This is a genomic window from Psychromonas sp. L1A2, assembly GCF_009828855.1.
In the GTDB taxonomy this organism is placed as follows: domain Bacteria; phylum Pseudomonadota; class Gammaproteobacteria; order Enterobacterales; family Psychromonadaceae; genus Psychromonas.
The window spans coordinates 115,343-173,013 of sequence record NZ_WUAG01000001.1 but is presented as its reverse complement, the minus strand read 5'-3'; the positions used below and the strand labels follow the sequence as shown (position 1 = coordinate 173,013).

50 protein-coding genes, 1 tRNA gene, 3 rRNA genes and 1 riboswitch (2 of these 55 running past the window's edge) are annotated in these 57,671 nt (G+C 37.6%); of the genes, 16 read left to right on the top strand and 38 right to left on the bottom strand.

Going from position 1 to position 57,671, the window contains the following annotated elements; genetic code table 11:
* Positions 1-379: the 3' end of a sugar transferase gene (locus GQR59_RS00715; protein ID WP_236546614.1), read on the top strand. The gene continues 851 nt to the left of window position 1, outside the view; only the last 379 of its 1,230 coding nucleotides appear in the window; its start codon lies off the left edge, out of view; its stop codon occupies positions 377-379.
* Here the strand turns inward: GQR59_RS00715 and GQR59_RS00710 are convergent, their stop codons facing one another.
* The 14 genes from GQR59_RS00710 to GQR59_RS00645 form a co-directional block, all read right to left on the bottom strand.
* Complete coding sequence (locus tag GQR59_RS00710; RefSeq protein WP_160060260.1) at positions 380-1,129, bottom strand: glycosyltransferase family 2 protein; 750 nt, start codon at positions 1,127-1,129, stop codon at positions 380-382.
* Positions 1,122-1,844 carry a hypothetical protein gene (locus tag GQR59_RS00705; RefSeq protein WP_160060259.1) on the bottom strand — a complete coding sequence of 241 codons (723 nt, stop codon included), beginning with the start codon at positions 1,842-1,844 and terminating at the stop codon, positions 1,122-1,124. The genes GQR59_RS00710 and GQR59_RS00705 overlap by 8 nt, the downstream gene beginning before the upstream one ends.
* A gap of 163 nt (positions 1,845-2,007) precedes the next feature.
* Entirely contained in the window at positions 2,008-2,940 is a 933-nt protein-coding gene (locus GQR59_RS00700) for a glycosyltransferase family 2 protein (RefSeq protein ID WP_160060258.1), read from the bottom strand.
* Between the two features lie 43 nt (positions 2,941-2,983).
* The gene (locus GQR59_RS00695) at positions 2,984-3,835 is read right to left on the bottom strand and encodes a glycosyltransferase (RefSeq protein WP_160060257.1); all 852 of its coding nucleotides are present in this window, start codon (positions 3,833-3,835) and stop codon (positions 2,984-2,986) included.
* Positions 3,836-3,838: 3 nt separating this feature from the next.
* Positions 3,839-5,149 carry a flippase gene (locus GQR59_RS00690; protein ID WP_160060256.1) on the bottom strand — a complete coding sequence of 437 codons (1,311 nt, stop codon included), beginning with the start codon at positions 5,147-5,149 and terminating at the stop codon, positions 3,839-3,841.
* A 79-nt stretch (positions 5,150-5,228) separates the two neighbouring features.
* Positions 5,229-5,597: an RNA-binding S4 domain-containing protein gene (locus GQR59_RS00685; protein ID WP_160060255.1), complete on the bottom strand. Its 369-nt coding sequence runs from the start codon at positions 5,595-5,597 to the stop codon at positions 5,229-5,231.
* A 30-nt stretch (positions 5,598-5,627) separates the two neighbouring features.
* Complete coding sequence (gene thiH, locus GQR59_RS00680) at positions 5,628-6,746, bottom strand: 2-iminoacetate synthase ThiH (protein WP_160060254.1); 1,119 nt, start codon at positions 6,744-6,746, stop codon at positions 5,628-5,630.
* On the bottom strand, positions 6,743-7,543 hold the full coding sequence (locus tag GQR59_RS00675) for a thiazole synthase (RefSeq protein ID WP_160060253.1): 801 nt from the start codon (positions 7,541-7,543) through the stop codon (positions 6,743-6,745). Before GQR59_RS00675 ends, thiH begins: the two co-directional genes overlap by 4 nt.
* Before the next feature lie 3 nt (positions 7,544-7,546).
* Positions 7,547-7,747: a sulfur carrier protein ThiS gene (gene thiS, locus GQR59_RS00670; protein WP_160060252.1), complete on the bottom strand. Its 201-nt coding sequence runs from the start codon at positions 7,745-7,747 to the stop codon at positions 7,547-7,549.
* A gap of 27 nt (positions 7,748-7,774) precedes the next feature.
* Positions 7,775-8,524 (bottom strand): HesA/MoeB/ThiF family protein, encoded by a 750-nt coding sequence (locus GQR59_RS00665; protein WP_160060251.1) that lies wholly within the window; start codon positions 8,522-8,524, stop codon positions 7,775-7,777.
* A gap of 21 nt (positions 8,525-8,545) precedes the next feature.
* Positions 8,546-10,054, bottom strand: a complete 1,509-nt coding sequence (thiE, locus tag GQR59_RS00660; RefSeq protein ID WP_160060250.1) for a thiamine phosphate synthase — start codon at positions 10,052-10,054, stop codon at positions 8,546-8,548.
* A 191-nt stretch (positions 10,055-10,245) separates the two neighbouring features.
* Positions 10,246-12,240: a phosphomethylpyrimidine synthase ThiC gene (gene thiC, locus GQR59_RS00655; protein ID WP_160060249.1), complete on the bottom strand. Its 1,995-nt coding sequence runs from the start codon at positions 12,238-12,240 to the stop codon at positions 10,246-10,248.
* A gap of 94 nt (positions 12,241-12,334) precedes the next feature.
* Positions 12,335-12,471, bottom strand: a riboswitch (TPP riboswitch).
* A 448-nt stretch (positions 12,472-12,919) separates the two neighbouring features.
* A complete protein-coding gene (locus tag GQR59_RS00650) occupies positions 12,920-13,312 on the bottom strand; it encodes a NifB/NifX family molybdenum-iron cluster-binding protein (protein WP_160060248.1) in 393 nt (130 codons plus the stop codon).
* A gap of 11 nt (positions 13,313-13,323) precedes the next feature.
* Positions 13,324-13,623, bottom strand: coding sequence for a DUF134 domain-containing protein (locus tag GQR59_RS00645; protein ID WP_160060247.1), 300 nt, complete (start codon positions 13,621-13,623; stop codon positions 13,324-13,326).
* Positions 13,624-13,718: 95 nt separating this feature from the next.
* On the opposite strand from GQR59_RS00645, the gene GQR59_RS00640 reads away from it, so the two are divergent.
* On the top strand, positions 13,719-14,216 hold the full coding sequence (locus GQR59_RS00640; protein ID WP_160060246.1) for a PaaI family thioesterase: 498 nt from the start codon (positions 13,719-13,721) through the stop codon (positions 14,214-14,216).
* Between the two features lie 1,058 nt (positions 14,217-15,274).
* Here the strand turns inward: GQR59_RS00640 and GQR59_RS00635 are convergent.
* The 3 genes from GQR59_RS00635 to menA all read right to left on the bottom strand — a co-directional run bounded on the left by GQR59_RS00635 (position 15,275) and on the right by menA (position 18,726).
* Positions 15,275-15,424, bottom strand: coding sequence for a hypothetical protein (locus GQR59_RS00635; RefSeq protein ID WP_160060245.1), 150 nt, complete (start codon positions 15,422-15,424; stop codon positions 15,275-15,277).
* A gap of 89 nt (positions 15,425-15,513) precedes the next feature.
* On the bottom strand, positions 15,514-17,607 hold the full coding sequence (gene fusA, locus GQR59_RS00630) for an elongation factor G (protein ID WP_025563168.1): 2,094 nt from the start codon (positions 17,605-17,607) through the stop codon (positions 15,514-15,516).
* Between the two features lie 204 nt (positions 17,608-17,811).
* Positions 17,812-18,726, bottom strand: a complete 915-nt coding sequence (gene menA, locus GQR59_RS00625) for a 1,4-dihydroxy-2-naphthoate octaprenyltransferase (RefSeq protein WP_160060244.1) — start codon at positions 18,724-18,726, stop codon at positions 17,812-17,814.
* A 174-nt stretch (positions 18,727-18,900) separates the two neighbouring features.
* On the opposite strand from menA, the gene GQR59_RS00620 reads away from it, so the two are divergent.
* The 5 genes from GQR59_RS00620 to GQR59_RS00600 all read left to right on the top strand — a co-directional run bounded on the left by GQR59_RS00620 (position 18,901) and on the right by GQR59_RS00600 (position 24,491).
* On the top strand, positions 18,901-20,229 hold the full coding sequence (locus GQR59_RS00620; RefSeq protein WP_160060243.1) for an isochorismate synthase: 1,329 nt from the start codon (positions 18,901-18,903) through the stop codon (positions 20,227-20,229).
* Between the two features lie 10 nt (positions 20,230-20,239).
* The gene (gene menD / locus GQR59_RS00615; protein ID WP_160060242.1) at positions 20,240-22,003 is read left to right on the top strand and encodes a 2-succinyl-5-enolpyruvyl-6-hydroxy-3-cyclohexene-1-carboxylic-acid synthase; all 1,764 of its coding nucleotides are present in this window, start codon (positions 20,240-20,242) and stop codon (positions 22,001-22,003) included.
* Positions 21,990-22,775, top strand: coding sequence for a 2-succinyl-6-hydroxy-2,4-cyclohexadiene-1-carboxylate synthase (gene menH, locus GQR59_RS00610; protein WP_160060241.1), 786 nt, complete (start codon positions 21,990-21,992; stop codon positions 22,773-22,775). The genes menD and menH overlap by 14 nt, the downstream gene beginning before the upstream one ends.
* A gap of 32 nt (positions 22,776-22,807) precedes the next feature.
* Positions 22,808-23,650, top strand: a complete 843-nt coding sequence (menB, locus tag GQR59_RS00605) for a 1,4-dihydroxy-2-naphthoyl-CoA synthase (protein ID WP_201287995.1) — start codon at positions 22,808-22,810, stop codon at positions 23,648-23,650.
* Positions 23,651-23,888: 238 nt separating this feature from the next.
* On the top strand, positions 23,889-24,491 hold the full coding sequence (locus tag GQR59_RS00600; RefSeq protein ID WP_137297998.1) for a peroxiredoxin C: 603 nt from the start codon (positions 23,889-23,891) through the stop codon (positions 24,489-24,491).
* A gap of 139 nt (positions 24,492-24,630) precedes the next feature.
* Here the strand turns inward: GQR59_RS00600 and GQR59_RS00595 are convergent, their stop codons facing one another.
* The gene (locus GQR59_RS00595) at positions 24,631-24,936 is read right to left on the bottom strand and encodes a c-type cytochrome (RefSeq protein ID WP_160060240.1); all 306 of its coding nucleotides are present in this window, start codon (positions 24,934-24,936) and stop codon (positions 24,631-24,633) included.
* Between the two features lie 56 nt (positions 24,937-24,992).
* Positions 24,993-25,622, bottom strand: coding sequence for a carbonate dehydratase (gene can / locus GQR59_RS00590; protein WP_160060239.1), 630 nt, complete (start codon positions 25,620-25,622; stop codon positions 24,993-24,995).
* Between the two features lie 52 nt (positions 25,623-25,674).
* Here can and GQR59_RS00585 point away from each other — a divergent pair, with 52 nt between their 5' ends.
* Both GQR59_RS00585 and crp read left to right on the top strand, forming a co-directional pair.
* On the top strand, positions 25,675-25,905 hold the full coding sequence (locus GQR59_RS00585) for a YheU family protein (protein WP_160060238.1): 231 nt from the start codon (positions 25,675-25,677) through the stop codon (positions 25,903-25,905).
* 226 nt (positions 25,906-26,131) lie between these two features.
* Entirely contained in the window at positions 26,132-26,770 is a 639-nt protein-coding gene (gene crp / locus GQR59_RS00580) for a cAMP-activated global transcriptional regulator CRP (RefSeq protein ID WP_160060237.1), read from the top strand.
* 81 nt (positions 26,771-26,851) lie between these two features.
* On the opposite strand, the gene GQR59_RS00575 is transcribed toward crp, so the two are convergent.
* The 13 genes from GQR59_RS00575 to norR all read right to left on the bottom strand — a co-directional run bounded on the left by GQR59_RS00575 (position 26,852) and on the right by norR (position 44,881).
* Positions 26,852-27,097 (bottom strand): hypothetical protein, encoded by a 246-nt coding sequence (locus GQR59_RS00575; protein WP_160060236.1) that lies wholly within the window; start codon positions 27,095-27,097, stop codon positions 26,852-26,854.
* A gap of 1,011 nt (positions 27,098-28,108) precedes the next feature.
* A 5S ribosomal RNA gene (rrf, locus tag GQR59_RS00570) occupies positions 28,109-28,224 on the bottom strand.
* A 159-nt stretch (positions 28,225-28,383) separates the two neighbouring features.
* Positions 28,384-31,271 (bottom strand): 23S ribosomal RNA (locus tag GQR59_RS00565).
* 403 nt (positions 31,272-31,674) lie between these two features.
* A tRNA-Glu gene (locus tag GQR59_RS00560) sits at positions 31,675-31,750 on the bottom strand.
* A gap of 105 nt (positions 31,751-31,855) precedes the next feature.
* Positions 31,856-33,400: ribosomal RNA gene (locus tag GQR59_RS00555) — 16S ribosomal RNA — on the bottom strand.
* The 16S, 23S and 5S rRNA genes sit together here with 1 tRNA gene alongside, the layout of an rRNA operon.
* A gap of 734 nt (positions 33,401-34,134) precedes the next feature.
* Positions 34,135-35,187 carry a polysaccharide lyase family 7 protein gene (locus GQR59_RS00550; protein WP_160060235.1) on the bottom strand — a complete coding sequence of 351 codons (1,053 nt, stop codon included), beginning with the start codon at positions 35,185-35,187 and terminating at the stop codon, positions 34,135-34,137.
* Positions 35,188-35,667: 480 nt separating this feature from the next.
* Positions 35,668-35,955: a pyrimidine/purine nucleoside phosphorylase gene (ppnP, locus tag GQR59_RS00545; protein ID WP_160060234.1), complete on the bottom strand. Its 288-nt coding sequence runs from the start codon at positions 35,953-35,955 to the stop codon at positions 35,668-35,670.
* Positions 35,956-36,410: 455 nt separating this feature from the next.
* Positions 36,411-37,781, bottom strand: coding sequence for an FAD-dependent oxidoreductase (locus GQR59_RS00540; RefSeq protein WP_160062300.1), 1,371 nt, complete (start codon positions 37,779-37,781; stop codon positions 36,411-36,413).
* A gap of 62 nt (positions 37,782-37,843) precedes the next feature.
* Positions 37,844-38,149 carry a 4Fe-4S dicluster domain-containing protein gene (locus tag GQR59_RS00535; RefSeq protein WP_160060233.1) on the bottom strand — a complete coding sequence of 102 codons (306 nt, stop codon included), beginning with the start codon at positions 38,147-38,149 and terminating at the stop codon, positions 37,844-37,846.
* A gap of 34 nt (positions 38,150-38,183) precedes the next feature.
* On the bottom strand, positions 38,184-38,534 hold the full coding sequence (locus GQR59_RS00530) for a cupin domain-containing protein (RefSeq protein WP_160060232.1): 351 nt from the start codon (positions 38,532-38,534) through the stop codon (positions 38,184-38,186).
* 325 nt (positions 38,535-38,859) lie between these two features.
* On the bottom strand, positions 38,860-40,992 hold the full coding sequence (locus GQR59_RS00525; RefSeq protein ID WP_160060231.1) for a molybdopterin-containing oxidoreductase family protein: 2,133 nt from the start codon (positions 40,990-40,992) through the stop codon (positions 38,860-38,862).
* 191 nt (positions 40,993-41,183) lie between these two features.
* The gene (pdxR, locus tag GQR59_RS00520; protein WP_160060230.1) at positions 41,184-42,659 is read right to left on the bottom strand and encodes a MocR-like pyridoxine biosynthesis transcription factor PdxR; all 1,476 of its coding nucleotides are present in this window, start codon (positions 42,657-42,659) and stop codon (positions 41,184-41,186) included.
* Between the two features lie 626 nt (positions 42,660-43,285).
* Positions 43,286-44,881 carry a nitric oxide reductase transcriptional regulator NorR gene (gene norR / locus GQR59_RS00515; protein WP_160060229.1) on the bottom strand — a complete coding sequence of 532 codons (1,596 nt, stop codon included), beginning with the start codon at positions 44,879-44,881 and terminating at the stop codon, positions 43,286-43,288.
* 286 nt (positions 44,882-45,167) lie between these two features.
* On the opposite strand from norR, the gene norV reads away from it, so the two are divergent.
* Both norV and norW read left to right on the top strand, forming a co-directional pair.
* Positions 45,168-46,634: an anaerobic nitric oxide reductase flavorubredoxin gene (gene norV, locus GQR59_RS00510; RefSeq protein WP_160060228.1), complete on the top strand. Its 1,467-nt coding sequence runs from the start codon at positions 45,168-45,170 to the stop codon at positions 46,632-46,634.
* Entirely contained in the window at positions 46,634-47,812 is a 1,179-nt protein-coding gene (norW, locus tag GQR59_RS00505) for an NADH:flavorubredoxin reductase NorW (protein WP_160060227.1), read from the top strand. The genes norV and norW overlap by 1 nt, the downstream gene beginning before the upstream one ends.
* Before the next feature lie 165 nt (positions 47,813-47,977).
* Here norW and GQR59_RS00500 read toward each other — a convergent pair whose 3' ends face one another.
* Complete coding sequence (locus GQR59_RS00500) at positions 47,978-49,885, bottom strand: ABC transporter ATP-binding protein (RefSeq protein WP_160060226.1); 1,908 nt, start codon at positions 49,883-49,885, stop codon at positions 47,978-47,980.
* Positions 49,886-50,020: 135 nt separating this feature from the next.
* On the opposite strand from GQR59_RS00500, the gene GQR59_RS00495 reads away from it, so the two are divergent.
* Both GQR59_RS00495 and GQR59_RS00490 read left to right on the top strand, forming a co-directional pair.
* The gene (locus GQR59_RS00495; RefSeq protein ID WP_028868067.1) at positions 50,021-50,245 is read left to right on the top strand and encodes a YheV family putative zinc ribbon protein; all 225 of its coding nucleotides are present in this window, start codon (positions 50,021-50,023) and stop codon (positions 50,243-50,245) included.
* 12 nt (positions 50,246-50,257) lie between these two features.
* Positions 50,258-50,746, top strand: a complete 489-nt coding sequence (locus GQR59_RS00490; RefSeq protein WP_025563584.1) for an FKBP-type peptidyl-prolyl cis-trans isomerase — start codon at positions 50,258-50,260, stop codon at positions 50,744-50,746.
* A 391-nt stretch (positions 50,747-51,137) separates the two neighbouring features.
* Here the strand turns inward: GQR59_RS00490 and GQR59_RS00485 are convergent, their stop codons facing one another.
* The 3 genes from GQR59_RS00485 to bioH form a co-directional block, all read right to left on the bottom strand.
* Positions 51,138-51,551 (bottom strand): hypothetical protein, encoded by a 414-nt coding sequence (locus GQR59_RS00485; RefSeq protein ID WP_160060225.1) that lies wholly within the window; start codon positions 51,549-51,551, stop codon positions 51,138-51,140.
* 11 nt (positions 51,552-51,562) lie between these two features.
* Entirely contained in the window at positions 51,563-51,838 is a 276-nt protein-coding gene (locus GQR59_RS00480; RefSeq protein ID WP_160060224.1) for a hypothetical protein, read from the bottom strand.
* Between the two features lie 77 nt (positions 51,839-51,915).
* Positions 51,916-52,710: a pimeloyl-ACP methyl ester esterase BioH gene (bioH, locus tag GQR59_RS00475; RefSeq protein ID WP_236546613.1), complete on the bottom strand. Its 795-nt coding sequence runs from the start codon at positions 52,708-52,710 to the stop codon at positions 51,916-51,918.
* A 40-nt stretch (positions 52,711-52,750) separates the two neighbouring features.
* On the opposite strand from bioH, the gene GQR59_RS00470 reads away from it, so the two are divergent.
* Both GQR59_RS00470 and nfuA read left to right on the top strand, forming a co-directional pair.
* Positions 52,751-53,497, top strand: a complete 747-nt coding sequence (locus tag GQR59_RS00470; RefSeq protein WP_236546612.1) for a ComF family protein — start codon at positions 52,751-52,753, stop codon at positions 53,495-53,497.
* A gap of 172 nt (positions 53,498-53,669) precedes the next feature.
* Complete coding sequence (nfuA, locus tag GQR59_RS00465; RefSeq protein WP_025565001.1) at positions 53,670-54,251, top strand: Fe-S biogenesis protein NfuA; 582 nt, start codon at positions 53,670-53,672, stop codon at positions 54,249-54,251.
* Positions 54,252-54,255: 4 nt separating this feature from the next.
* Here the strand turns inward: nfuA and yjeH are convergent, their stop codons facing one another.
* Positions 54,256-55,425, bottom strand: a complete 1,170-nt coding sequence (gene yjeH, locus GQR59_RS00460; protein ID WP_236546716.1) for an L-methionine/branched-chain amino acid transporter — start codon at positions 55,423-55,425, stop codon at positions 54,256-54,258.
* The gene (locus GQR59_RS18780) at positions 55,401-55,532 is read right to left on the bottom strand and encodes a hypothetical protein (protein ID WP_268892954.1); all 132 of its coding nucleotides are present in this window, start codon (positions 55,530-55,532) and stop codon (positions 55,401-55,403) included. The genes yjeH and GQR59_RS18780 overlap by 25 nt, the downstream gene beginning before the upstream one ends.
* Positions 55,533-55,930: 398 nt before the next feature.
* On the opposite strand from GQR59_RS18780, the gene GQR59_RS00455 reads away from it, so the two are divergent.
* Positions 55,931-57,671: the 5' portion of a DEAD/DEAH box helicase gene (locus GQR59_RS00455; protein ID WP_160060223.1), read on the top strand. It continues 23 nt past the right edge of the window; only the first 1,741 of its 1,764 coding nucleotides appear in the window; it begins with the start codon at positions 55,931-55,933; the stop codon falls past the right edge of the window.

The window sequence follows — 57,671 nt, the reverse complement described above, 5'->3', positions numbered from 1 at the left end:
CGACTCTAAATTTGCTACCGAAGAAAGAGCAAGAGTCACGAGGATTGGCAGATTTATTCGTCAAACGCGCATCGATGAAATACCACAATTTTTTAACGTACTAAAAGGTGAAATGGCATTAATTGGGCCAAGACCAGAGCAAGAGGTATTTGTAAAAGCCTTTGAAGCCGAGATTCCGTTTTATGGCTACCGCCACATGGTGAAACCTGGCATTACAGGTTGGGCACAAACAGTCCAAGGTTATACAGCAGACACAGATTCAACCCGTGAGAAGCTCGCACACGACCTCTACTACATCAAACACCTTTCATTCTGGCTTGATGCAAACATCTTCTTTAAAACGCTTAAAACGATGATTACGGGGTTTGGGGCGAAGTGATTATTTAAAGCTTTTTAAATAACCTTTGATTGCATATATGATAAAAACCTTAAATGCTTTAAATACATTTAATCCCACAACCTCACGATAAAATTGCCATTGGTACTTTAAAACAAGCAACTTATCTTGCGTCATACCACTATCGACTCGATACTTAGCTAAGACTTCATTTAAGCAATAAGCTTTTGGGACCATTTTTAGAATAGTTAACCACAACCCCATATCCTGACGCTTTCTAATAAGAGGCATATATTGCTTCCCAATATATTTTGTATCGTAAATAGCAGTCAAACATCCAATAACATTACTATACAAAAGCTGATTATAAGACACTTCTAAAGGAGGGTTAATGATGCCTAAATCACCATCACGATCAAACTTTTGATAAGCGCTATAAGTAAGGGTATACCTATTATCAAGCATAAATTTAATTTGTTTTTCTAACTTAGTAGGAAGCCATATATCATCAGCATCAAGGAAAGCAATAAAACGCCCTTTAGCATGTTTTATTGAGTTATTACGTGCATTTCCTGCCCCTAAGTTTTCACCTAAGGTAAAGAGTTTAATACGGCGATCACTACCTTGGTATTGCCTGATTATAGCAATGGTATTATCTGTTGAATTATCGTCTGTAATAATCAATTCAAAATCACTGTAAGTTTGAATCAACACAGAGTTAATACTTTCAGCGATTACAGCTTCTGAATTAAAAGAAGGCATAATTATTGAAATGATATCTGAACTAGCCATTTTTATTATTATCATTAAAGGCTAAAAAACTTTCTTCACTCAAATTAAAATATTTCATGCACTTTTGAAATTGTCTGTCATTAAGTGAATCTCCAACATTTTGTAATTCTAGTCCCTTCATTGAAGTTGATAATACAGGAGGAAAATGCTCAAAATTTGATTTCAAATATTGGATCGAGAATCCATTATGTAATGTCAAACACTTAAACCATAAATCATCCGCATAAGGAGAAAGTTCTAGAAATTTATTTTTCTGCTGTTCTAGTGAAAATAATGCTTCTTTTGGGTACATAATACCACTCACACCGATCGCAATAGATTTGAATGACGCTTTTTGATTAACATTGATACAAGGCCAAGATAAATATGTCATAACACTGTTATTTGAAAAAATGATATCCCTAGCTCTTAAACAAGTGACAACACCTTCACTCATTGATTCAGCTAATTTTTTTGTTAGCCAAGATGGGTAATAAACATCATCATCTACAGTAACAATGTATTGAATACTAGGATCATCTTTAACTTCCTCATATTCATAAAATAATTTTTTATAAGACTTAATATCTTCATCGACAAAGCTAATTGTCAATCCTCTTTTAACTAACCTTTTAATACTCAAAGGTAATTCACCTTCATCGCAATCTTGTTTTGATAACCAAAGAGTGATTCTTTTAGGTTTGTACTGTAGAGAAGAAAGTGATTCAATTGTCAAATAAACCGTTCTTATTCGTTTGGAGTAAGTGGTTAATGAGAGAGTAAAATTAGCGTTAACATTTAATCCAAGAGCACTCTTGTTAACTCGATTGGCAATATAGTAACGACATTGAAAAATAATAGACAGTAAATAAAGGCGACATTTATTAAAGATAACCAATCTATACCACCCTCCTCAAAATATCTCTAAAAATAAGCCAAAAATCGATATAAAAAAACACTCTCAATTTATATATACCTAACATTTTAATATACAACTTAATAAACTGTCGATATTGACCAGTCGTCAGTAGACGTCGAACAACAACCAAATGTGATATTGGGTATTTAAGGTATTTTTTTGTGTATTTATCATACTCAGCTATTTCATTTTCACCCTCAACTCGAGCCAAATACATTTTATAAGCAATAAAGGGACTCATATTGGCCACATTATTTACATCTAATTGCCAGGTTCGACTTACTGAATGCGGATTATCGCGATAAAAATAACAAGCTTGGAGAATATTAACTAACGTAAAAGATTCAGATGCGCGTAAGATCCAATCATAATCTTCAGCACCAATTCTATTAAAGCAGTCACGATATAATCCTATTTTTTTATAAACTGCTTGACTAAACATAACAGAATTAGGAAAAAAACTTCTGCTTCCAATTGAGGAAAAACTTCTAACGATTGCACGATGATCTGTTGGATAATTTGTTATCTTTTCTACATTACTTCCAAAATTACAAATTCGAGAGCTACCAACTAAATCTGCATTATCTTTTTTAATTACAGCTAACAGCAACTCGATTCGTTTACAATGTGATGCATCATCTGCATCTTGGAAAGTAATATATTCACCATTGGCTTTAGAGGCTAAAAAATTACATGTTTTTAAATATCCAATATTTTTTTTGTTAATATGTAGTTTTATTCTCGAATCATTATATTGATTTATTTTATCCAACGTATCATCCGTAGATGCATCATCACAAATTAATAGTTCAAAATTCTTATGCGTTTGTTGCAAAATACTATCAATCGCTTCATCAATAAATTGAGATACGTTATACGCAGGCATAATTATTGAAATTAAAATTTCATTCATTCCGAACCCATATTTTTTAATATATTTACTTATGCGAATAGATTTACTTCGTTAATCCTAACACTCGTATTATTCTAGAGTGAAGGTTCTTGATCCCTTTCCAATCTAAACTCAATAAAAAAACAACAAAACACTTAACATATAAAAGAAAATTGAATTTATATGAAATCAATTGGTTATCTAACCTATTTTTCTCGACCCAATTACATCCATGTTTGATTTTAAACTTTTTGGAAGCATTAAAAATTTTTTTAATGTTTGATGTAGATATTCTCTCATGAGGATGACTACAATCAAAAACGTAGGTTACATCCTCAATACACTCTGCATCACCATATTTCAGTAAACGGTACCAACACTCTAAATCTTGCCAAGCTGGCATAGATTCATCGAAACCACCTATTGCCAGAAGATTTTCTTTCTTTGTAAACAATTGGTTTCCTATGTGATTTGCGCGAAATAGATCAGATTGTTTAACCACTTTACTTCTCAAAGTCTCCGAAGGATTATCAACGGACAAAATGCGGTAGTTAGAAAATAGATGCTTTACCCTCTTTTCTTTATTAGGCCAAACTGCAACAAATTTTTCAATCCGTTCAGGCAAAAAGTAGTCATCATCATCCAGTCCTGTTATAAACTCCCCATAAGCCTTTTTTATCGCTTTATTTCTAGAATAACAAGCACCTTTATTCTTATCATTAATATAAAATCTAAAATTTATCTGACAATTATATTCTTCAAATTTAGACTCTAAAAATTCTTTAGTCCCATCAGAGGAGCAATCATCAACCACAATTAACTCAATGTTCTTATATGTTTGTTTAATAACTGACAATATTGCTCTTTCAAGCAATATTTTACGGTTAAATGTAACCAAGTAAACTGTAACTTTCATAAGTTACTTTCCACTAATTAAAAGTAAAGCTTTAGTTTTCATAAAAAATTTTGCTCTGGTTTGGTGACACAAAAAATCAAAGATATAAGCAACACTTATTTGACTTAATAGAATAGCAACAGCCGCTCCTTGGATCCCATAGCAAGGGATTAACAATATATTCATAACTATATTAATAACCATCCCGAAAAATGTTCGCCAAAAAGATAACATAGATAGGTTTTCAGCTATGAACCACTTTCTACTAGCAATACCTAGGAATGCAAAAACCCCAGCCCAAATATGGATACTTAACACACTACTAGCTTGTGAAAATTCTGATCCATAAAGTAAATTGATTATCCAGTCACTAAGGAAGGTGATTGTAATAGCAATTACTAATGCTATTTTAACGACTAAATTGTATAGCTTTTGAAGCCTTTCATAATAAGCTTTCTCACTATTCTTTTTTGTATTTATAATACTTGGAAATACAGAGGATGCGATAATTGTTGGAATAAAATACCAAGGCTCACTTAATTTAACTGCTGCCGCATATTCACCCACAGCCTTGTTGCCTAACATATCACCTATCATTATCTGATCTATTTTCATATACACTGAAATCACTACGCCAGTTAGTATCAAAGGCCAACTATCTTTTAATAAAGCTTTAGCTAGTACCCCATCAAACGACCACTTAATAATCTTTAGGTTATTTTGCAAATAAAAATAAATATAACCACCAGCAAGAATAAATGCGTCAAATAACGACACTAAGGCAAATGTAATTAAAGAAGATTCGTTGAGTAATAAAGTCACTTTAATAAGTGAAGATACAGCTAAAGAAATAACATTGGCGAACGCTACAAACTTGCTCATAACTTTACTTTGAAAATAAAAATCAACAACATTAAAACTTTGAAAAACGGTTGAAGAGGCAATAATTAAAATAAGGAAACTCGCTGCTGATGTATTAACTCCGGATAGAGCTGTGCAGGCGATAGCAATTAATACGGCGAAAGCACCGAACAATTTTAAAATAAAAGCAGTACCCAATAACTTATCTCGGGCACTTTCATCTTTGATTAATTCTCGTATAACAATTTGGTCTAGCCCCAAAGTAGCAAACACAGTAAAGAGAGCTGCAAAACTTTGTGCATAACTTAATAAACCAAATTGTTCAGGTCCCAAATACCGAGCAATCCAAATACCTATAAAAATGCCAACAAACACCCTCAGTATTTTCTCAGCGAATAACCATGAAGTATTCTTAAAATACTTCATAAAACCTTTATTTTGTTTAAGCCGTTTTAATTTCGCAAGAAGTATCATGAAAGATGTTCGACCTATCAATAGTTAATATTTAATATTTTTCATTAATACTTTCGAAAATATTAAACGTCATTCAACCTTAAAAACTAATCGGCTTGCGTGTTTTTTTTGCTTTAGGTGCAGCCGTTGTATTACTTACATTAGGCTGAACCGATGCTTCATATTCTGTCGTCAGTTGTGTTTCCTCCACAACCTCATAACCTTCCGTTTCACCTGCAATGGCAATATGTAGATATTGCTCGTTAAAGTAGATTAAATCACCTGCATAAATCTTTTTACGCTTTTGCGTTTCTACTTCGCCGTTTAATGAAACATATCCTTCTGAAATAGCTTGCTTGGCTTCTCCACCACCTGAGACTAGATTAGCGATTTTTAATATTTTATAAAGTGCAGTTGGTTCTTCACGTATTTCAACTAATGTTGCAAAGACCTCTTCTTGATCGGACATGTTTTATTCTCATTTATAATTTATTGGTAGTTACTTACCCGTTAAGCTGTGATCCCAGTCTTTCCAAACCACTTCATAACCTTGGGCTTTAACTAGTTCAGCCATTACTGCCGGAGAGCGCTCGTCACTTATTTCAAATTGCTCAAGGGCTTTGTCTGCTTGTTCTGCATATCCGCCTGGTTGTGTACTTGACCCAGCACTGAGTGATGTAATGCCTAAAGGTAACACATGATCCCTAAAATGTTCAGATTCACGTGTCGATAGTGATAATTCAACTTCAGGGTTAAATAAACGATATGCGCAAATCAATTGTACTAGTTCTTTATCATCCATCACTGATTTTATTTCCATACCCCCTTCACAGGGACGCAAACGCGGAAAAGAGATAGTATAACGGCTTTGCCAGTATTTTTTCTCAAGATACGTTAAATGCGCAGCCACATAAAAGCAATCTGTGCGCCATTCTTCCAAACCGATTAAACTACCTAAGCCCATTTTATGAATACCCGCTTCACCTAGTCGGTCATGCGTATCTAATCTGTAGATAAAATCAGATTTTTTACCTTTTAAATGATGCTCTGCGTAGGTCACTGGGTTATAGGTTTCTTGATAGACTAAGACTGCATTGACTCCATATTCAATTAATTCACTGTATTCGTCTTGATCAAGTGGTTGTACTTCGATGGTAATATTCGCAAAGTGCTTTTTGATAACAGGTAAAGCTTGTTTGAAATAATCCATGCCCACTTTACGTTCAGACTCTCCCGTTACAATTAATATATGGTCAAAGCCCATTTTTTTAATCGCTAAACACTCATTTTCAATTTCTTGCATGTCTAAGGTTTTGCGACGTAATGCGTTGTGCATTGAAAAACCACAATAAGTGCAAATATTACTGCACATATTCGAGAGATAGAGTGGAATATAAAACTGTTGCGTTTTACCAAATCGTTGCAAAGTTAACTGTTGTGATTTTTGCGCCATTTGCTCTAAATAAGGTTCAGCAGCTGGACTTATTAACGCTTTAAAATCTTCCAAGTCTAAACGCGACTTTGATAACGCACGTTGCACATCCGATGCGGTTTTAGCATAGATAGACATGCGGATATCATCCCATTGATACTCTTTTATTTTTTCACTAAAAGTCACAGGCTTGCCTCGAGAAATGCAGTTAATGGACTTGAGGCAACTGCTTGTGTGCTTTGCCCACCTAAACCCGCTAAATAAGCTTGGCGACCTGCTTGTACCGCTTTTGCGAAGGCTTCACTCATGGCAACAGGATTACCTGAGACAGCAATGGCAGTATTGACTAACACTGCATCGGCGCCCATCTCCATTGCAAGTGCTGCGTGAGATGGGCTACCTAATCCTGCATCCACAATCACTGGAATATTAGCTTGTTCGATAATTATTTCTAAAAAGTCAGCCGTTTTAATGCCTTTATTTGAACCAATCGGAGCGCCTAGCGGCATCACAGCTGCGCAACCTGCCGCTTCTAAATGTTTACACAAGACAGGGTCTGCATGAATATAAGGCAAAACAATGAACCCTTTATTAGCTAACATTTCAGCCGCTTTTAAGGTTTCAATTGGGTCAGGTAGCAAATACTTCGGGTCGGGATGAATTTCTAATTTAACCCAGTTAGTTTGTAAGGCTTCTCGTGCGAGTTCTGCTGCAAATACCGCTTCTTTCGCATTACGAGCACCCGATGTATTAGGTAATAACTTCATGCCATTTTTAATTAATGGTGCAAGGATATCATCATCACGGTGTTGCATATCTACACGCTTTAAGGCCATTGTGACTAACTCTGACTGTGATGCTTTTAAGGCAGCGACCATGGTTTGTTGATCGTTAAATTTTCCTGTGCCAGTAAACAAACGAGAAGAGAAGGATTTATCTCCAATAACTAACTGATCGTTTTTATTCATTTCATCAAATAACATGATTTATCCACCCGCAATAGCTTGAAATAGAGAGATCTTGTCACCCTCATTAATAATAGTGTTCGCCCAATGAGAACGACTGATAATATCTTGATTGACCGCAACAGCACTGCCGATAAGGGGTTTATCTAAATGTGTTAATAGTTGCTCTATATTTGTATTTTCAGCGAGCTCTATCGTTTGTTCATTAACGTGTATTTTCATCTAACTTTCACCCTCAATTCGGCCTAATTAATGCTGTCCACATACTGCGCATTTTGGATCTTTGTTAATCGCAAAGGTTTGCCAATCAAGGGACTTACCATCGAACAACTTTAATTTGTTTTTAATGCCTGATGGTAAACCCACAAAGTACTTAATTGCTTCCAACGCTTGCAGTGTACCGATAGTGCCAACCACAGGACCGATAATGCCAGCGTTACTGCAATTAAGAGTTTGTTCTTCTGAACTTGGAAATAAGCAGTGGTAACAAGGCGAGTCTGTTTCACTATGATCAAAGAACATAAGCTGACCTTCAAAGCGGATCGCAGCCCCTACAATTAACGGTACTTTTGCATCAACACAGGCTTTATTAATCAACTGTCGACTCGCCATATTGTCAGTGCAATCCAACACTAAATCAGCCATGGTCAACTCCATGGTCAATTGCATCTCTGGCATCGCTTTATTGATACTGCGAACTTTAATTTCTGGATTAATTTGCTGTAACTTATGTTTAGTGACTTCCACTTTTGACTCACCAATATCTGAACTTTGATAAGCTATCTGACGTTGTAAATTACTCACTTCAATATGGTCAAAATCATTTAATACGATATGCCCAACACCAGCAGCTGCAAGATATAATGAAGCCGGAGCACCTAAGCCCCCCATACCAATAATAAGTACCTTTGCACTTTTTAGTGCTTGCTGGCCTGTTTCTCCAACATCTTCTAATAAGAGATGGCGGCTATAACGTAATAGCTCATCGTCATTCAACATACTTTTATCCTCTGTTATCGACTAACACATGATTTCATTAAATTGATTAATTACCTGTTTAGGATCATCCGCTAATGTAATCGCAGTCACTACCGCAATGCTACCAATTCCCGTTTGCCATACCGCGGGAGCACGCTCTAAATTAATGCCTCCAATGGCAACGGTTGCCATATCTGACATTAAGTTCGCATACTTAGATAAACGCGTTAACCCTTGTGGGTCGGAAGGCATATCTTTGGTTTGCGTTGGGAAAATATGCCCTAACGCGATATAACTTGGCTTAAGCTGCCTTGCACGTAACATTTCATAATAACCGTGGGTGCTTAACCCTAAACGCAAACCTGCATCGGCAATTAACGGTAAATCAGCTACATCCATATCTTCTTGCCCCAGATGCACTCCGTAAGCATTATGTTTGATGGCTAACTGCCAATAATCATTAATAAATAAACGTGCGTCATACTGTTTACCTAACGCTATCGCATCAATAATTTGTTGTTCTACTTGTTCTGGTTGTTTGTCTTTAATACGCAACTGCAGTGTTTTTACACCCAGTTTCAATACGCGCTCTACCCATTCAACAGAATCGACAACGGGATATAAACCTAATTTAATGGTGTCACAAGGTTCAAAGCCAGGACCTGCTTCTAAACTACCCGGTAGGTCTAACTCATAACCAATACTTGATTCAGGTAAAACGACTTCAGGAAAATCAGCACGCTCCGTTGGCCAACCACAATGCGCGACAGAACCTTCACCAGCACCGAGTGCTTTAGAGGCTTTTAAACCTTGGTTTAAATAAGCTTTTGCAATCACTAACGCATCTTCTATAAAATAATCTAAGGCCATCGTTGCTGCAATGGCACTGGCTAAGGTACAACCTGTTCCGTGCGTATGAACATTGTCTAAACGAGGGCTTGTTAGTGCTATTTCTCTCTTACCATCACTCCAATAATCAAGTGCAATGTCATCCACCAGCTCAAAGTGACCCCCTTTAATTAAGACACTACCGCAACCCATGCTGATCAATTTATCCACGGCAGGTTTAAATGATTCGCCAGAAATTAAGGCATGGCCAGATAAGGTTAATACTTCATTAGCATTAGGTGTTAATAGATCGATTTGAGGCAGTAATTGCGTTTTAATAACCTCATTAATACCCTCTTCAGCCATATCATCGCCTGTCGATGCAACAGAAACAGGGTCATAAATAACAAATGGCTTACGTGACCAAGTTTGTTTGTAGAGTGCCAATTGCTGTGCAAGAATTTTAACGTGCTCAACACTCGCAATCAGACCTATTTTAATTACTTTAGCAGGCATATCTTCAGCTAAACTGGCTAATTGTTGTGTAAACATTTTTTCAGAAACACTCTCAACTAACTGAACAGCTTGTGAGTTTTGTGCCGTTACCGCGGTGATCACTGAGCAACCGTCTGCCCCTAAATCATGAAATGTATAAAGGTCCGCTTGAATACCCGCGCCTGCACTAGAGTCTGATCCTGCAATTGTCCACACTATATTGTTCATATTTAACCTTAATTTTGTCTTAGTTATTCGTGATTAATCACCAGTGATTACTGACAACTAACCATTTATATTTATTGAATATTGTACGGAAATTAGCACTAAGGGGTTTACTTTAATTCACTTAGAAAGTGTTCAATCAATAAAAATGAACGAGCACTTTCTATGGTGAGTTAGATAAAACCTAACAACGATTAAGCTTTATCAAGTACTGGTGGTTGATATATTTCAGCACCACTATCAGTAAACTCTTTGGCTTTAAGCGCCATCCCTTCTTCCGCAGTCATACCTGTGGTCATAATAATGGTTTCATCAAGGATCTTAATGTTGATTTCACCTGAATCTAACTTCGCCGTAAAATCACGTACGTCCTGTGTAATTTTCATGGAGCAGAATTTTGGGCCACACATTGAACAAAAATGCGCAACTTTACCTGACTCCTGCGGTAACGTTTCATCATGGTATTCACGCGATGTGACGGGGTCTAACCCTAGATTGAATTGGTCTTCCCAACGGAATTCAAAACGAGACTTAGATAAAGCATTGTCTCGAATTTGCGCACCAGGATGTCCTTTCGCTAAATCAGCCGCATGCGCTGCAATTTTGTAAGTAATTAAACCCACTTTGACATCATCTTTATTCGGTAACCCTAAATGCTCTTTTGGTGTGACATAACACAACATTGCACAACCGTACCAACCGATTTGGGCGGCGCCGATACCAGACGTAATATGATCGTAACCCGGAGCAATATCAGTAGTTAGTGGACCTAATGTGTAGAAAGGCGCTTCAAAACATTCGGTTAATTGCTTATCCATATTTTCTTTGATCATTTGCATTGGGATATGACCTGGACCTTCGATGATTACTTGTACATCGTATTCCCACGCCACTTTAGTTAACTCGCCTAATACTTCTAATTCAGAGAATTGTGCTTGATCATTGGCATCAGCAACAGACCCCGGACGTAAACCATCACCCAGTGATAACGACACATCGTACTGCTGACAAATTTCACAGATTTCACGGAAGTATTCATAAGCAAAGTTTTCTTTATGGTAAGTCAAACACCATTTCGCCATGATTGAACCACCACGTGAAACGATACCCGTGACACGCTTTGCCGTCATCGGTACAAAACGTAACAATACGCCAGCATGAATGGTAAAATAATCCACGCCTTGCTCTGCTTGTTCAATTAACGTATCGCGAAACACTTCCCATGTTAAATCTTCCACCACGCCATTTACTTTTTCTAATGCTTGATAAATCGGTACGGTACCGATTGGCACTGGCGAGTTACGTAGGATCCATTCACGCGTTTCATGAATATTACGCCCTGTTGATAAATCCATTACCGTGTCACCACCCCAAAGCGTTGACCAAACCAACTTCTCCACTTCTTCTTCGATTGAAGATGACACAGAAGAGTTACCAATATTAGAGTTCACTTTCACTAAGAAATTACGACCAATGATCATTGGCTCTAATTCAGGATGGTTAATGTTTGATGGAATGATCGCTCGGCCTCTAGCCACTTCTGAACGTACAAACTCTGGCGTAATCGATTCCTGTAAATTCGCGCCGTAGCTTTGCCCTGCATGTTGTGAGTGTAATGCCTCACACTTTATACGGTCACGACCTTGGTTTTCACGAATGGCAATGTATTCCATTTCTGGTGTGATAATACCCTGACGCGCGTAATGCAATTGCGTCACACATTGACCTTTTTGTGCACGTAATGGCTTAGGTAAGTTGGCGAATCGTAATTCATCTAATGAATCATCGGCTAAACGTGTTTGTGCAAACTCTGAGGTAACACCATCAAGGGCTTCAACATCATCACGCGCTTCTATCCAACTTTTACGTAATTTGGGTAATCCTGCATGAACATCAATTGTAGTATTCGGATCAGTATAAGGACCTGATGTGTCGTAAACAGGAATGGGCTCATTTTTTTCATAGACTGGATTTTCTTCACTGCCACCCACAAACGTGTCGGTTTGGTGAATCTGACGCATCGCTACTTTGATCGGATGAATATCACCATCAATAAATATTTTTTCAGAATTCGGATAAGACTCATTATTCAAATTTTGAATATAGTCCTGTGCCGCTTGGCGTGATTCACGACGAGATAGACCTTTACGATCAGTGGTTTTTAACGTTGAATTAATTTCTTTAGACATAGCATTCTTTACCTAGTTTAATATAAACGGCTTATAAAAGATTGCTTGTCGAATAAGTGTGGAAGTTAAAAAATACCCAAGATTGGAAATAAACAGATATTTTCTACTTGTTCCCTACGTAGGTATTAGCCTATTCAGGTTCCACGGATCCCACGTAACTGCTTTTTAAACACAATTACTTATGTGGTCTCAGCCTTTGGGAAATTCCCATTAGCACTCCGACAAGATGCGGGCAGTATAGAAGAAAAAGCGAACAAGTTAAACAGGCGAAGAGAATTAAGCAAAAAAGACCTTAACCCTTTAATCGAGTTTCTATTTAATCTCAATTCTGGTTAATTAAATAAAAATCACATTTAAAATCATGAGGTTCTATTTTTTATTATACAGTGCCGTTAGTTTTGCGTAGTTCAAGACGAATTATTGAAGCAATAACTGGTTATTGATAGATAATTTAACGCAGAAATCCTCGGAAATAACGGTGTTGTATCGCTTTGCTTATCCAGATTTGAGGTTATTTAAGTAATGGTCAAGGAAATATTAAGTGATTTAAACCAATAAACTAAACCACTTATTATTTGAAGCTAAGTCAAAATTGTGAGTATTCAGATGTAAAAATCATCAAGATGAGAAATAAATAGATCCCAACCATAAAGTTGATGAGTAGTACCGAATATATTATCTAATGATGGCTACAGCATCGACCACCAGCATTTTTATCTGATGCTTTTTTCAACACCCCTTGTTCAGGTGTATTTAAAGATCGGCGATGTAATTTAGCGCTTTCCAATAATGTTTTAATATCATCCCTTGTATTCCCTTGCTCTACTTGTAAACCTGCATTTAGTAGTTTTACTAAGGTTTTTTCACCTACTTTCCTAACAATCACAACGTCGCAGTGCATTTCTTGTAAAAGTTGAATAATTAATAACTTTGCAGAACAACCTGTGATGCCTAAAGCTGGATTATCATGCACAGCTATTATCTGATATTTTTCATTATAAAAGGCGAAGTTATCAGATTTTGAAAACTGGTGAGACAGCTTATTATTGCTCATTGCGATAGCATAAATCATGGTATTTATCCTTAATTATCAATAGTAACTAATTCATCGGGTAAAACTAATGCATGTCCATTTATCAATGCATTACTTATTTTGAAACGTGACTTTTTTAATATATTGGCAAAGGTTTGTCGTGAAACTTTCATTATTTTTGCTGCATCTTGTTGAGAAAACCCTTCAATATCAACCAAGCGAATGGCTTCTAATTCATCGCTTTCAATACTGACTTTGATCAGATCCTTTGCAGGAATACCATTGGGTTTAAATAAGCTGCATTTAGCAAACTTTTCAGTGCAGATATGGCGCTTTATTTTTGGTCTCATTTTAAGTTCTCAGTAACGCTTAGATGTGTTATCTTAATCAAGTAATTAGCATATGCCAATTACTTTATTTGAAATAATGACTAATAGAGGTCGATATGTCTGCTACGCATTACTCTGAGAAACAATTATTAATTAATGAATTATTATTGTTAAATCAAGAAAATTTACCTCAATCTTTAGCATTAATGCAAAAACAAAAAAGCCATCAACATTGCATGTTATGTGGCCCAAATTCTCTATTAGGTTTAAAGTTAAATTTTTATAATGACGCTAATCAACAAGTCTGGGCACATTTCAAAAGCTCAATTCACCAACAAGGTTACGAAGGTATTTTGCACGGAGGTTTTTTATCAGCACTACTTGATAGCAGTATGTGCCACGCTATTTTTAGTAAGAATATTGAAGCAGTAACAGCGGATATGAATATTCGGTTTTTGCATGAAGTGAAGGTTAATAGTCATATTCTAATGACCGCTAAAGTAATCACTTCTCGCTCTCCTCTTTATAAAGTAGAAGGAGAATTATATGTGGATGGAATATTGATGACAAAAAGTAACGCACGCTTTATGACTAAAGGGTTTAGTAAAATTTAAATGGATGAACCACTAGCAGTAACAGAAGTACTAAGCTCATCACACCCAACTGCCGTCGAATTCCTCCTGAAATATTAAACGTACTGAACTGAAGTAAATATCCAAAAATTTATGAATATCTAGTTACAAAAAAGCCCCGATAATTTTCATTATCAGGGCTTAAGAAAAAGTTTAACTAGTTAAGAATTACTTCTTAGCTGCCGCTTTTTCAGCTTTAACTTTCTCGACTTATTTTGGGTATTAGAGCATCAAATACTGAACCAGGACAAGGCATGGTGTTTTGAACGCCATAGAGAACTGACCACGAATGCGAGTAGCCTAATTCGCCCTGCAGCATTCTACGTAATGAACTGAAGTAAATATCCAAACATATTTAGACAAATTAGCAGACATAAAAAAAACCCTAATAACTTACGTCATTAGGGTTTATCAACTTTAAAATATTTTCTTTTTTATCCTAACTAATTAGGAAAGAAATTATTTCTTAGCTGCAGCTTTTTCAGCTTTAACTTTCTCGACTTATTTTGGGTATTAGAGCATCGGATACTGAACCAAGACAAGGCATGGTGTGTTGAACGCCATAGAGAACTGACCACGAATGGAAGTCGCAGAGCTTCTCCGCCCATAACGCTAGACTGCCGTCTCATTCGCCCTGCAGCATTGTACGTAGTGAACTGAAGTAAATATCCAAACATATTTAGACAAATTAACAGACATAAAAAAACCCTAACAACTTACGTTATTAGGGTTTATCAACTTTAAAATGTTTTCTTTTTATCCTAATTTAGGAAAGAAATTATTTTTTAGCTGCAGCTTTTTCAGCTTTAACTTTCTCGACTTATTTTGGGTATTAGAGCATCAGATACTGAACCAGTACAAGGCATGGTGTTTTAAACGCCATAGATAACTGGCCACGAACGCGAGTCGCCTAATTCGCCCTGCAGCATTGAGCATAATGAACTGAAGTAAATATCCAAAAATTTATGAATATCTAGTTACAAAAAAGCCCCGATAATTTTCATTATCGGGGCTTAAGAAAAAGTGTAACTAGTTAAGAATTACTTCTTAGCTGCCGCTTTTTCAGCTTTAACTTTCTCGATCACAGCATCAGATACTGAACCAGGACAAGGCATGTAGTTTTTGAACTCCATAGAGAACTGACCACGGCCTGAAGTTATTGTACGTAGTGAACTGAAGTTAATACCCAAACAGTTCTGCTAATAAAAACTAACAGGCATAAAAAAGCCTCGATAGTTTTCACTACCGAGGCTTAAGAAAAAGTTTAACTAGTTAAGAATTACTTCTTAGCTGCAGCTTTTTCAGCTTTAACTTTCTCGATCACAGCATCAGATACTGAACCAGGACAAGGCATGTAGTTTTTGAACTCCATAGAGAACTGACCACGGCCTGAAGTCATTGTACGTAGTGAACCGATGTAACCAAACATTTCTGAAAGAGGAACGTCAGCTTTAATACGAACACCAGAAGCACTAGGCTCTTGACCAGCGATCATACCACGACGACGACTAAGGTCACCGATTACATCACCAACATGATCATCAGGAGTGAACACGTCTACAGCCATCATAGGCTCAAGAAGTTGTGCGCCTGCTTTAGGGATAGACTGACGGAATGCACCACGTGCTGCTAATTCAAATGCTACTGCAGATGAATCCACGGCGTGGAAACCACCATCGTAAAGTTCAACTTCAACATCAAGTACAGGGAAACCAGCAAGAACACCAGTATCCATCATGCTTTTAAAGCCTTTCTCGATAGCTGGGAAGAATTCTTTAGGTACGTTACCACCAACAACAATTGATTTAAACGCAAAACCAGAACCAGGTTCGCCAGGCTTGATACGGTAATCGATTTTACCGAATTGACCAGAACCACCAGATTGTTTCTTATGTGTGTAAGAATCTTCGATTGCTTGTGTGATTGTTTCACGGTAAGCAACTTGAGGTTCACCAACAACTAAATCAACACCGTATGTACGCTTAAGGATATCAACTTTGATATCTAAGTGAAGCTCACCCATACCAGACAGGATTGTTTCACCTGAATCGATATCAGTTTCAACTTTAAATGTAGGATCTTCTGCAACCATTTTACCAATCGCAATACCCATTTTCTCAGTAGAACCTTTATCTTTTGGTGTAACAGAGATAGAGATTACTGGGTTAGGGAAAACCATTGCTTCTAGAATGATTGGGTCTTTTGGATCACATAATGTATGACCAGTTTGAACGTTACCTTTCATACCAACGATAGCGATGATATCGCCCGCTTGTGCAGAAGTAAGTTCGTTACGATCATCAGCTTGCATTTCACACATACGACCAACACGCTCAGTTTTACCTGTAGCAGCGTTCATGATTGTATCGCCTTTCTTCAATGTACCTGAGTAGATACGTACGAAAGTTAATGAACCAAAACGGTCATCTGTGATTTTAAATGCTAGTGCTTTAAAGCTTTCTTCAGCAGAAACAAGTGCGAATTTACCGTTTGGCTCGCCTTCTTCATCTGTAAGAGGTTGTGGATCAACTTCTGTAGGTGAAGGTAGGTAATCAACAACAGCGTCAAGAATGTTTTGAACACCTTTGTTTTTAAATGCAGAACCACAGTAAGTAGGGAAGAATTCCATTGTACGTGTACCTTTACGGATACAACGTTTGATGTCTTCTAAAGATGGCTCTTCACCTTCAAGGTATGCTTCAAGTAGATCATCATCTTGACCTAGTGCTTCTTCAAGCAACATTTCACGGTATTCTTCTACTTTATCAACCATGTCCGCAGGAACATCAGTGATTTCGTAGTTTTCAGGAAGACCAGAGTCATCCCAAATGTATGCTTTACGTGTTAATAGATCAACAACACCACAGAAGTCATCTTCTATACCGATTGGTAGAACCATTACTAGTGGGTTAGCACCTAATACGTCTTGCGTTTGTTTAACTACGCGGTAAAAATCAGCACCCATACGGTCTAATTTGTTTACGAAGATAATACGTGCAACTTTTGAGTCATTCGCGTAACGCCAGTTAGTTTCTGATTGTGGTTCAACACCACCAGAACCACAGAATACACCGATGCCGCCATCCAATACTTTAAGTGAACGGTAAACTTCAACTGTGAAGTCAACGTGTCCAGGAGTATCGATAACGTTAAAACGATGATCTTTCCAGAAACAAGTAACAGCAGCAGACTGGATAGTAATACCGCGCTCAGCTTCCTGTTCCATGAAGTCAGTTGTAGATTCGCCATCATGTACTTCACCAGTTTTGTGGATCTGTCCAGTAAGTTTCAAGATACGCTCTGTAGTAGTAGTTTTACCCGCATCAACATGCGCGAAAATACCAATGTTTCTGTATTTACTTAAATCTGTCATTTTTTATACTCTGTATGTAAAAAATTGGAGGCTATATTCCCGCGGCATTATACAATCTTTGTAGTTAAACAGAACACAGTATTTAGAAAAAAGCGGAAATATGTTGTTTTTTTCGGCTTTATTTTGTCATGTTTTATGAAAATAGTAAAAAAAACCGAAATAACTGGTTTTAAACCCAGTGATTAGAGGGATAATTAAACAATATCAAGTGATCAAGGCAATTGTAAATAATACCGAAAATACAAACGTACTGACCGCTGTATTTTTAAGTTGTTCATTAAAAACAGCCCCACCGTGCTCATCTTTATTAATCGCTTCGGCTATTTCAATACAGCTTTTAATTAATGGGCTAGCAATTAACAAAAATAGATATTGCCAAAATTGACTATCTGGTAAGTGGTAAATGTATATTGCACTGCATAACATGGCAGTAACGATAAGTAATAAGTGATAAATAAATGCTTTTTTGCGACCTAACAAAACAACTAAAGTAATTTTATTCGCCGCTGTATCACTATAAAAGTCACGTATATTATTAACATTTAAGACTGCAGCACTTAATAAGCCAACACTGAACGCGGGTAATAAAATAGAGGCAGGTAATGATAACGCCTGTAAATAAAAGCTCCCTAACACACCTAATAATCCAAAAAACATGAATACTGCAATATCGCCCATTGCTCTATATCCATACGGTAACTTACCCATAGTGTAAGTTATCGCCGCAATAATGGCAGCGGCGCCTAACCCCAAAAAGATTAACCAATGATGCAGGTCACTGGCAAAAGAAAGATTGAGTAATGATAACCCCGATATTAAACATGCAATCGTTACTATAATAATCGCTTTCTTCATCGCACTTGCAGTAATAAGCCCGGTTTGCATCGCTCTTGTTGGCCCCACTCGTTGATCATCCGCTCCGGTTAGTGCATCACCATAATCATTTGCTAAATTAGATAATATTTGTAATAACAAAGCTGTTAACAAGGACAACAAAAATATCCCAGAGTTAAATACTTGATGTTGTTGTGCTAACCCACCAGCCACAATAATAGACGCAGCAGCTAAAGGTAAAGTACGTAATCGACATGCTTGGATCCAGACTTGAAGTCGTTTCACTAAAAAATCCTATAAAATGAGGGTTATAATTTTGGTTAACTATACTATTTTTTAACTACACTATTTATTATCAGTATTATTTTGTTAACGATACTATTTTGTTAACAGTGCTATGAATAAGGTTAATATCGCGCTACATTAACAAACATAAATGGATAAATATACCGCTGACTTATGAACCAAGACACGTACCAATTTCAACTAATCCAAGAAGAATTAATACAGCAATTACAATCATTTAGTATTGTTCATGGTCAATATCCTGATAGAAATTTAAATGTTGTAATTAATGCGATTCCTTTGCTTCCTTTATTAAAAGGACAAAACATAGCTATTCAGCAAGACCCTAACTTATTACCTCGTATTTACTGGCAAAATAAAGAGCAAAATAGAACACTCGCCAGCTTCGGAGCCATTGAGAAACTAGATCATATACCTAAAGCAACTAACGATGAATTTTATTTAGGTGGATTAGCATTCCAACAACAAGGAGAGCAATGGCAAGATTTTCCCGCCACTCTATTTATTCGTCCGTTAATTGTATTTCAAGTACTACAGCAAGAACAACAACAACAACAAGAATATAAAGTGATATTTCACTTTAATGGTCGTAATTCAATTCAAGACTCAATTAACACGCTTAAATCATTAAATATTCCACGCCCTTTAGTACCATTCACACCACAATTATTAGCACGTCAAGATACGCCAAACAAAGAGCAATGGGCTGGTTTAGTCGAGCTAGCAATAGAATATAAAGCCTTGTTACCTAAAGTGGTGTTATCACGACAAACCGAAATATGCTTCGATGCGCCTATCGACACCTGGGATATGATGGCTCTATGGCAACAGGCTAATCCAAATAGCTTTCATTACTTGTTACAATTCTCTAGTCAACACAGTTTTATGAGCTGTTCACCTGAACGTTTATTTTTACGTCAATATCAACAAATAACAACAGAGGCGTTGGCCGGTACGGTTAATAGAGGACGCAATCAACGCGAGGACGATCTGTTATTACAAAGTTTATTAAATGACAAAAAAATAGATCGAGAAAACCACATCGTTCAAGAATTTATTATTGCTAATTTAAAACAACTCAAAGCACAAGTCACATGCTCACCCGCCCATGTAATGCAATTACAAAATGTGCAACATTTATGTGTTCCGATCAAAGCACAATTAACAAAAAACACGCAAGATAGTCATCTATTACATAAATTACACCCGACACCAGCAGTAGGTGGAATTCCTAAATTGCCTGCATTGCAATTTATTAATGATAACGAACCTTATAATAGAGGTTGGTATGCTGGAGCGGTTGGTTGCATCAGTGAACATGAAAGTGACTTCAGTGTCGCAATACGAAGCGCTTTAATTAGTGAAAATTGTATTAAATTATTCGCAGGAGCAGGTATTGTCACAGGTTCGATTGCAGAGCAAGAATGGCAAGAACTCGATAATAAAATACAAACTATTTTAACGATATTAGGTACACAGTAGAGGACTCTCGATGGCGCAGGTAGAGAAACACAGTACCTTCACTCATAAGCATCACAATATTAATTTGTTATGGGCCAATTTATTTATTGAAGAATTAGTACGCCATGGTATTAGTGATTTTTGTATTGCGCCAGGTTCACGCTCAACACCGTTAACCTTAGCGGCTGCTAAACACCCGAAGACTAAAACACATGTACACTTTGATGAACGTGGTTTAGGGTTTCTTGCATTAGGATTAAGCCAAGCATCTGCCAAACCTGTTGTAGTGATCGTCACATCAGGAACCGCCGTTGCCAATTTATATCCGGCAGTTATAGAAGCTAAGCAAAGTCATGTCCCACTTATTATCATTTCTGCCGATAGACCACCAGAATTGATCGACTGCACGGCTAATCAAGCAATTGAACAACACAAAATCTTTGCCGATTACCCTGTATTTTTTTGTCAAATACCAAGCCCAACAACATCTATTAAAAGCAATTTTTTATTAACAACCATTGACCAAGGTTTGTTTCAGCAGGATATGACGTTAGGTCCAATCCATTTTAATATGGCGTTTACCGAACCTTTTTATCCTCAAAATGAAACAATAGATTTCAACACTTATTTAAGTAGCTTAAAAGGATGGGATACTCACCAATTTCCTTTTACTGTGTATCATCATGCTAATTGCCCTGCGCAACATAACTCCCTTTCAAGCAACGTATTTCCAGAAAGCCAAAAAATCGACTTAAATGCACAAAAGATACTAGTTGTTGTAGGCCGTATTAAAGATAAAAAGCAAGCATTGGCGATTGAACGGTTTTGTATCCAGTCGAATTTAGTATTGTTTTCAGATGTTCAATCGCAACTACAGGGCTCACCTCATAATATAAATGGGTATGACTTATTATTAGAGAATGAAAACTTTAAGCAACTAGTACAACAAACCGATCTTATTTTACAGTTTTCAGATCATTTAGTAAGTAAACGTTTAAATCAACTTATCAGTTCATCTACCGCCACTATTTGGGAAATATCAGAGCATAAACAAAGACTTGATTCTAACCACTGTGTAGGGCAACGTTTTGTTATCCATCCAAGCAATTTCGTTACACAAACGACTAATAGTAAAAGTATTGATAACACTTGGTTTAATAAGGTAAACAGCTATAAAACCACGTTAACGACCATCACCAATGAATATGTAACAGACAATAAAATCAGTGAAATTAACTGTACAGCTTATATGCTTAATCAAAGTACTGACAATATAGTATTGGCTAATAGTATGGCCATTCGCTTGGCCGATATGTTCGCACAAACAGAGGCTCATATTTATAGTAATCGAGGGGCAAGTGGCATTGATGGATTAATTGCAACGGCAGTCGGTATTGCTAAAAATAATGGGGCTCCTACGAGCTTGTTAATTGGTGACACCTCTTTTTTATATGATTTGAATTCTCTCATTTTATTAAAACAATTACAGCACCCCTTTGTGATTGTGCTATTGAACAATGATGGTGGCGGTATTTTTAATTTATTACCCGTTCCTGAATCTGAGAAACAGGCGTTTTATCAATTACCACATGGGTTAACCTTCAAAAATACCTGTGATCAATTTTCAATTCGTTATCAACAACCGGCTACCTTCTCTGAATTTAAAACCCATTACCAAGATGCACTTATTACCAAAGACAATAAAACAACGTTAATTGAAGTGTGTGTCAGCAATCAATTAACCGCAATTCAGTTACAAGCTATCAAGGAGCAGTTACAACATGCCATTATATAGTGAACAACAAGGTTCAGACCAAAATCCCACTTTAGTTTTCTTACACGGATTTTTAGGTAACAGGGAGGACTGGCAAAGTACGATTGAAGAACTTAAAAATAATTTTCATTGCGTCACTATCGACTTACCCGGTCACGGTCGTTCGGTTAGTAGTGCTGTTGCATTAGAAGATGGCTTTGGTAGTTGCCATCGACTGATTAAATTTGCTTTAGATACATTAAATCTTAAGTCTTTTACATTAATTGGTTATTCATTAGGTGGACGAATTGCATTAGATTACGCGCGCACGCAAAACGATCCTCGATTAAAACACTTAATATTAGAGTCTTGTCATGTAGGATTAGATAACGATCAAGATAAACAAAAGCGTTATCAGTTTGATCTTCATTGGGCGGAACGGTTTTCAACACAATCAATCGAAGAAAGTTTATATCAATGGTATGAACAGCCTATTTTTGATGACTTAAGCGATCAGCAAAAGGATGCCACAATTGAAAAAAGAAATTATAATTATGGTGTGTTTTTAGCTAACATGTTGCTTTCAACCAGTCTTGCCAATCAACAATGTGCACTCCCCTTTTTAAATAAAACAACCTTACCTATTTCTTATTTTTACGGGCAAAAAGATACCAAATTTACAGGTATAGCAGCACTCATTCCACAAACAATAAATATAAAAACTCAATGTTTTCATGGTCTAGGTCATAACACACACCAACAAGACCCAATAAACTACGCGAACAACATTAAACATATTCTTTTAGATGATTAATAATTTTACCTAATTTAATGATGGGAGCCGCGATGAACGAATCAGACCTATATGCAAAAATACAATGGCAAGCTAGCCCTTTACCATTTGAAGATATTTATTACCATAAAGCAGATGGCATCGCCAAAATAACCATCAACCGTCCACAGGTTCGTAATGCTTTCCGGCCACATACTGTCAATGAAATGATGCAAGCAATGAACGATGCACGATATGACTCAGAAATCGGCGTGATCATTCTAACCGGTGAAGGTGATTTAGCCTTTTGCTCTGGCGGCGATCAAAGTGTACGTGGTGACTCTGGTTATAAAGATGAGCAAGGTGGTCATCATCTAAATGTACTCGATTTTCAGCGTCAGATCCGTACTTGCCCTAAACCAGTGATTGCAATGGTTGCAGGTTACGCAGTAGGTGGAGGACATGTTTTACATATGATGTGTGATTTAACCATTGCCGCTGACAACGCCCAATTCGGTCAAACAGGTCCTAAAGTTGGTTCTTTTGACGGCGGCTGGGGAGCCAGTTATATGGCACGTATTGTAGGCCAAAAGAAAGCACGAGAAATCTGGTTTCTTTGTCGGATGTATGATGCACAAGAAGCTGTCGATATGGGATTAGTTAATACGGTTGTGCCATTAAATGAGCTAGAGCGAGAAACCGTAAAATGGTGCCGTGAGATATTACAAAATAGTCCAATGGCTTTACGCTGTCTCAAAGCAGCACTCAATGCCGACTGTGATGGTCAAGCAGGTTTACAAGAATTAGCAGGCAATGCAACTATGCTTTTCTATATGAGTGAAGAAGGTCAAGAAGGACGAAATGCCTTTAATGAAAAGCGTAAGCCAGACTTTAGTAAATATTCAAGAAATCCATAATTGATTTTCTTTAATAAATATTTAACACTACTCATCTAAGATAAATCCGTACACTAATTGTACGGATAGCCCTTAATATGTTTTTAAATACATCGAATTTAAAACATATTAATAGCTAATCTCTATCAAGTTAATTGATAAAACAATTCCATAAACCATTAATTTAACGCATCATAGGCGGTTATGGCTAATCAACACTGCCATTACAACATTTTTAATTAATATATAGGAAAATCCCATGGTATTAGTAGGCAAGAAAGCTCCGGACTTTACAGCAGCAGCAGTATTAGGTAACGGCGAAATTGTAGACAGCTTCAACTTAAAAGAATTCTCAAACGGTAAAGAAACAGTAATCTTCTTTTATCCATTAGATTTCACTTTCGTATGCCCTTCTGAACTAATTGCTTTTGACAAGCGCTTTGGTGATTTTCAGGCTCGTGGTGTTGAAGTTATTGGTGTATCAATCGATTCACAATTTTCTCATAATGCATGGCGTAACACTGCTATCAATGATGGCGGTATCGGTGCAGTTCAATACCCACTAGTTGCGGATGTTAAGCACGAAATCTGTAAAGCATACGATGTTGAATTAGAAGAAGCAGGTGTTGCATTACGTGGCTCTTTCTTAATCGACAAAAATGGTGTTGTTCGCCATCAAGTAGTTAATGATCTACCTTTAGGTCGTAACATCGATGAAATGCTACGTATGGTTGACGCATTACAATTCCATGAAGAGCACGGTGAAGTTTGTCCTGCACAATGGGCAAAAGACAAAGCTGGTATGGAAGCTTCTCCTGAAGGCGTAGCAAAATACCTATCTGGTCACTCTGACGACCTATAGTCAATTCTGCATTTGATTATTAATAAAATGGCCTCTTCGAGGCCATTTTTGATTGTGCAAACTATTCTTTATGATTTGAATTAACGCACCGCTTAATAAAAAAATTAAACAGCATTTATAAAAAATAACATTAAGTAAATTACTTTAATGATGAATAATAGGCAGCAAGATTAGCGATATCGTCATCACTTAATAAAGTAGCTTGTCCTGTCATAACAGCAGACATTCCACCTTGACGTTGATTCGCTTTATACGCTTTCAATGCAGAAACAAGGTAAGCCTCTTTTTGTCCCTTCAGATTAGGGTAAATCGGTATAGCCGATACACCTTCAGCACCATGACATGCAGCACACACTGCAGACTTAGTTTTACCCGCATCAATATCAGCGGCATTAATAAATAAAGGAAGTCCTACAAATAATAATCCAAGTAATTTTTTGTTCATTTTAATCCCTTTTAAAAACCATCACTTTATATCTTTCTAATTTAATCATTTATAAATTAGTTGATATGATATAAATCATTAATACTATCAATATTGTCAAAATTAACTTTTAAATCTTTTAGACGGCCATTTTTCACCGAATATATCAAACCATGTACCGTTAAATCTTGTTCTCTTGCCCAAGCATTTTGAACACATGTGGTATGACATACATTTTTAACTTGCTGTATGACATTAAGTTCAGTCAAATGATCTAGCTTTTCTTTTTCACTCATTGCGACAGTAAACTGCTCGCAATGATTAACATAAACATCTTTAATATTTCTTAACCAACAATCAATTAACTCGAATGATTTTTTTTCCATCGCAGCACGAATTCCACCACAATCGTAATGTCCGGTAACAATAATATGCTTAACCTTTAATACATCAACGGCATACTTAATCACTGACATACAGTTCAAATCTGTATGAATGACTAAATTAGCAATATTACGGTGTACAAAAACATCACCAGGCATCAAACCTAATAACTGATTCGCAGGTACCCGACTATCTGAACAACCTATCCATAAATATTCAGGTGATTGTTGCTCTGCCAAATGTGAAAAAAACAGAGGATCTTCTTCTAAGATATCAGCAGCCCATTGCTTATTGTTTTTTAGTAAATCTTCCAACAAACTCATACTTCACCTGCAAATTAATGTATTGTTAAATAAAAGACTAAATGAGCCCTTTATGAGAATACCTTATCAACAACTTGATGAAACGACATTAAATAATTTAATTGAACAATATATTTTACGAGAAGGTACCGATTACGGAGAAGTTGAATTCTCATTACAAGAAAAGACCCTGCAAATTACACAGCAGATAAAAAATGAAGATATTTATATTATGTATTCAGAATTAAATGAGAGTGTTACTTTGGTGAGTAAACAAGAGTTTCAACAGACACAAGTAAAATGAGTTTATTTAGTTTTTTGTTAAAATCAGTGTGCTCTAGTACATAATTTAAAAGCAAGGATATAAATAACCCTTATTTATGACAAAGATCTAATTTATTGCACAACTAATACTCATAAATATTACAGAGTTTGAAAAAAAAACGATACAATTCATACATAACTAATTTTTAGTGCAAAAAATTAAAAGAAATAGCGATTAGCTATTCACTACAGACAAAGGGAAGTTTATGATCATTACCAAACCTCAAACCGATCCAACGTTAGAATGGTTTTTATCACACTGTCATACACATAAATACCCAGCAAAAAGCATGCTAATTCACGCAGGTGAAAAAGCTGATACTTTATACTTCATTGTTAAAGGTTCTGTTGCTGTTGTGATTAAAGATGAAGATGGAAAAGAAATGATTCTATCTTACCTGAACCAAGGTGATTTCATCGGTGAATTAGGCTTATTCGATAAAGAAGAAAGCCCAATTCGTAGCGCATCAGTAAAAGCTAAATCTGCATGTGAAGTTGCAGAAATTTCTTACAAGAAATTTACTCAGCTAATTACTGTAAACCCAGAAATTTTAATGCGTCTTTCTCGCCAAATGGCAAATAGACTACAAGTTACTAGCCAAAAAGTAGGTAACTTAGCATTCTTAGATGTAACAGGACGTATTGCAAACACATTATTAGATTTAGCTAAACAACCAGATGCAATGACTCATCCAGACGGTATGCAAATTAAAATTACTCGTCAAGAGATTGGTCAAATCGTAGGTTGTTCACGTGAGACTGTTGGTCGTATTTTAAAAATGCTAGAAGAGCAAGGTCTTATCTCTGCTCATGGTAAAACCATCGTTGTATTCGGTACACGTTAAGCGTATCTAAATATAGTAATAAAAAACCGCTTCATTGCGGTTTTTTATTTTATAAAACAAAAAAGAAATATAAAGAATAAGCTAGTGCTTACGAGCCCCATTACGCACCAAATCCTGGCCTGTTTGAAAGACTTCTTCTGTTACCCAACGTGTCAATAGCAGTTGATGCTTATCATCCAATACAGCTACAAATCTACGCCCATCTTTATTATTGGTAGCCAGTGCTAAACCAGATACATTTGATAATCCTAACCCACCACTTTCCACTAGGATTAAAAAACTTTCTAAGGCTTCCAAATTAGTGATGATCTCTGTTTCATTGCCCATATTTAAACTCTCTTATTCAACTCAGTAATTTAAAAGATCTTATAGCAATTTCACTGAATTACGAATGAATCTTCTTTATCAACAGAGAATACAAGCTCCATTCAGAGCCCACAAGGTAATGTATTATAAAAAGTTAATCACGCCCTCTATTCCCCTCAATAGTACCAATAGCACTACAATTTTATTGTTTAAGTAACATTTTTAATGAGCATAAATAAATATTAATCAGTTAGCTTTACCTTAAATTTTTACATTAATACCAATTTTATTAAATAAGCGCTCTAAATTTTACGTAGGGAAAATGACTTCGTTAATAGTCTGTCGGAGAATTAATACCAAAAGAATTAATAAGGTGATCATTCTTGCTGGTTAAAATCACTCCTAACTGCGTTGTGAGTTTTGAAGTGAGAACAACTATCTCCTGCAACTCACGCCTTATTAGTGTTAATTTTTCCTGCGCAATCTCTGATCACTTATTTAATTCCATTGGTATAATTCTTTAATGGCTGTTCCCTTTACGAAATTTACAACGAAGAAATAAGTTATTTTAATAAGTAAAGTAGATCAGTTAATTAATGCGATTGGTATAACTATCTGAATTGGTATAATAAAAGCATTAATATTAATTGTGGAATATTAAATATGACTAAGTAAACACACTAAAACCCTGCAGGCTAAAGCAAGCGCCCCAAAGTCAAAAAATAGACTTGTTTCTGAGTAATAGAATTTTCATTAATAGCTATATTTCATCCATTAACTTCAAAGCTCTAAACACTAAAACAAAAAAATCTCTGTTGATGTCAGTCAACAGGGATTATTCATGTATTTGAGGTTTATCGGCACTTGGTAATGGAAAGGCGTCGCAGAGCGAGGGTCCTCATAAACCGAGTCTGCCGACTCATTATCCCAACTTTCTATATTGGTCATTATTATTAAACAACCAAATTATTAAATCACCAAAACGAAAAAATCCCTGCTGACGTTAGTCAACAGGGATTGTTCGTATTAGGCGCTTGGCAATGACCTACTTTCACATGAGGAGACCTCACACTATCATCGGCGCAGCTGCGTTTCACTTCTGAGTTCGGCATGGGATCAGGTGGTACCACAGCGCTATTATCGCCAAGCATAAAAAATAAATTAGAAAAGCTAATAGTCGATATGTTCTAATTCTGAAATTGTTTTATCTTACAAAATTTAACTATGTAAATATACTTCACAAGCGCTAGTTTAAAGAGATTCCACTCTATGTGTCTTGGTAAACACCAACACCACTTAGGTGTTGTATGGTTAAGCCTCACGGGTAATTAGTACAAGTTAGCTCAATACATTACTGCACTTACACACCTTGCCTATCAACGTTGTAGTCTCCAACGGCCCTTTAGGGAACTTAAAGTTCCAGTGAGAACTCATCTTGAGGCTCGCTTCCCGCTTAGATGCTTTCAGCGGTTATCGATTCCGAACGTAGCTACCGGGCAATGCATCTGGCGATACAACCCGAACACCAGCGGTTCGTCCACTCCGGTCCTCTCGTACTAGGAGCAGCCCCTCTCAATTCTCAAACGCCCACGGCAGATAGGGACCGAACTGTCTCACGACGTTCTAAACCCAGCTCGCGTACCACTTTAAATGGCGAACAGCCATACCCTTGGGACCGACTTCAGCCCCAGGATGTGATGAGCCGACATCGAGGTGCCAAACACCGCCGTCGATATGAACTCTTGGGCGGTATCAGCCTGTTATCCCCGGAGTACCTTTTATCCGTTGAGCGATGGCCCTTCCATTCAGAACCACCGGATCACTATGACCTACTTTCGTACCTGCTCGACGTGTCTGTCTCGCAGTTAAGCTGGCTTATACCATTGTACTAACCTCACGATGTCCGACCGTGATTAGCCAACCTTCGTACTCCTCCGTTACTCTTTAGGAGGAGACCGCCCCAGTCAAACTACCCACCAAACAGTGTCCCAAACCCCGATTCAGGGGCCATGGTTAGAACTCAAAACATACAAGGGTGGTATTTCAAGATTGGCTCCACGTCATCTGGCGACAACGCTTCAAAGCCTCCCACCTATCCTACACATGTAGGCTCTAAGTTCACTGCTAAGCTATAGTAAAGGTTCACGGGGTCTTTCCGTCTAGCCGCGGGTACACAGCATCTTCACTGCGATTTCAACTTCACTGAGTCTCGGGTAGAGACAGCATGGCCATCATTACGCCATTCGTGCAGGTCGGAACTTACCCGACAAGGAATTTCGCTACCTTAGGACCGTTATAGTTACGGCCGCCGTTTACCGGGGCTTCGATCAAAAGCTTCGACCTAAGTCTAACCTCATCAATTAACCTTCCGGCACCGGGCAGGCGTCACACCCTATACGTCATCTTACGATTTAGCAGAGTGCTGTGTTTTTAATAAACAGTTGCAGCCATCTGGTATCTTCGGCCTCTAGCAGCTTAGAGAGCAAGTCTCATCACCGCCAAAGGCGTACCTTCTCCCGAAGTTACGGTACCATTTTGCCTAGTTCCTTTACCCGAGTTCTCTCAAGCGCCTTGGTATTCTCTACCTGACCACCTGTGTCGGTTTGGGGTACGATCCTTTATTATCTGAAGCTTAGAGACTTTTCCTGGAAGCATGGCATCAATGACTTCAGTACCTTAGTACCTCGACATCGTATCTCAGTGTTAGTAGAAACCCGGATTTACCTAAGTCTCCCACCTACATACTTGAACCTGGACAACCATCGCCAGGCCCACCTAGCCTTCTCCGTCCTCCCATCGCAATAATAAAGGGTACGGGAATATTAACCCGTTTCCCATCGACTACGCCTTTCGGCCTCGCCTTAGGGGTCGACTCACCCTGCCCCGATTAACGTTGGACAGGAACCCTTGGTCTTCCGGCGGGGAGGTTTTTCACCCCCCTTATCGTTACTCATGTCAACATTCGCACTTCTGATACCTCCAGGATGCCTTACAGCTTTCCCTTCGACGGCTTACAGAACGCTCCTCTACCACGCATATAAATATGCGTCCGCAGCTTCGGTGATATGTTTAGCCCCGTTAAATCTTCCGCGCAGGCCGACTCGACTAGTGAGCTATTACGCTTTCTTTAAAAGATGGCTGCTTCTAAGCCAACTTCCTAGCTGTCTAAGCCTTCCCACATCGTTTCCCACTTAACATATACTTTGGGACCTTAGCTGGCGGTCTGGGTTGTTTCCCTTTCCACGACGGACGTTAGCACCCGCCGTGTGTCTCCCATGATTGCACTTGTTGGTATTCGGAGTTTGCAAAGGGTTGGTAAGTCGGGATGACCCCCTAGCCTTAACAGTGCTCTACCCCCAACAGTGATACATGAGGCGCTACCTAAATAGCTTTCGAGGAGAACCAGCTATCTCTTGGTTTGATTGGCCTTTCACCCCCAGCCACAAGTCATCCCCTAATTTTTCAACATTAGTGGGTTCGGTCCTCCAGTTGATGTTACTCAACCTTCAACCTGCTCATGGCTAGATCACCAAGTTTCGGGTCTAATCCCAGCAACTATTCGCCCAGTTAAGACTCGGTTTCCCTACGGCTCCCCTAAACGGTTAACCTTGCTACTGAAATTAAGTCGTTGACCCATTATACAAAAGGTACGCAGTCACGGAATAAATCCGCTCCTACTGCTTGTACGTACACGGTTTCAGGTTCTATTTCACTCCCCTCACAGGGGTTCTTTTCGCCTTTCCCTCACGGTACTGGTTCACTATCGGTCAATTAGGAGTATTTAGCCTTGGAGGATGGTCCCCCCATATTCAAACAGGATTTCTCGTGTCCCGTCTTACTCGTTTTCACTGTAAAGAAGTTTTTGTGTACGGGACTATCACCCTGTACCGTGGCACTTTCCAGAGCCTTCCACTAACTTTTAAACAGCTTAAGGGCTGTTCCGATTTCGCTCGCCGCTACTTTCGGAATCTCGGTTGATTTCTTTTCCTAAGGGTACTTAGATGTTTCAGTTCCCCTCGTTTGCTTCGACTAGCTATGTATTCACTAGCCGATGACACTAAGTGCCGGGTTGCCCCATTCGGAATTCCAGGATATAACGCTTGTTATCAACTCCCCTGGACTTATCGCAGATTACCACGTCCTTCATCGCCTCTAATTGCCTAGGCATCCACCGTGCACGCTTATTCACTTAACCATACAACACCTAAACAGTGTCTAATGTGTATGTTGTTCCAAGACGCTTGTGACTCATATTTTACATATGAAAAACAATCGTTTTTCGTGCACCTATCAATCTTACGATTGAGTAGATACGTACTCACATTACGGTAACGAATTACTATAATGTGTGCTTTTTATTTTGCTTGATTACAGTATCTAATTTAACTACAAGTAGTTATTTTAAATACTGAGAACAATTTCGTTTATATTTATCACATCAATCAACTTACTCTGTAAAACAGAACTAAGTCATTGTTATTATGTGATAAATAAGAACATTTATCAGCTTTCCTAATTGTTAAAGAGCAGTGTTAAAAACACTTAATAATCATTCTAAGCAAGAACAGTTATTAAGTATCTTTTATTAAAGTAGTAGTTGGTATCCCCAAGGGGATTTGAACCCCTGTTACCGCCGTGAAAGGGCGGTGTCCTAGGCCTCTAGACGATGGGGACCCGGAACCTACTTTGCTTTCTAATCAGTCTAATCAAACAATCTGTGTGGGCACTCATTATTACTTGCGCCAATGTACCGAAATACAAAGGATGTGTCTCTTTACGTAAGGAGGTGATCCAGCCCCAGGTTCCCCTAGGGCTACCTTGTTACGACTTCACCCCAGTCATGAACCACACCGTGGTCATCGCCATCCCCGAAGGGTTAAGCTAATGACTTCTGGTGCAGCCCACTCCCATGGTGTGACGGGCGGTGTGTACAAGGCCCGGGAACGTATTCACCGTGGCATTCTGATCCACGATTACTAGCGATTCCAACTTCACGGAGTCGAGTTGCAGACTCCGATCCGGACTACGACAAACTTTAGGAGATTCGCATACCATCGCTGGTTAGCAGCCCTTTGTATTTGCCATTGTAGCACGTGTGTAGCCCATCCCGTAAGGGCCATGATGACTTGACGTCGTCCCCACCTTCCTCCGGTTTATCACCGGCAGTGTCCCTAGAGTTCCCGGCATAACCCGCTGGCAAATAAGGATAAGGGTTGCGCTCGTTGCGGGACTTAACCCAACATTTCACAACACGAGCTGACGACAGCCATGCAGCACCTGTCTCAGAGTTCCCGAAGGCACTCATCAATCTCTTGGTGATTCTCTGGATGTCAAGGGATGGTAAGGTTCTTCGCGTTGCATCGAATTAAACCACATGCTCCACCGCTTGTGCGGGCCCCCGTCAATTCATTTGAGTTTTAACCTTGCGGCCGTACTCCCCAGGCGGTCTATTTAATGCGTTAGCTTTGAATCCCACGGCATATAGCCACAAAATTCTAATAGACATCGTTTACTGCGTGGACTACCGGGGTATCTAATCCCGTTTGCTCCCCACGCCTTCGCGCCTCAGCGTCAGTCTTTGTCCAGGTGGCCGCCTTCGCCACTGGTATTCCTTCAGATCTCTACGCATTTCACCGCTACACCTGAAATTCTACCACCCTCTACAAAACTCTAGTTAACCAGTTTCAAATGCAGTTCCAAGGTTGAGCCCTGGGATTTCACATCTGACTTAATTAACCGCCTACGCGCGCTTTACGCCCAGTAATTCCGATTAACGCTCGCACCCTCCGTATTACCGCGGCTGCTGGCACGGAGTTAGCCGGTGCTTCTTCTGCGAGTAACGTCACAGATAAAACCTATTAAGATTTACCCTTTCCTCCTCGCTGAAAGTGCTTTACAACCCGAAAGCCTTCTTCACACACGCGGCATGGCTGCATCAGGCTTGCGCCCATTGTGCAATATTCCCCACTGCTGCCTCCCGTAGGAGTCTGGACCGTGTCTCAGTTCCAGTGTGGCTGGTCATCCTCTAAGACCAACTAGGGATCGTCGCCTTGGTAAGCCATTACCTTACCAACTAGCTAATCCCACTTGGGCTACTCTTATGGCGTGAGGCCCGAAGGTCCCCCACTTTGATCCGGAGATGTTATGCGGTATTAGCAGTCGTTTCCAACTGTTGTCCCCCACCATAAGGCATATTCCCAAGCATTACTCACCCGTCCGCCACTCGTCAGCAAAGTAGCAAGCTACTTTCTGTTACCGTTCGACTTGCATGTGTTAAGCCTGCCGCCAGCGTTCAATCTGAGCCATGATCAAACTCTTCAATTTAAAGTTTAATTTGCACTTAATTAAAAGTGCGACTCAATACTACTGACTAAAACTTACTGCTAATGACTTATATAAATATAAGCAATTAACAATTTATTATTCTGAAATAATGAATTATTTCGTGTGTCACTATTATTGATGTTGCCTTTACAAGAAAGGACTTTGATTTTTTTGAAATCACATCAACAACAAGTGCTCACACAGATTGTTTGATTAAATTGTTAAAGAGCGTGCCTTTCGGCTAGGCGGCGTATATTACGCGCCTTTCGAACAATGTCAACGTCTTATTTTAACTTAATTTCAAACCGAAGTTCGAATCGTTAAAGCGTTTCTTTTATTCTCAGTCTTGGTTAGTGGCTTGCGCCTCCGTCCTTGTCTGTGCGGCGTATTATAGGGATAGCGAAACTATTGGCAAGCGTTTTATGACGATTAATTACAACAAAAGTGTCAAGTGATTAATTAAGCAACAATACGAGGGGTTTTCAATCAATAATGGGAGGTTTTAATCGTTTAAAATGGGATCTAATATGTAATTAATATCGATATTAACAATCCTTAATCATTCATTAAACATAAATTCGTTAATTTAGACGTGTTAGATCTTAAATTACTACTGATTATTTATAAAAATCGTTTATTCATCTTTCATAATTTGTAGCCTTTCATTTTTTGAAAGGCTACATAATTATTTATTACTCTATTATTTGTTGCTCTATTATTTATAGACCTGTTATTTATTGATTTAAGGTTAATTGATAAAAACTGACTTTTGCGTAATCCCCTGCTGCAATACCATTATTTGAACATTCTGAAGATCCGACATTACATTGGTTGTAGTTACCCGCCTTAAAGTACATCCAATCATTAGCATAACCTTCGTCGTACTCATTTTCTTGGTAATGTGCTTTTGATAAATCTACTACAAATTTTTTAACAACTTCATTTGTCTCGCCAATATTCTTTTTGAAGGTTAAATGCATAATGCTGTCTTCGACATTCACATCGTATGAGAATACCTCTCCTAATTTGATACCTTCAACTGGATCATCCGATCCTGTACGGAGATCATAAGCGCCTAGTACATTATGATAGATATCTTTACGCTTTGAATAATTATCACCTGTCGCATTTATTTCATATCTCCAATATAGCGATCCATATTCATGTCCAGGTAGTTTACGATAGACAATCTTAAGCGGTTCGTTCTTTGATGCATGTATTTGACCGATAACAGTTGAGAAAGCACCGTTCTTTTTATCATTACCGCTAGTGCTTACCCAATCAACCGATAAAGTGGCTGATAACTCACCACCAATTGAACCGTAAGTTTCCGCTTTTGGATTAGCAGCTAATGCGAAGTTGTTTTTTGGATCTTTATAAGAATCAGCCAACATTGCACGTAATTCACTACGAGCATTTTTACTATTTGGTGTTGTCATCGCTTTATTAGGTGTAGCGAAGACCATTGCCCCTGTACTTTTATCTGTATAGAACCAATCAGAGTGTGAATATGGATTAACTTGATCACCTAGTTCTTGAGCAGAAATCTCCATGACTTTCCCTGCACGACCTGGTTTATCGTCTTCCATTGGTATATTGATTTTCCATTTCGTTAAATCAAAGTTTTGAGATGGTGCTTTAGTAGGATCAAGTTTTGCTATTAATGCGAGAGTATTAGCCGTTGGCGGCATTGCTTTTGACACAACGGCTTCACTTTTGAGATTGTCATTACTTACACAACCAGTCAGAAGACTTGCCACGATCACACCTAAATATAATTTTTTCATTCTATTACCTGCTTCATCTATATTGAGAAAATAATTCAGCAGGCAATTTATAATACTATTGTATGATTATTTGTGACCCTCTTAGAAAATATCAATAATCTACAGCTAACTCGCAGAACATCATTACGTTTTGTTAACTAGATAACATTAGGCAACCTATTATAGTATTCGCTTTATATAATAAGACTCTATCCTCTCCCAATTGCTTTTAAATTCAGATACAAAAATTGATAATGTTGAGGTAGATAGGTTTGAGCTAGATAGTGTTGAAGTATATTGATTAGCGATAAGGATTAAGCAGTCTTTTGATTACAACTTCACTATTGTATTGAGTTGAGTCACACTGAATTAAAGCTTATTAAATGAAAGAGAATTTGCTCAAAGCAGTGAATAAAATCGAAATTGATTATATTTAGAAACTAAAAAAGGAGCCTTAGCTCCTTATAATGACTTTTATAGAGTCACTTTACACCTAAATCTTTATTTTTTATAAAGGCATAGGTATGCAGTTTGTACTACTACTTTTACATCAAAGCTAGAATTTGCTTCAACTTCAAATGTTTCACCTGCGTTATATGTTTTCCATTCTGTTGTATCAACAAGTCTAACCGTTAAGCTACCGCTAACAACAGTCATGTATTCATATGCTTCAGTACCGAATGTGTATTCACCAACTTCCATCACACCAACTGTTGCAGGTAATGTTGCAGTTTGGAATGCGATCGATTTTACATTACCGTCGAAATATTCATTTGCTTGAAAACTCATTTTAATCCCTTTTTATGTATAAACAGATATAACATTGCGCGGTGATTATGGCGAAGCTAAAATTAAAACTCAAGTAAAGCCTTTTATCTAGTATGAATGAACCTAAATTAACTCATTACAAAAACATAATAATATAATCATTTCAATCTAAGTTTATAACCGACTGGTTACTGTTTCATGAAAAAGTGATGACAATCAAAACCAAGTAACGATATAGTTTATCAATAAACTTTTACCTTAACATCAGCGAAAACTTTTTTGCTAACCATTTCCTTTCTCTACTTATTAAATATACAAACGAATTATTTCGCTGTTTTATTTATGTCTAACTATTTTATTTTTAAAAGAAAACGATAACAAAAATTTATATTTATTAAATACTCTAATTCACGAAAAACAACTTCTCATGTAGTGCTATTAAATGGAAAATAAGTCAACGCTATTACCTATTTCTATTATTTCATATTAGCAACTTGTAATAACTCTGATATGTTAGTTATTTTTTCCCTTGGTTTCTCTTTGGAAAAGCCTTTTTGAACCTCTAACTTGTCAATTTTAGACCAGTCAGCATAGGATATTATATGGCCCCCTTTTTCTTTTATTTCGCGCAATGAAAGCTCTACATCTGTAAGTGAGTCTTTTTTAATAATAAGCGCAGGAAGATCGTCTAATAATGAGCTAATCGTTTCAATGCTATCAGCACGATTGGTACCAATAATTCCACTAGGACCTCGCTTTATCCAACCTGTTACATAAAGACCATCTAAATGTTGTTCATCTTCATTAACTACTCGCCCATTTATATTAGGAATAATTGCTTTCTTTTTATCGAAAGGCACACCTGGAAGTGAAACCCCTTTGTAGCCAACACTACGAAAAACTAAACCACATTCAAGGTTCTCGTTATGTTCTGATACATTTGCAATTTGATTAAAAGGCTGTCCTGATAATTTATTTTGAGCTAACTTTAAACCTGTAACAGCCTTATCTCCTAATATTTCTATGGGGCTCTTTAAGAAATGAAAATAACACTGTTTGTTTTTTTCTTTTACTTTATTAATGGACAATTGATGGAATAGTTTAATATTTAGTACGCTATTTTTATTAGACTTATCTGCTAACTCTTGCTCACTCTCCTGATTTAGTTGCAAATCAACAGGATCAATAACAATTTCACACCTTTCCAGTTCGCTTAATTCTCTCAACTCTTTGTTTGAAAACTTTGTTTGTGCAGGGCCTCGCCTACCAACTATATGAATCTCTTTAATTTTACTCTTAGATAGAACGTCAATCGCATTCTGAGTTATATCCGTTTTTGCTAATTCATCCACATCTTTAGCAAGTATACGACATACATCCGCAGTGACATTTCCTTGCCCAATAATGACACACTTTTCATGGCTCAAATCAAACTGGTGATGTTGATGTGCAGGGTGCCCGTTATACCACCCAACAAATTCAGTTGCGGTATAACTACCTTTCAGGTTTTCACCTGGTATATCCAGTGCTCGATCCGTTTCTGCACCAATAGCAAAAATTATCGCGTGATAAGACTGTTTTAGCGATTCAACAGAAATATCATTTCCGATATGAATGTTTCCAAAAAATTGAAATGCAGGGTTAGCTGCAATTTTTTCGAATACCTTGATAACTTGTTTTAGTTTAGGGTGATCTGGTGCCACACCACTTCTAACCAAACCAAAAGGCGTTGGTAAACGATCAAACATATCTACATCTATTGGGAAACTGGACTTTAACAAAGCCTCTGCAGCGTAGAATCCACTTGGGCCACTTCCAATGATTGCTATTTTTAACCTTGATGACATGACTTGCAATCCTTTTTCTAAAGTCGTTCCTCCAATATCTGGAGGACGATTATAAGGTTTAATTAAAATCCTAATTCACTTTTTCTGTGTTCTGCCGTTGATAACGGTGCTTGTGCTTCAGAAATGACGGGTAAAATTTGAGAGCGTTCCTCATTAATATCTATCCATTCTTCCAGCTCATCGGGTAGTGTCGCAACATCATGTATCGCCTGCACAGGACAGGCGGTTTCACAAGCGCCACATTCAATGCATACATCAGGGTTGATATACAACATTTTTTCATCAAAATGAAAGCAAGATACCGGACAAGACGAAACACATTCGGTAAAACGACAAGCATTACAATTATCAGTGACAACATACGGCATTAGATTTCCCTCTCTTTATTTACTAAACTTATTCTTATAGTTCGCCAAATTTTCTCTGTGCGACATAAAACATTAAACCTGATGATGGTGTACTGAAAATGACTTTAGCGCCTTTAGAGAACTGAATTAAATCCCCTGCAACTAACTCATGTGAAGTACCTTGTTCATCTTCAACAGTAACCTCTCCCTCTAACACAATTTTCATCTCATCATATTTATATGTGAAATCTAAAGGATTACTTTTATCCAAACGGAACATACCGGCAGCTATTGGGCTTGTAGTATTATCAGAAGCAGTAACATCGGTTAAATATGCTTTAATTCCTGGTATATCCAACAATGGAAGATCTGTACCAATAACATCCTTAAGAACTTTTACAGTCATTTTGTTTTCCTTTTTAATACTGATACATAGATCAGTGTAGATTTTTTTATTTACGGGTTTACATCCGGAAAAGTTGATTAATTAAATAAGCTCTAACAAAGCTGGTAATAAATTTAGGCAATTGAGCAGTTCATATGTAGTACCAATCTATTTATATTGGTTGGTACCGATCGGATAAACAGCTTATAAATCAACTAATTCCTCATAAAACACCTTTTAGCTAGCATCAAAAAATGCCCGATAAGACTTTCGATAGTTGGCAATACAGTAGAGTCTTTTACTGTATTGTTTTTTACTATACTAATAGACGTTAGCCACCGGCTGCTTATCCAACGGCTTCCACTTGAACTAAAGTGTCAAAAAATCTAGGTGCATGTCCCATATCAGAAAACTCTGCCGTAGCAATTACATTACAGGTGCCTTTATTTAATTGACGCCAATAACCTAAGGTTGTAATGATTAACCCTTGATTGACATCCACACTTACCTTCGCTTTTGCTTCCAATGCCCCTCGATCATTGAAAATCCGAACCATATCTCCATTAGCAATGTTCCGATCATTAGCATCTTCATTACTAATAAGAATAAATTGTTCGCCCTGCCCTCTGATTTTATGCTTCATATTGGCATAGCTAGAATTTAAAAAACCATGGCTTTTAGGAGCAATAATATTTAGAGGATATTTACTCGCTAACTCTGGATTCGCTTCATGGGTTTCTTTTGAAGGAAGGTAATCGGGAAGAGAATCAAGTGGTTCAGCATTTCCTGGTTGAAATTCTGTATACATCTGACGAAATGGCTCTATCACAAAATTACCATTAGCTGCAGTTTCCGAGAAAAATTCACATTTTCCTGATGGCGTTGGAAAATTTCCTTCTTTATGTGGCGCTCGAGTATCAACAGGACCAAGATTGTAACGATGAAAACCATGCTTACGGAGGTATTCAAGATCAAAGCCATCACATTTAGGAGAGTCCCATTCAATAAAGTTCTCTAAACATTCCGAATCAGACCATTTAAATTGCTCTTCCTCGAATCCCATTCCAGCAGCCAATCGCCTAAAAATTTCACTGTTAGATACCGCTTCTCCGGGTGGATCAATACATTTTGTGTTATGAACGCAGTAGTTATGTCCCCATGACAATATAATATCTTCCATTTCCGCTCCCATCGCTGCAGGCAAAACGATATCTGCATAAGCAGCCGTGTCAGACATAAAATTTTCTGCTGAAACCAAAAATAAGTCCTCACGTAAGAGGCCTTCAATAATTTTATCGCCTTCAGGGGCCTGGGTTACAGGATTCGTATTCCAACACATCATCGATTTAAGAGGGGGGTCTAGAGGAATTTCACCAGTTAATGCACGACCAATTTGTATATTGTTTACAACTCTGGTTCCTTTAGGAATGAGATCTGGTCGAGACATGACGTTTAAAGCGTACGGATGCTCCCAAAATGTCATTTGATACATACCGCCTCCAGCTTTTCGCCATGCACCAACTAACGAAGGAAGGCATGAAATAGCACGTATAGCTTGGCCACCTCCCCAGTTCTTTTCAACAGCAACACCTATACGTATTGCAGCTGGGCTTACCGTTGCATACTCTCGAGCAAATGTACGAATTTCATCAACTGATAACCCTGTTATTTCTGCCGCCCATTCAGGCGTACGTTGTTTGGCTCTCTCTGCTAACTTATCGAAACCGACCGTATGATTATCGACATAATCTTGATCTTGTAACCCCTCATCTATAATAACGTTCATCATTGCCATCGCTAGGGCTCCATCAGTACCAGGTTTGATACGAATATGCCAATCAGCCTGTTTAGCTGTACGAGAACGATAGGGATCTATTACGATGACTTTAGCGCCTTGTTGTTGAGCTTTTACAACAAAATGCCAAGCATGTAAGTTGGTACTAACACTATTACACCCCCATATAACAATATATTTAGCATACTGAAAGCTTTCTGGATCTAATCCGTTAGTTGGGCCATTAGTCAATGCCCAAGCCGTTGCAGAACCCTCACCACAAAATGTTCTTTCACACACTGTAGCCCCGAGTTTATTAAAAAATGGGTCTCCGCCATTCAAACCATTTACAACGCCTTGATGGCCTAAATAGCTATATGGAATAATGGCCTCAGCGCCATACTCATCAATAATTGATTTCCATCGACTGGTTATTTCACTTATTGCTTCGTCCCATGAAATTCTTTCAAATTGCTTAGTTCCTTTAGGGCCTACTCGGCGCAAAGGGTATTGCAGTCGATCTGGATGATAATGCCTTTTTTCAAAATCTTTTACCTTAACGCAAAGGCCTCCGCGAGTATAAGGGGAGTTTTCATTACCTCGAACTCCAAGTAAATTTCCATCTTCAACTTCGTAAACCATCGAGCAACTATCAGGGCAATCATGTGGACATGCACCGTAAAACTCTTCCTTTAATTTAGTCATTTTATTTTCCCTTATACTAGTTTTATCCATAATGTAAGAGCTATACTATGACTTAATGAAAGCAATAGTTTAGTGCCATTTAGTTTAAAGTTTATGGTTCCATTCATTTGAATTTTGTTAATAAAGCCACTAAATTTACAATGTCTGTTGACCTACTTATTTGAGATAGAAATCGATAACACATCAAATTTTTATAACGAACTCTGTTTTAATTCACTAACAATTCTACCTATTCCTTCACTTATATTTTCTTCTGATATAGCCCCGTAGCCTAGCAGTAGCAGGCGGTTACACTCTTTAGCGTAATCCCAATTACATATAGAGTCATGCCATAAGTTATAAACGCCAACGTTTCTATTAAGCATCAATTTTTGTAATTGATTAGCATCTGGGGCCCACTCAGGAAGCTTCCAAACCAAATGTGTCCCACACTCAGTTCCTCTTAGTTCAACTTCTCCAAGTTTTTCTGTTAATTCTTTAATCAAACGATCACGACGATTACGATACAAGCTGCGAAGGCGTTTTAAATAGTTATCGTAACTACCACTGGCAATAAAATCAGCCAATACAGCTTGGTCTAACCATGGCATGCCATAATCTAATAATTTTTTACAACTTATCGCTCCATCAACGAGGCTTGGTGGAAGAATCATATAACCCACCCTTAAACCTGGCCCTAGGGTTTTGGAAAAGGATCCAAGATGAATAACGCACTCATTATTATCGAGAGCTTTAAGGGCTGGCAATGGAGCACCTTCATAACGAAAGTCACTATCGTAATCTGTCTCGACTATATAACTGCCAACTTCAGTGGCCCATTCAATCAAAGCTTTTCTATCTTTAATTGACATCACAGTCCCCATTGGGTATTGGCGAGAAGGTGTAATAAAAGCGAGGCTCACATCTTTTTTTGGAAGCTTATTCAAGACAATGCCATTTTTATCAACTGGAACAGGAATAAGTTTGGCACCATAGTTTTGGAATAAATATTTAGCCCCTGTATAACCAGGAGCTTCTATTAATACACCCGTTCCCTTTCTCACAAATAATTGTGAAACAATATTTAACCCCTGCTGTATCCCCGTAACAATAAAAACCTGAGAAGGATCAACTACAATTCCTCTTGTAGAACCAACTCTAGTAGCAATAGCAGTTCGTAACTCCCCCAGACCCATTGGCTCTCCATATCGAGTCATATTTGAGCCTAATGTACTCAATCTATTATTAATAAGTCGTCGCCATGCTTTAGTCGGGAAAGAGTGAGGGTCTGTCCTCTCCAATTGAAAATCACATACCAATTCTCTTTTTTTGGAGGTGTATTGATGAATTTCTTGTTTAATTTCTGGAAGATTTAAGTCAATATCTGAAGGCTCTTCTCCCAGACTTAATTGACTATTATTAGCGTTAACGCCTATTGTTCTTTCAGGTAATGTAGTACAAACATAGGTCCCTGAACCGACTTGTGAATATATATATCCCTGATCTGTTAATTTATCGTAGACCCCTTTAACAGTATTTCTGCTAACGTTTAAGAGAACGCTTAATTCTCGACTCGAAGGCAGTCGAGCACCACAACTTAGTCTCTCTGTCACGATTAGGTCTTGTAATTGTTCAAATATTTGTTCCTGCAGCGATCGAGCAGGGTCAATTTCAATCGAAAGTTCCATAATTTTTTATATTCGCTATTTATTATAATTCCCGTTTAATAGGCAGGCAGATAAAACAGCAGTGCCAATATGTAAACGTTATCTTTGCTTATATAAAACCCGCGAATTTTAATGTCATTACAGTTGTGACAAACAGATCTTTTAAATAATGGCTCAATAAGCCTCATTTTAAGCGGTTAATGTTGAATAGTTGTATTAAACTGATGAATAGAATATTCGACAATTAGACTGCAAAAAGCAATTTGATCATCTTTCTTCTCATTAATGACTAATTTAGTTAATCAACATAAATATAAAGCAATGTTTACGCCAGCTTTACAAGAAACTATTAACTATTGATTTTATTGAAAATTAATTAAAAATAAGGACGTAATACTTTCAATGACTTTGCACTGTTATCTTTCAGGTATAGATCCTCGCACTAATTTGATGCGAGCGAAGAAGTACATGGAATAGACTCATTGCAACCTTGTAAAATAAAATAATGATGCTTAATTTCTATCTACAAAATTGATTAACAATGTAACTCAGCCGCAATTTTAAAGAGAATATAATCGAGCTTAGTGTTCAAATTGAACTACAAAAGAAAATAAGCGCTTAGTAGATGGCTAGCAGCACAACATTATTTATGTATTTAAGTTAAGGCGTTTTAATAGGCGATGTAAATTAGCGGGAAACATACCAAGCTGTTTAGCAGTAATAGATAATTTTTTATTATTCTCTAAGTACACTTTCTGCACTACCTGATATTGAAATTGCTCCATAATCTCTTTCAATGTCCCTCCCTCCTTTACAATGTCGTGTAACTCGTTAGTTTGTAAATCAGTAATGCTTTGTTCCTGTTTTGAAAGCGGGAGTATTTGAGTTGAAAGTGAAATAGTCTCACTTTGATACGATTCTTTTTGAAAATGAAAATGGTTTGGATGAATACTAATATGCGCTTCATTAGACTCTGATTTTGCAATCACTGCCGCACGGTATATGGCATGCTCTAATTCTCTTACATTTCCTTCCCACGCATGATCATGAAGTAATGGCAAAACACTATTATCAATTTGAATACTAGCAACGTTAAGCTTATGGGAGCAACGCTCTGCAAAAAATCCAGCTAATAAAATAACATCATCGCCACGATCTCTTAAAGGTGGCACAAAAATAGGAAAGACACTTAAGCGATGATATAAGTCAGAGCGCATATTGCCTTTCTTAACTTCTTCATGCATCACTCTATTCGTCGCAGCAATGATCCGTACATCAACTTTAATATTACTATCGTCACCAACACGTTGAATATCACCATACTGTAATGCTCGTAATAGCTTTGCTTGTAAGGTTAAAGAGAGTTCGCCAATTTCATCTAAAAAAAGCGTGCCTTTATTCGCTAATTCAAACTTTCCTTTTCGGTTACTGATTGCCCCGGTAAAAGCGCCTTTAATATGCCCAAAGAGTTCACTTTCAGCGACTGACTCTGGTAGAGCAGCACAATTTAAATAAACAAAGGGCTGTTTATTTCTTTGCGATTGCCTAAAAATAGCATGAGCCACCAGCTCTTTACCTACTCCTGTTTCTCCCATAATCAATACAGATAAATCTGTCGAAGCTACTGCGTCAATATGAGATTTCAAGGTTAAGATACTTTGAGATTGCCCAATCATATCTTGCTTACTTAAGTTTAGCGGCGATGTTCTTGATGTGTTGGAAGGTAAACCTGCATTACGCTCAAGTTTTTCCATTAATAATGCAGTGTTTAAACTGTTAGAAGCTAATGCGCTAACCAATCGTAAATAGTCATTATCAAATTGTTCAAATTGCGTAGGATTAAATGCATCGATAGTCAACGCCCCAATTAAACGGCCTTCGTATAATAGAGGTAAACCAATACAAGCATGCACCTCTAAATATCCTTGATGATTTGGGATTAATCCATCATAGGGATCGGGTAAGTCACTATCACTCGGAAAACGCACTATATCTCCAGCACGTGCAATCGCTTCAAATCGAGGATGTTGTTCAATCATAAAACGACGCCCTAATACATCGGCACTCAAGCCATTAATGGCCAAGGGAATAAAATGTTGATTTTTATATAGAAGAAGCGCTGAAGCATCACATTTTAATATATTACGCAGCGTTATTAATAAACGTTCAAAACGATCCTGCTCAGAAATACTCGAGGTAATATCTACTGCAACCTGTAACCATTCATTATTTCTTTTTGTCATTTTATTTTAACTCGCTTTATTTCATTGAAAATATCATGGCCACATAAAACCTGATTGTGTCAGTCAATTCGCTATTGTCATGCTTTGTAGGGCTGCACAAACATTATCATTCAGATAAATGATTATCTTGATGACAAACAATAAATTATCAGAAAGATAAATTAAAATGTTACTGAATTAAAAAAACACCAAATAACAACAACTTAAAACAAATCATAAATTGGCACGCTGCCTGCAATGTAGTTGATTACTTTATATAACTTACTTATTTCAGAGAGAAACTACTATGACAATTCATGTAAAAAATAATATTCACTGGGTCGGGCAACGTGATTGGGAAATCGAGAATTTCCACGGTACTGAATATAAAATGACGAAAGGAACAAGTTATAACAGCTACTTAATTCGAGAAGAAAAAACAGTATTAATAGATACTGTCGACCATCGTTTTAGTCATCAGTTTATTCAAAACCTAGAAATGGAAATTGACCTCGAGTGCATCGACTATATTGTTATTAACCATGCAGAAGAAGATCATGCAGGCGCATTGTCCGCTTTAATGGAACGTATTCCGAATACCCCTATTTATTGTACAGAAGCAGCCATTGATTCGATTGTTGGGCATCACCATCATCCAGAATGGAATTTTAATACCATTAAAACAGGCGATAGCCTTGATATTGGTAATGGCAAACAACTTATTTTTGTTGAAGCACCGATGCTGCATTGGCCAGATAGTATGATGACTTACATCACTGGCGATGCCGTATTATTTAGTAACGATGCTTTTGGCCAACACTACTGTGATGAACGATTATTCAACGATGAAGTTGATCAAACAGAGTTGATGGATCAATGCCTACGTTATTACGCCAATATTTTAACGCCGTTTAGTGCATTGGTTATCGCCAAAATCAAAGAAGTATTAAGCTTTAATTTACCTGTCGATATGATTGCAACGGCACACGGCATTGTATGGCGAGATAATCCGATTCAAATTATTGAAAAATACTTAGAGTGGGCAGCGGATTATCAAGAAGATCGTATTACTATTTTCTATGACACCATGTCTAACAATACCCGAATGATGGCTGATGCAATTGCACAAGGGATTCATGATATCGATCCTAAAGTAGCCGTTAAGGTATTTAATATTGCACGCCAAGATAAAAACGACATTCTGTCGAGCCTATTTCGCTCTAAAGGCGTTTTGGTCGGTTCTTCAACAATGAATAATGTCATGATGCCTAAAGTGGCAGGTATGTTAGAAGAGATAACAGGCCTTAAATTTAAACAGAAAAAAGCCGGTGCTTTTGGTAGTTCAGGTTGGAATGGTGGTGCGATTGATCGTATTAATAAACGTTTAATCGAAGCAGGATTTGAAGTGGCAGATAGCCTGCATACAAAATGGCGACCAGATGGCAAAGCAATGCGTTTATGTCGTGAACACGGTCAACGTATTGCAAAAGAATGGGCATTAGATCAAAGCAATATACAACCAATGATAACGAATACAACAGAAAGCCAGCCAGTAAAAGCAACCACAGCTGAGCAACATCAAGAACATGGCCCAGATTGCCAATGTATGATTTGCACCGTATGTAACTGGATCTACGATCCTAAAATAGGCGAACCAAGTCAAGATGTTGTAGCAGGCACGGTTTGGGATGATGTACCTGAGTACTTCCTTTGCCCTGATTGTAACTTAGGTAAAGACGTTTTCATTCCCCACTCTGCGGAAGAGGTTGCATAATGACACTACCCATTGTGATTATAGGCAGCGGTTTTGCTGCCTATCAATTGGTGAAAGCATTACGTCGCCAAAATAATGAAATTGAGATTTGTGTCATAACCGCAGATTCTGGGGATGATTATAATAAGCCAGATTTAAGTCATGTATTTTCCAAGAATCAATCAGTTGCCGATGTAGTCAATACCACGGCTACTGAATTTGCAGAGCAATATAAGATCCGCTTAATCACGAAAACGCGCGTGAATGAAATTGATGGGTTTAATAAATTTATTATTGCTGGTGAACACAAAATAAGTTATTCAAAACTAGTACTCGCAACTGGTGCTACTCCTTTTATCCCAGTCATTAAAGGTAATGCTGCACAGAAATTATTGACGTTAAATAGCTTACAAGAATTTGCAGCTTGCCAAGAGCAAATTACCTCTGCTCACTCTGTGCTAGTCATTGGAGGCGGCTTAATTGGTGTCGAAATAGCACTTGATCTTGCTAATGCAGGTAAACAAGTCACCTTAGTTGAACCTTCAACACAGTTAATGTCCAGACAATTGCCTGAATATGTGGCCCTTGAACTTCAGAAGAACCTTGCACAACATAATATTGAGATTAAAACGGATTGTACGGTTAGTACCATTGAGTTGGAAACAGCATTAGACACCAACGACACAACCACTAAGCATGGTCAAATGTTAGTGCTGTTAAGTAATAATGATCATTTACAAGTTGATCAAGTTATTGTTTGTGCAGGGTTAAAACCTAATACGCAGCTTGCAGCTCAATCCAATATTAAAACTGAGCATGGTATTTGTGTCGATGCATATCTACAAACTTCTATTAAAGATATTTATTCATTAGGTGATTGTGCGCAATTTGAAGGGTTGGTTCGTGCTTACCTACAACCGATATTGATTAGTGCAAATGCATTAGCCAAAACTTTATTAGATACACCTTCAGCAGTCAATTTACCTAATATTATGATTAAGGTAAAAACACCGACTTACCCTATTCAAATTGGAGGAGTGACTTGTTCAAATGAGATTAACCGTTGGGTATTTGATGTGCAAACAGTGGGAATAATTGCTAAAGCTTACAATGAACAACAGAAATTAATTGGCTTTGTGGTGACAGCAGAGAAAACAACACAAGCATTTCCTCTGCTAAGGGAGTTATCGCAGGCTTAGCTTGCTATACAGACACGACAAGTTATTAAATAACGATGCGCTGCTGATAAAGAAAAGCTGTTCAGGTTTTCTTTATCAGCAGCGCATCTCTTTTCGGATTCATTTATAAAATTTTAGCGTTTCACTTATCATTTGGGATCTTACTTATAAAAGGCTCAATATAAATTATTCGCTTTCGGCTTGTAATAATTCAATTTGTTCTTGAGCATCCATCCATAACATTTCAGTTTCTTCTAACTGCTCTTTTACTTCACCTTGCTCTTTTAATAGATCCGTTAATTTCTTTTTATTTTCTTGCTCATAAAGCGAACTGTCACTTAACTGTTCTTCAATCTCAGCCACACGAGCAGAATAAGTATCCATTTGTTTTTCTGCACTGGTTAACTGCTTCTTAAAAGGCGTTAACTTTTTACGAAATTCCGCTTCTAATCTTTTTTGATCTTTACGGTTTGCACTCACCGACACCACTTTATCTTCACTTTGAGCCGCTTGTTTCTCAATACGTTGTTGATCAGACAACCACTGATGATAATCATCTAAATCACCAGCAAAGGGTTCTACTTTTTTATCGTGTACTAAATACAGGTCATCGATAGTCGTACGAAGTAAATGGCGATCATGCGATACCACTACCATTGCGCCTTCAAATGCTTGTAAAGCGACAGTCAAAGCATGACGCATTTCTAAATCTAGATGATTGGTTGGTTCATCAAGTAATAATAAGTTAGGTTTTTGCCACACTAATAATGCTAAAACCAACCGTGCTTTTTCTCCGCCGGAAAACGGCGCAACAATATCAAAGGCTTTATCACCTTGAAAACCAAAACTACCTAAGAAATTACGTAGTGGCAGTTCTTTCTCATCGGGCGCTAAACGCATTAAATGTTGCATTGGGCTTTCGTCTAGATGTAAAAACTCTAATTGGTGTTGTGCAAAGTAACCAATTTTTGCATTTGTGTTTATTTCAATCTTACCTGATTTAGGCTGAAGCTGATTTGAAAGCAATTTTACTAAGGTTGATTTACCAGCACCGTTGCGACCTAACAAACCAATGCGGCTACCTGGGACTAAGTTTAATTTTATTTCATCAAGAATTAATAGATCGTCGTAACCTGCACTCACTTTTTCCAATGTTAATAATGGCATTGGTAATGCTTCAGGTTCTCGAAATGAAAAACTAAATTGATTATCGAGGTGCGCAGGCAATAGCGCTTCCATTTTTTCCAGTGCTTTAATACGACTTTGCGCTTGCTTTGCTTTATTGGCTTTATAACGAAAGCGATCAATATAGCTTTGCATATGATCCATTTGCGCTTGTTGTTTCTCATAAGAAGATTGTTGCTGCATTAACTTTTCAGCACGTTGACGTTCAAAGCTGGTGTAGTTACCGGTATATTCAAATAATTTATTTTGTTCAATATGAATAATTTTATCGACAATGCTATCAATAAAATCACGGTCATGAGAAATCAGTATTAATGTACCTTGATATTGATGTAACCATTTTTCAAGCCAAATAACCGCATCTAAGTCGAGGTGATTGGTAGGTTCATCGAGTAATAGTAAATCAGATGGACAAAGCAGTGCTTGCGCTAAATTTAAGCGCATACGCCAACCACCAGAAAAATCACTAACCGCTCGTCCTTGCGCTTGTTCGCTAAAACCTAAACCCGCTAATAACTCGGCAGCGCGAGATTCAATCGTATAACCACCAGCATTATCCAATAAAATATGCATTTCAGCGATTTTAGTGCCGTTATCTTCTATTTCAGCCTGTTTTAGTTTTGCTTGTAATGTACGAAATTCAATATCGCCATCAATAACATATTGCAACGCATTCGTATCTAAAGCTGGCGTTTCTTGAGCAACACTCGCTAATCGCCAATGATGTGGAATAGTCAGGTCACCGGCATCAACTTGAGACTCTTGTTTTAATAAAGTAAAGAAGCTCGATTTACCACAACCATTGGCGCCGACTAAACCTACTTTTTGTTTTGGGTTGATGGTTGCACTGGCATTTTCAAGTAAGGCTTTTCCACCTCGGATAAATTCGATATTATTTGCAACGATCATAAATTCAGAGTCTCAATGTAAATCAGGTAAATTAGAGCAAGATGATAACGAACTTTACAAACTTGAGCCATAACTACTGAAAATGAGTGCTAATTTGTTTATCATTACGTACTTTTTGTCATTTGTGATTTGTATATGCCTGTATCTAAGAATAAAAAACGCTTCATCGCTGGAGCAGAATGTCCACAATGTAAGACTATTGACAGTATTGCTTTGACACTGGAAAATGCAGTTGAGACTTTAACCTGCGTGGCTTGTGATTACACACAAACACAAACACCTAGTCAGGCTAAATCAGCAACACGTCAATTTGAACAAATAATTGGTGTTTTTGATCCCTCTGAACCCGATAAAGAATAGAGAGAAATAACAATGAAAATTGAAAAAAATTCAGTAGTCGCAATCCACTTTGGTGTTGCAGAAGTTGACGGTAATGCACTTGATAGTACAGAAAACGGTAGCCCACTTGAGTTTATTCAAGGTGCACAATATTTAGTACCTGGTTTAGAGAAAGAATTAGAAGGTAAAGAAGCCGGTTACAAATTTGATGTTAAATTAGAAGCAGAAGAAGCTTACGGCCCTTTCCAAGAAGAATTAGTTCAAGAAGTACCTCGTACTTTATTTGAAGGCGTTGATGAAATTGAAGTCGGCATGTCATTTCAAGCAGAAACAGAGCAAGGTCCTCGTACTGTAGAAGTCACTGGCGTAACTGAAGAAAATGTAAGTATCGATGCAAACCACCCTCTAGCAGGTATGGCATTACAATTTGTTGGTGAAGTTGTCTCTGTTCGAGCAGCAACTGATGAAGAAATGTCGCACGGTCACATCCATTCAGCTGAAGGTTGTGGACATTCTCACTAAATTTAATGTCACTTTTAATGATTAATAAAAGCCTGATTAAATAGCTTTTTTAAATCAGTTTAAAGTAATGTGTAAAAGCCGCCAATCTATCTAGATTGGCGGCTTTTTTTGTATGCATAAAAAGTTAATCTTGAGTTATACCAATCACACTAATTAACTGATCTATTTTACTGGTTAAAATGACTTATTTCTTCGTTGTAAGTTTCGTACAAGGAAACAACCATTAAAGCATTAAACTCTTTTGGTTAATTCTGCGACATACGATTAACGATATTAATCTTCGAAAGGGCTCAATTTAAGCCTTAAACTAAGTCATGCTCCTGCGCAAAATTAAGATTACTTATTTAAGATAGTTGGTATTACTAAATATTGGACTATTAAATAGTAGAAACTAAATACTGTAACTCACTACAGGCTCAGGAATTGGCGACACTGCATTAGTGTATTTAGCCTGAATCACTGACATCACTTGTTTATAATCTGAAATTCCACTTAACTCAACAGTTAACGTATCCAACTCATGGGGCGAAAGCTTTAATTTGCTAGCAAAGAAGAAGTTACGTTTTTGATTGGCGCGAGAAGACTGTTCTTGTTGATGAGAGTTTTTACTATTATCTTGGATTATTTGTGACGATTGATGAGCGACTTGTTCTCGCTCTTGTTGATCGCGCATCTTGGCATAAGCATGCGTTTCTTCTGTTTTAGGAATGGCTGGTTGTAATTGATTTTCTTGACGTAATCCCTCTGCAGCTTGTGGAAAAGGGGCTGCTGCAATCGGAGGAAGTTGAACATTTACGTTAACCATAATGGCTTCAGTTAAACGGACACATCGATAAGTGAACCAACCATTTCATCAGCCGTCGTAATTACTTTCACAGAAGCTTGAGCTTGTATTTCTGCTAATTTCATATTAATGACTTCCGCAGTGACAGGCCCAGAAACATAACTGTGTGCAGTTGGCGCTTCAGGCATTACATTTTGTTCTGTATTTTGGGTTGTCTGATTAGCAATACGCTGACTAGACTCAGTCATTTTTTGAGACGCATTATTCAAACCATTAACACCCGATGAGAATGCTGAATTTATTTCCATAAAGGACTCCTAATAAATAATAGCTACTACATTATGGCTATTTTTTGAACAAAAATAAAGCTTAACCGTAAAACCTATCACTCAATAAAATCAATTAAAGTCGCTTTAAACAGATTAGATTCGCTGATAAATGGCATGTGAGAAGACCTTTCAAAAATAACCTGTTGATTAGATGGATTTAACTCAAATAAAGTAGCCGCGTTACCCATTGGCACTAAATTATCTTTTTCACCAAAAATACTTAAACATGGCATTCTTAATTCACTAAACTCCTTTCGTAAATCCACTTCATTTAATAGATTTAAACCTGCAATGAGTGCAGATTGTTTCGGCTCAGTCTGATCCACTAATAAGCTTTTGATCGTAGCAATATCAGTTTTAACGGAATCACTGCCCATCGATTGCAAAGACAAAAATCGATTAAGCGTTTTTTTAGGTTGTTTAGTTACCCCTACCTTAAATGCTTCAAATACTTCTTTTTTTACACCTGACCATTGCCCTTGCTCTACAAACTTTAATGATGCACAAACTTGAATTAATTTTTCAACACGTTCAGGAAAATGCGAAGCAATATAAGTTGCTATTAACCCGCCTAAAGACCAACCACACCAAACGGCATTTTGAGGTAACTTACCTAATAAGGTTTCAGCAATAGAAGCTAAAGAATAATCAGTCAATTCAGATTGTTCACCAAACCCAGGTAAATCAACTAAATGCACGCAGTAATGTTGACTCAATTGTTCAATAATAGGCAACCAGACCGCACTATTAACCCCCCACCCATGTATTAATATAAGGTTTTTCCCTGAGCCTATTACCTTATAACTTACTTGCTGATTCACCTGATCATTATTTTTGTGTTCTATACTCACTATAACCTCATTCAACTACCATTTTATTTAAAGGGCTGATTTGCGATATTTTCTACGTAATGTCTATCAACAGAGTCAAAATCTATTTGAAGCTTGTTTACCAAGCCGGTGTCTGTTGTGTCATTTATCGAGTCACCAATCGCTTATTTGTCAGTTTTGTTATAACGCTATATTAACAGAGAGACCTTGTTGTTTACATTGCGGTTGTGGGTTAACCAGTTCACAAGATTTTTGTGGGGAGTGTTTAAGGCATCCTTTTTATTTTCAACAATTACATGCTATCGCAAGTTATCAATCTCCTTTTCCTGAATTGATAAAACAATTAAAATATAACAACCAATTATTATATGCCGACCTATTAGGTTTATTACTCGCTAGTTCTATCAAACAACGCTATACGACTCAGCAACTACAGGAGATTGATTTTCTGCTTCCTGTTCCTTTGCATATTGCAAAGCATAGAAAACGCGGCTTTAATCAGGCACAGTTAATTAGCGATGCTTTAATTAAACATCTACCTTTGCCTACGATGGTTGACTCTCCACTTATCCGTAATAAGTTTACTCATGCCCAAGAAGGCTTGAATCGCAAACAACGCACTTTTAATTTAAAACAGGCTTTTTCGTTAAATGAACAAGTTTCAATATCATTAAAAGGAAAATACATTGTATTAATTGACGATGTAGTCACAACAGGCGCTACTATTAACAGCTTATGTCAGTGTTTGTTAGCAGCTGAGGTTAGCAGAATTGATGTGTGGTGTATTTGTCGAACAGAGCTAGGTTAATAACCCTAATCCATTGTATTAATAAGGAATATTGACTATAAAAATTCATTGTAAGTTAATCTAAAAACCATATTTTATTTTATTATTTGTTGCATTTTCACTCTTTGCTTTCTTATTGTATTCAATTCTCGTTATAATGACCTAGTAAATTACTCAAGCATAAAGGTTTAACATGATCGAAATTACTCCAGTTGCACAGGCACACTTCGCAAAATTACTAGAGCCACAAAAAGAAGGCACTAACATCCGCGTGTTTGTTATCAATCCGGGCACACCAAAAGCAGAATGTGGTGTATCTTACTGCCCACCAGAAGCAGTTGAAAGTAGTGATACACGTTTGAGCTTTGAAAGTTTTGATGCATTAATTGATGAAGTTAGTTTGCCATTCTTAGATGATGCATTTGTTGACCTAGTAGAAGAAGATACGGGTACACAACTAACATTAAAAGCACCTAATGCAAAAATGCGCAAAGTAAAATCAGATGCGCCATTATTAGAACGTGTTGAATACGTTATTCAAATACAAATCAACCCACAATTAGCAAGCCACGGTGGCTTTATTAAACTCATTGAAATTACTGAAGACAATGTAGCCGTTATTGAATTTGGTGGTGGCTGTAATGGTTGTTCACAAGTTGATTTAACGTTAAAAGAAGGCATTGAAAAAGAGCTACTTGAAGAGTTTTCAGGTGAGCTAAATGCAGTACGTGACGTAACTGAACATGCCCAAGGTGATCACTCTTTCTATAAGTAATCCCTTAGCTTGTTTTGATGCGGTTATTTGATTTATAAATAGCCGCATAATATATTGCTAAAGCAGACACCAATATCAGTGCAAATATCATCTCTTTACCTAATGCTATAAATAGCACGAAGCAAGTCACACTAGCAATCACCGCCATCCACTTCCCTCTTCCTTTTAATAACACCACACCAGCAATACCCGCTGCGAGATAAATTAAAATAAACAAACCGTTAGCATAAGCAATTAAGTTTTCTAATGGAACATGGATAGATTGACTAACCAGCAATACGATACAACAAAGCGTCACTGAAAAACCTAATCCCCAATAAGCTACATTATGCTTATTCACACGATTACAATTAGAATGGATTTGCTTCTGTTTAGCCATGCTTTGTAATAAACGAGAAAAACCAACAAAGTATAAGCTAATAGAAATAAAACAAGTACAGAAGCCCACTAAGTTCACTAGGATATAACCTTTATTACCTAAGCTCGCTTCAACTAAATGAACAACAGAATTAAGATTTTTCTCTTGATCACCATAAAAGCCCATTTGCAATAAACTCAGGCTAATCAAACCATATACAACTAAGGTAATCGTAATGCCAATAAAAATAGTTAATGGAAAATCTCTCTCTGGATGTTCAAAGTCATCTGCAATATGCGTAATAGCTTCAATACCTAAAAAGCACCAAAGAATAAAAGTAGCAGCTAATGCAATATCACTTATATTAAATAGAGTGTCAGGTAACTGTAATGAATGAGTGAGTTGAGTATCAACAGAAGAAAATAACAAAGTACTGACAATCACGACGCTGAGAACAGACTGAATAGTCGCCGCCGTTTTTAGTCCCAATAGATTAATCATTAATACCAGAGACAAAATGGCAACCGCAATAATCAGCCTAAAATCGGTTCCAATCGATATAAGCCCTACTTCTATTAACGCATTCTGTAAAAAATTAGCCGCGGTCATGGTTATCACAGGCGTACCTAAACCCACTACCCAAATAAATAACCAGCTGACTAATCTTGCACTACGTTCACCAAATGCTTGCTGAACAAAATAAGCAGTACCACCTGCGTTGGGATAAAACTTGCCTAACTGCGCAAAAGTAAAAACAATCGGTACAATGAGAACGCCCATGATTGCCCATGCTAATAAAGACCAACTTCCTGCAATTTGTGCAGCAATCGCAGGGATAATAAATATACACCTGAGCCTAATAATGCAGAAACCAGCATAGCAACACCTTGTGCTATCGATAACTTATGTGATGCTAATGTCACTTATTCACCTATATCTATGATTTAAAACGTTGTCTTTATAACCTACTTTGATGGCAAATTAAATAAAAGAAAAATCAAGTGCACCTCTAAATATAAAAACCACAATAAAATTATTGTATTTAATACCCCTATACAGCAGTTAATTCATAAAAAACGTGCGGTTTGTCAAAATAAAGCGAGCATTTTATACACAAATGCAGTAGAATGCGCCTCCCTCGCAGAAGGATCCATCTAAAAGCGAAGCATAATATTCAGAGTAAACCTACTACGCGATTGATTTCGCAATAAATTAATGGACATGTTTAACGGCATTTAACTTGTTAAACTGATGTAGGTATAGGCTGAATTTAACGCGCATTCGAGTAATGTGCAGCATTTTATAAACTCATGAGGCCACTATGTCAGAGTCAGAAAACACACAAGTAGTAGAAGAAATCGCAGGACCAACCTTTAAAGAATTAAACTTACCAGAAGCATTAGTGCAAGTTGTATCAGAAATGGGTTACGAAACACCATCTCCAATCCAAGCACAATGTATCCCACACCTATTAAGAGGTGAAGATGTTTTAGGTCTAGCTCAAACGGGTACTGGTAAAACAGGCGCATTTGCACTGCCTTTATTAGCAAACATTGATATCAGCAAGAACCACCCACAAGTATTGGTATTAGCACCAACACGTGAATTAGCGATTCAAGTAGCAGAAGCATTTCAATCGTATTCTCGTCACATGCGTGGTTTCCACGTTATGCCTATTTACGGTGGTCAAAGCTACAACATCCAATTCAAGCAATTAACACGTGGTCCACACGTTGTTGTTGGTACACCTGGTCGTATCATGGATCACTTGAAACGTAAAACATTAGATTTATCAAACCTAAAAACATTAGTACTTGATGAAGCAGATGAAATGTTACGTATGGGTTTCATTGATGACGTTGAAACGATCATGAAAGAAATGCCTGAAAAGCACCAAACTGCGCTTTTCTCAGCAACAATGCCTGATCAAATTAAACGCATTACTAAGCGTTACATGAACAACCCAACAGAAGTTAAGATCAAAGCTAAAACATCTACTGTTTCAAACATTGAACAAAAATGTTGGATAGTACGTGGTGTTAACAAGCTAGATGCATTAACACGTATGTTAGAAACTGAAGAGTTTGATGGCGTAATCATCTTTGCTCGTACTAAAACAGCAACTGTTGAATTAGCAGAACGTTTAGAAGCACGTGGTTACCGCAGTGCAGCACTAAACGGTGATATGAATCAACAAACACGTGAACGTACTATCGCACGCCTTAAATCAGGTGGCTTAGATATCTTAGTAGCAACAGATGTTGCTGCACGTGGTCTAGACGTTGAACGTATTAGCTTAGTAGTTAACTACGACATCCCAACAGATACTGAATCTTATGTTCACCGTATTGGTCGTACTGGTCGTGCAGGCCGTACTGGTAAAGCAATCTTATTTGCAGCACCACGTGAGCGTCGTTTATTACAAGCAATTGAACGTGCAACTCGCCAACCAATTACTATAATGGACTTGCCTACACGTGACGAAGTAACACAAACACGTATTAGCAACTTTGAAAAACAAATTGCAGCCGTTTGTGAAAGCGAAGATCTTACTTTCTACCGCACTTTACTGTCACAAATAGAAAATAATTCAGAAATTGAAGAGCAAGATTTACTAGCAGCACTTCTATACATGGCACAAAAAGACAAACCATTACAACCTGTTGAAGAAAAGTTTGTAGAGCCTCGTAGCAATGACCGTAACGAACGCAGTGATCGCCCACGTCGTGACCGCAACGACCGTAATGATCGTAATGACCGCCCTCGTGGTGATCGTCCTGACCGTTCACGTAACGATCGCAACGAATCTCGTGGTGATGATAAACCGCGTGGCCGTGGACGCCCTACTGACGTTGAACTTGAAATGTTCCGTTTAGATGTAGGTCGTGAGCACGGTGTTCAAGTTAAAAATATCGTTGGTGCAATTGCAAATGAAGCAAATATCAATAGCCGCTTCATTGGTGATATCCGTCTAAATGACGATCACTCAACAATTGAATTACCAAAAGGTATGCCGGAAAATACATTAGCGCATCTTCGCAGTGTGCAAGTATGTAAACGTC

What these genes read in the sequence shown, in the direction of transcription:
- GQR59_RS00710 (WP_160060260.1), bottom strand. Translation starts at nt 1,129, where the DNA reads ATGGCTAGTTCAGATATCATTTCAATAATTATGCCTTCTTTTAATTCA.
- GQR59_RS00700 (WP_160060258.1), bottom strand. Translation starts at nt 2,940, where the DNA reads ATGAATGAAATTTTAATTTCAATAATTATGCCTGCGTATAACGTATCT.
- GQR59_RS00695 (WP_160060257.1), bottom strand. Translation starts at nt 3,835, where the DNA reads ATGAAAGTTACAGTTTACTTGGTTACATTTAACCGTAAAATATTGCTT.
- GQR59_RS00690 (WP_160060256.1), bottom strand. Translation starts at nt 5,149, where the DNA reads ATGATACTTCTTGCGAAATTAAAACGGCTTAAACAAAATAAAGGTTTT.
- GQR59_RS00685 (WP_160060255.1), bottom strand. Translation starts at nt 5,597, where the DNA reads ATGTCCGATCAAGAAGAGGTCTTTGCAACATTAGTTGAAATACGTGAA.
- GQR59_RS00675 (WP_160060253.1), bottom strand. Translation starts at nt 7,543, where the DNA reads ATGTTATTTGATGAAATGAATAAAAACGATCAGTTAGTTATTGGAGAT.
- thiS (WP_160060252.1), bottom strand. Translation starts at nt 7,747, where the DNA reads ATGAAAATACACGTTAATGAACAAACGATAGAGCTCGCTGAAAATACA.
- GQR59_RS00665 (WP_160060251.1), bottom strand. Translation starts at nt 8,524, where the DNA reads ATGTTGAATGACGATGAGCTATTACGTTATAGCCGCCATCTCTTATTA.
- thiE (WP_160060250.1), bottom strand. Translation starts at nt 10,054, where the DNA reads ATGAACAATATAGTGTGGACAATTGCAGGATCAGACTCTAGTGCAGGC.
- thiC (WP_160060249.1), bottom strand. Translation starts at nt 12,240, where the DNA reads ATGTCTAAAGAAATTAATTCAACGTTAAAAACCACTGATCGTAAAGGT.
- GQR59_RS00650 (WP_160060248.1), bottom strand. Translation starts at nt 13,312, where the DNA reads ATGATTTATGCTATCGCAATGAGCAATAATAAGCTGTCTCACCAGTTT.
- GQR59_RS00645 (WP_160060247.1), bottom strand. Translation starts at nt 13,623, where the DNA reads ATGAGACCAAAAATAAAGCGCCATATCTGCACTGAAAAGTTTGCTAAA.
- GQR59_RS00640 (WP_160060246.1), top strand. Translation starts at nt 13,719, where the DNA reads ATGTCTGCTACGCATTACTCTGAGAAACAATTATTAATTAATGAATTA.
- fusA (WP_025563168.1), bottom strand. Translation starts at nt 17,607, where the DNA reads ATGACAGATTTAAGTAAATACAGAAACATTGGTATTTTCGCGCATGTT.
- GQR59_RS00620 (WP_160060243.1), top strand. Translation starts at nt 18,901, where the DNA reads ATGAACCAAGACACGTACCAATTTCAACTAATCCAAGAAGAATTAATA.
- menD (WP_160060242.1), top strand. Translation starts at nt 20,240, where the DNA reads ATGGCGCAGGTAGAGAAACACAGTACCTTCACTCATAAGCATCACAAT.
- menH (WP_160060241.1), top strand. Translation starts at nt 21,990, where the DNA reads ATGCCATTATATAGTGAACAACAAGGTTCAGACCAAAATCCCACTTTA.
- menB (WP_201287995.1), top strand. Translation starts at nt 22,808, where the DNA reads ATGAACGAATCAGACCTATATGCAAAAATACAATGGCAAGCTAGCCCT.
- GQR59_RS00600 (WP_137297998.1), top strand. Translation starts at nt 23,889, where the DNA reads ATGGTATTAGTAGGCAAGAAAGCTCCGGACTTTACAGCAGCAGCAGTA.
- GQR59_RS00595 (WP_160060240.1), bottom strand. Translation starts at nt 24,936, where the DNA reads ATGAACAAAAAATTACTTGGATTATTATTTGTAGGACTTCCTTTATTT.
- can (WP_160060239.1), bottom strand. Translation starts at nt 25,622, where the DNA reads ATGAGTTTGTTGGAAGATTTACTAAAAAACAATAAGCAATGGGCTGCT.
- GQR59_RS00585 (WP_160060238.1), top strand. Translation starts at nt 25,675, where the DNA reads ATGAGAATACCTTATCAACAACTTGATGAAACGACATTAAATAATTTA.
- crp (WP_160060237.1), top strand. Translation starts at nt 26,132, where the DNA reads ATGATCATTACCAAACCTCAAACCGATCCAACGTTAGAATGGTTTTTA.
- GQR59_RS00575 (WP_160060236.1), bottom strand. Translation starts at nt 27,097, where the DNA reads ATGGGCAATGAAACAGAGATCATCACTAATTTGGAAGCCTTAGAAAGT.
- GQR59_RS00550 (WP_160060235.1), bottom strand. Translation starts at nt 35,187, where the DNA reads ATGAAAAAATTATATTTAGGTGTGATCGTGGCAAGTCTTCTGACTGGT.
- ppnP (WP_160060234.1), bottom strand. Translation starts at nt 35,955, where the DNA reads ATGAGTTTTCAAGCAAATGAATATTTCGACGGTAATGTAAAATCGATC.
- GQR59_RS00540 (WP_160062300.1), bottom strand. Translation starts at nt 37,781, where the DNA reads ATGTCATCAAGGTTAAAAATAGCAATCATTGGAAGTGGCCCAAGTGGA.
- GQR59_RS00535 (WP_160060233.1), bottom strand. Translation starts at nt 38,149, where the DNA reads ATGCCGTATGTTGTCACTGATAATTGTAATGCTTGTCGTTTTACCGAA.
- GQR59_RS00530 (WP_160060232.1), bottom strand. Translation starts at nt 38,534, where the DNA reads ATGACTGTAAAAGTTCTTAAGGATGTTATTGGTACAGATCTTCCATTG.
- GQR59_RS00525 (WP_160060231.1), bottom strand. Translation starts at nt 40,992, where the DNA reads ATGACTAAATTAAAGGAAGAGTTTTACGGTGCATGTCCACATGATTGC.
- pdxR (WP_160060230.1), bottom strand. Translation starts at nt 42,659, where the DNA reads ATGGAACTTTCGATTGAAATTGACCCTGCTCGATCGCTGCAGGAACAA.
- norR (WP_160060229.1), bottom strand. Translation starts at nt 44,881, where the DNA reads ATGACAAAAAGAAATAATGAATGGTTACAGGTTGCAGTAGATATTACC.
- norV (WP_160060228.1), top strand. Translation starts at nt 45,168, where the DNA reads ATGACAATTCATGTAAAAAATAATATTCACTGGGTCGGGCAACGTGAT.
- norW (WP_160060227.1), top strand. Translation starts at nt 46,634, where the DNA reads ATGACACTACCCATTGTGATTATAGGCAGCGGTTTTGCTGCCTATCAA.
- GQR59_RS00500 (WP_160060226.1), bottom strand. Translation starts at nt 49,885, where the DNA reads ATGATCGTTGCAAATAATATCGAATTTATCCGAGGTGGAAAAGCCTTA.
- GQR59_RS00495 (WP_028868067.1), top strand. Translation starts at nt 50,021, where the DNA reads ATGCCTGTATCTAAGAATAAAAAACGCTTCATCGCTGGAGCAGAATGT.
- GQR59_RS00490 (WP_025563584.1), top strand. Translation starts at nt 50,258, where the DNA reads ATGAAAATTGAAAAAAATTCAGTAGTCGCAATCCACTTTGGTGTTGCA.
- GQR59_RS00485 (WP_160060225.1), bottom strand. Translation starts at nt 51,551, where the DNA reads ATGGTTAACGTAAATGTTCAACTTCCTCCGATTGCAGCAGCCCCTTTT.
- GQR59_RS00480 (WP_160060224.1), bottom strand. Translation starts at nt 51,838, where the DNA reads ATGGAAATAAATTCAGCATTCTCATCGGGTGTTAATGGTTTGAATAAT.
- nfuA (WP_025565001.1), top strand. Translation starts at nt 53,670, where the DNA reads ATGATCGAAATTACTCCAGTTGCACAGGCACACTTCGCAAAATTACTA.